At 59.9% G+C, this 57671-nt stretch carries 39 protein-coding genes, 1 pseudogene and 4 riboswitches (2 of these 44 cut by a window edge); of the genes and pseudogenes, 24 read left to right on the top strand and 16 right to left on the bottom strand.

Annotation, left to right across the window (positions count from 1 at the left end; translation table 11 throughout):
* The 13 genes from G6N68_RS16935 to G6N68_RS16875 form a co-directional block, all read left to right on the top strand.
* A protein-coding gene (locus G6N68_RS16935; protein ID WP_163714535.1) for a hypothetical protein crosses the window boundary here: on the top strand, positions 1 to 407 show its 3' end. 427 nt of this gene lie to the left of the window's left edge; 407 of the gene's 834 nt are visible here — the last part of the coding sequence; its start codon lies off the left edge, out of view; its stop codon occupies positions 405 to 407.
* A 583-nt stretch (positions 408 to 990) separates the two neighbouring features.
* On the top strand, positions 991 to 3156 hold the full coding sequence (locus G6N68_RS16930) for a 3'-5' exonuclease (RefSeq protein WP_163714531.1): 2166 nt from the start codon (positions 991 to 993) through the stop codon (positions 3154 to 3156).
* Between the two features lie 158 nt (positions 3157 to 3314).
* A protein-coding gene (locus tag G6N68_RS16925) for an IS3 family transposase (RefSeq protein ID WP_163714529.1) occupies positions 3315 to 4477 on the top strand; the annotation gives its coding sequence in 2 pieces (ribosomal slippage) (positions 3315 to 3599 and positions 3602 to 4477; 1161 coding nt in all).
* Positions 4478 to 4720: 243 nt separating this feature from the next.
* Complete coding sequence (locus G6N68_RS16920) at positions 4721 to 6841, top strand: DUF262 domain-containing protein (RefSeq protein ID WP_308205903.1); 2121 nt, start codon at positions 4721 to 4723, stop codon at positions 6839 to 6841.
* Positions 6842 to 7163: 322 nt separating this feature from the next.
* Positions 7164 to 8336 (top strand): cysteine desulfurase family protein, encoded by a 1173-nt coding sequence (locus G6N68_RS16915; protein WP_163714520.1) that lies wholly within the window; start codon positions 7164 to 7166, stop codon positions 8334 to 8336.
* Complete coding sequence (locus G6N68_RS16910) at positions 8326 to 9399, top strand: DUF4007 family protein (RefSeq protein WP_163714517.1); 1074 nt, start codon at positions 8326 to 8328, stop codon at positions 9397 to 9399. The genes G6N68_RS16915 and G6N68_RS16910 overlap by 11 nt, the downstream gene beginning before the upstream one ends.
* On the top strand, positions 9396 to 12833 hold the full coding sequence (locus G6N68_RS16905; protein ID WP_240355508.1) for a hypothetical protein: 3438 nt from the start codon (positions 9396 to 9398) through the stop codon (positions 12831 to 12833). Before G6N68_RS16910 ends, G6N68_RS16905 begins: the two co-directional genes overlap by 4 nt.
* A complete protein-coding gene (locus tag G6N68_RS16900) occupies positions 12826 to 13674 on the top strand; it encodes a phosphoadenosine phosphosulfate reductase family protein (RefSeq protein ID WP_163714515.1) in 849 nt (282 codons plus the stop codon). The genes G6N68_RS16905 and G6N68_RS16900 overlap by 8 nt, the downstream gene beginning before the upstream one ends.
* Positions 13675 to 13771: 97 nt before the next feature.
* Complete coding sequence (locus G6N68_RS16895; protein ID WP_240355507.1) at positions 13772 to 15370, top strand: DEAD/DEAH box helicase; 1599 nt, start codon at positions 13772 to 13774, stop codon at positions 15368 to 15370.
* Positions 15367 to 17199 carry an ATP-binding protein gene (locus tag G6N68_RS16890; protein WP_240355506.1) on the top strand — a complete coding sequence of 611 codons (1833 nt, stop codon included), beginning with the start codon at positions 15367 to 15369 and terminating at the stop codon, positions 17197 to 17199. Before G6N68_RS16895 ends, G6N68_RS16890 begins: the two co-directional genes overlap by 4 nt.
* 574 nt (positions 17200 to 17773) lie before the next feature.
* Positions 17774 to 18709: a phospholipase D-like domain-containing protein gene (locus G6N68_RS16885; RefSeq protein ID WP_205351357.1), complete on the top strand. Its 936-nt coding sequence runs from the start codon at positions 17774 to 17776 to the stop codon at positions 18707 to 18709.
* Positions 18699 to 19118, top strand: a complete 420-nt coding sequence (locus G6N68_RS16880; protein WP_163714508.1) for a T3SS (YopN, CesT) and YbjN peptide-binding chaperone 1 — start codon at positions 18699 to 18701, stop codon at positions 19116 to 19118. Before G6N68_RS16885 ends, G6N68_RS16880 begins: the two co-directional genes overlap by 11 nt.
* A gap of 76 nt (positions 19119 to 19194) precedes the next feature.
* Positions 19195 to 20625, top strand: coding sequence for a DNA phosphorothioation-associated putative methyltransferase (locus G6N68_RS16875; protein WP_240355505.1), 1431 nt, complete (start codon positions 19195 to 19197; stop codon positions 20623 to 20625).
* Positions 20626 to 20692: 67 nt separating this feature from the next.
* On the opposite strand, the gene G6N68_RS16870 is transcribed toward G6N68_RS16875, so the two are convergent.
* Together G6N68_RS16870 and G6N68_RS16865 are read right to left on the bottom strand one after the other, a co-directional pair.
* Positions 20693 to 24001: a UvrD-helicase domain-containing protein gene (locus G6N68_RS16870; RefSeq protein WP_163714506.1), complete on the bottom strand. Its 3309-nt coding sequence runs from the start codon at positions 23999 to 24001 to the stop codon at positions 20693 to 20695.
* The gene (locus tag G6N68_RS16865) at positions 23988 to 27104 is read right to left on the bottom strand and encodes a PD-(D/E)XK nuclease family protein (RefSeq protein ID WP_205351356.1); all 3117 of its coding nucleotides are present in this window, start codon (positions 27102 to 27104) and stop codon (positions 23988 to 23990) included. Before G6N68_RS16865 ends, G6N68_RS16870 begins: the two co-directional genes overlap by 14 nt.
* 42 nt (positions 27105 to 27146) lie before the next feature.
* On the opposite strand from G6N68_RS16865, the gene istA reads away from it, so the two are divergent.
* Both istA and istB read left to right on the top strand, forming a co-directional pair.
* Complete coding sequence (gene istA, locus G6N68_RS16860) at positions 27147 to 28388, top strand: IS21 family transposase (RefSeq protein WP_163714500.1); 1242 nt, start codon at positions 27147 to 27149, stop codon at positions 28386 to 28388.
* Between the two features lie 2 nt (positions 28389 to 28390).
* Positions 28391 to 29170, top strand: a complete 780-nt coding sequence (istB, locus tag G6N68_RS16855; protein WP_205351355.1) for an IS21-like element helper ATPase IstB — start codon at positions 28391 to 28393, stop codon at positions 29168 to 29170.
* Positions 29171 to 29500: 330 nt separating this feature from the next.
* Here the strand turns inward: istB and G6N68_RS16850 are convergent, their stop codons facing one another.
* From G6N68_RS16850 to G6N68_RS16840, 3 genes are all read right to left on the bottom strand, one after another.
* Entirely contained in the window at positions 29501 to 30724 is a 1224-nt protein-coding gene (locus tag G6N68_RS16850) for a hypothetical protein (protein WP_163714497.1), read from the bottom strand.
* Positions 30725 to 30805: 81 nt separating this feature from the next.
* A complete protein-coding gene (locus tag G6N68_RS16845) occupies positions 30806 to 31447 on the bottom strand; it encodes a vWA domain-containing protein (RefSeq protein WP_163714494.1) in 642 nt (213 codons plus the stop codon).
* Positions 31448 to 31467: 20 nt separating this feature from the next.
* Entirely contained in the window at positions 31468 to 31848 is a 381-nt protein-coding gene (locus G6N68_RS16840; protein ID WP_163714491.1) for a hypothetical protein, read from the bottom strand.
* 228 nt (positions 31849 to 32076) lie between these two features.
* A riboswitch (SAM riboswitch) is annotated at positions 32077 to 32189 on the top strand.
* Between the two features lie 480 nt (positions 32190 to 32669).
* Between G6N68_RS16840 and G6N68_RS16835 the strand changes: the two genes are divergently transcribed.
* From G6N68_RS16835 to G6N68_RS16825, 3 genes are all read left to right on the top strand, one after another.
* Positions 32670 to 33161, top strand: a complete 492-nt coding sequence (locus tag G6N68_RS16835) for a DUF3293 domain-containing protein (protein ID WP_163714488.1) — start codon at positions 32670 to 32672, stop codon at positions 33159 to 33161.
* Positions 33162 to 33375: 214 nt separating this feature from the next.
* Entirely contained in the window at positions 33376 to 34002 is a 627-nt protein-coding gene (locus G6N68_RS16830; protein ID WP_163714484.1) for an IS110 family transposase, read from the top strand.
* 20 nt (positions 34003 to 34022) lie between these two features.
* Positions 34023 to 34607 (top strand): transposase, encoded by a 585-nt coding sequence (locus G6N68_RS16825; RefSeq protein WP_163714481.1) that lies wholly within the window; start codon positions 34023 to 34025, stop codon positions 34605 to 34607.
* A 262-nt stretch (positions 34608 to 34869) separates the two neighbouring features.
* On the opposite strand, the gene G6N68_RS16820 is transcribed toward G6N68_RS16825, so the two are convergent.
* On the bottom strand, positions 34870 to 35280 hold the full coding sequence (locus G6N68_RS16820; RefSeq protein WP_443093986.1) for a helix-turn-helix domain-containing protein: 411 nt from the start codon (positions 35278 to 35280) through the stop codon (positions 34870 to 34872).
* A gap of 533 nt (positions 35281 to 35813) precedes the next feature.
* On the opposite strand from G6N68_RS16820, the gene G6N68_RS16815 reads away from it, so the two are divergent.
* Positions 35814 to 36221 carry a hypothetical protein gene (locus G6N68_RS16815; protein ID WP_163714478.1) on the top strand — a complete coding sequence of 136 codons (408 nt, stop codon included), beginning with the start codon at positions 35814 to 35816 and terminating at the stop codon, positions 36219 to 36221.
* A 6-nt stretch (positions 36222 to 36227) separates the two neighbouring features.
* On the opposite strand, the gene G6N68_RS16810 is transcribed toward G6N68_RS16815, so the two are convergent.
* Together G6N68_RS16810 and G6N68_RS30865 are read right to left on the bottom strand one after the other, a co-directional pair.
* Positions 36228 to 36707 (bottom strand): hypothetical protein, encoded by a 480-nt coding sequence (locus G6N68_RS16810; RefSeq protein ID WP_163714475.1) that lies wholly within the window; start codon positions 36705 to 36707, stop codon positions 36228 to 36230.
* Positions 36708 to 36783: 76 nt separating this feature from the next.
* The gene (locus tag G6N68_RS30865; protein WP_240355504.1) at positions 36784 to 37047 is read right to left on the bottom strand and encodes a hypothetical protein; all 264 of its coding nucleotides are present in this window, start codon (positions 37045 to 37047) and stop codon (positions 36784 to 36786) included.
* A 351-nt stretch (positions 37048 to 37398) separates the two neighbouring features.
* Positions 37399 to 37510: riboswitch (SAM riboswitch) on the bottom strand.
* 348 nt (positions 37511 to 37858) lie between these two features.
* On the opposite strand from G6N68_RS30865, the gene G6N68_RS16800 reads away from it, so the two are divergent.
* Complete coding sequence (locus G6N68_RS16800) at positions 37859 to 38383, top strand: hypothetical protein (RefSeq protein ID WP_163714470.1); 525 nt, start codon at positions 37859 to 37861, stop codon at positions 38381 to 38383.
* Between the two features lie 58 nt (positions 38384 to 38441).
* On the top strand, positions 38442 to 39215 hold the full coding sequence (locus G6N68_RS16795) for an endonuclease/exonuclease/phosphatase family protein (protein WP_163714467.1): 774 nt from the start codon (positions 38442 to 38444) through the stop codon (positions 39213 to 39215).
* Positions 39216 to 39610: 395 nt separating this feature from the next.
* Here the strand turns inward: G6N68_RS16795 and G6N68_RS31795 are convergent, their stop codons facing one another.
* Positions 39611 to 39793, bottom strand: a complete 183-nt coding sequence (locus G6N68_RS31795) for a hypothetical protein (protein ID WP_308494632.1) — start codon at positions 39791 to 39793, stop codon at positions 39611 to 39613.
* Between the two features lie 168 nt (positions 39794 to 39961).
* Positions 39962 to 40204: an HD domain-containing protein gene (locus G6N68_RS31790; RefSeq protein ID WP_308205896.1), complete on the bottom strand. Its 243-nt coding sequence runs from the start codon at positions 40202 to 40204 to the stop codon at positions 39962 to 39964.
* A gap of 400 nt (positions 40205 to 40604) precedes the next feature.
* Here G6N68_RS31790 and G6N68_RS16785 point away from each other — a divergent pair.
* A pseudogene (locus G6N68_RS16785) lies at positions 40605 to 42240 on the top strand (NERD domain-containing protein).
* A 19-nt stretch (positions 42241 to 42259) separates the two neighbouring features.
* On the opposite strand, the gene G6N68_RS16780 reads toward G6N68_RS16785, so the two are convergent.
* The 3 genes from G6N68_RS16780 to G6N68_RS16770 form a co-directional block, all read right to left on the bottom strand.
* Positions 42260 to 42646, bottom strand: coding sequence for a helicase associated domain-containing protein (locus G6N68_RS16780; RefSeq protein ID WP_163714464.1), 387 nt, complete (start codon positions 42644 to 42646; stop codon positions 42260 to 42262).
* A gap of 82 nt (positions 42647 to 42728) precedes the next feature.
* A complete protein-coding gene (locus G6N68_RS16775) occupies positions 42729 to 44267 on the bottom strand; it encodes an SIR2 family NAD-dependent protein deacylase (protein ID WP_163714461.1) in 1539 nt (512 codons plus the stop codon).
* Between the two features lie 440 nt (positions 44268 to 44707).
* Positions 44708 to 45595, bottom strand: coding sequence for a Helicase associated domain protein (locus tag G6N68_RS16770; RefSeq protein ID WP_240355782.1), 888 nt, complete (start codon positions 45593 to 45595; stop codon positions 44708 to 44710).
* A 164-nt stretch (positions 45596 to 45759) separates the two neighbouring features.
* Positions 45760 to 45866, top strand: a riboswitch (SAM riboswitch).
* Positions 45867 to 45894: 28 nt separating this feature from the next.
* Between G6N68_RS16770 and G6N68_RS16765 the strand changes: the two genes are divergently transcribed.
* Positions 45895 to 46584 (top strand): ankyrin repeat domain-containing protein, encoded by a 690-nt coding sequence (locus G6N68_RS16765; RefSeq protein WP_163714455.1) that lies wholly within the window; start codon positions 45895 to 45897, stop codon positions 46582 to 46584.
* A 94-nt stretch (positions 46585 to 46678) separates the two neighbouring features.
* Positions 46679 to 48142 (top strand): ADP-ribosylglycohydrolase family protein, encoded by a 1464-nt coding sequence (locus G6N68_RS16760; RefSeq protein WP_163714450.1) that lies wholly within the window; start codon positions 46679 to 46681, stop codon positions 48140 to 48142.
* Positions 48143 to 48351: 209 nt separating this feature from the next.
* Here the strand turns inward: G6N68_RS16760 and G6N68_RS16755 are convergent, their stop codons facing one another.
* The 3 genes from G6N68_RS16755 to G6N68_RS16745 all read right to left on the bottom strand — a co-directional run.
* The gene (locus G6N68_RS16755) at positions 48352 to 49371 is read right to left on the bottom strand and encodes a metallophosphoesterase (protein ID WP_163714446.1); all 1020 of its coding nucleotides are present in this window, start codon (positions 49369 to 49371) and stop codon (positions 48352 to 48354) included.
* Positions 49372 to 49406: 35 nt separating this feature from the next.
* Positions 49407 to 49517, bottom strand: a riboswitch (SAM riboswitch).
* A 73-nt stretch (positions 49518 to 49590) separates the two neighbouring features.
* Positions 49591 to 56049 (bottom strand): DEAD/DEAH box helicase, encoded by a 6459-nt coding sequence (locus tag G6N68_RS16750; RefSeq protein ID WP_163714443.1) that lies wholly within the window; start codon positions 56047 to 56049, stop codon positions 49591 to 49593.
* Positions 56042 to 57671: the end of a RecQ family ATP-dependent DNA helicase gene (locus tag G6N68_RS16745; RefSeq protein ID WP_205351354.1), read on the bottom strand. It continues 3620 nt past the right edge of the window; only the last 1630 of its 5250 coding nucleotides appear in the window; its start codon lies beyond the right edge, outside the window — the gene reads right to left on this strand; the stop codon is at positions 56042 to 56044. Before G6N68_RS16745 ends, G6N68_RS16750 begins: the two co-directional genes overlap by 8 nt.

Here is a 57671-nt window from a genome sequence, read left to right as displayed (position 1 = left end):
GCTGCGAAGAGACGGCAAACGTGTCGGGTCGATCACATGGGACGATGTTCAAGCCTTCGCCTCCGACAAAAATGAAAGCCGGCGCCCCGGACCTTGTTCACCAGCAGGTCCAGAACACCGCGAGCGAAGTCGTGCAAGACGTGCGGTTGAAGACGCTGTGGCAGAACCCGATCGACATACTCATCGAGTACGTGTCCCACCCGCAGGCCGAGGTCTGGCCACAAGGCGCGTTCGCGACGGTCATCGGTCTGGTCAATCCACCCGGTAAACACGGCACGCAGCCGCCGGTCCAGACACAGGCAACGGACCTTACCAAGGCACTGCGCTCTTGTCTGGCCGGTACCCTGCCGGCGTCGGATCCGAAGGGCGCAGTCTCATCGTCGCCAGAACCGGACGAGACGGTCTAACGCTGTACATCTGCGCCGATCCGCAAAACTTCAAACCAACCACGGGTGTGCTCGCGGTCCTGGACGACAGCGACGCCGAAGTCGGCAGTCCCAAGCACTTTGCCCGATGGCGCGAGTGGCTTCGGTGGTCCAACCTCCTACAGTTTCTCACGGTGCCACGGCACGGCGAGACGATGCCTCTCCGGATGGCAGAGGTCTGGACTCGAAAGTCTGCCGACGTCTTCGCCGACGCTCATATTCCGCTCAGTGCCGTGGACTCTGGCAGAATCGACGTCGCTTTCGCACCCGGTGATGGGTGGCGCGAAGTTCTCCGATACACCGATGCGAGCCTTGCGCCCCTCGTGGTCGAATTGGCGCAACGTGGCCTAGTGGTTCCGGAGCCCGGTGCCGAAGTCGGCCCCGACGAGTCTGTGTGGCAGGTGGAATTGGCATGGCCGGCAGCAAAAGTCGCAGTCGTGATCGATGATAACCCCGACCGAGAAGCGTGGTTGACTGCCGCTAATTGGAAAGTGGTCCAAGCAGGCCTCGCGCATGAACACGGGGCGCTGGCGGATCAGTTGTTTGATCACGTTGGAGGTAACTGATGAAAACCACCGTCCTCATGCACGATCTGTTCGAGAATTCGTACAACGACCTGGATGGAAGCGTCAAGGGGCGCGTTCTGTCGTTCATGGTGAAGCTCCAGCAGGACCCCAACGGGACCGGCCTTGATTTCAAGCACCCGAAGGGAGCCGCCAGCAAGCACGTGCGAACGGCGCGGGTGAACGACCGCTACCGCGCCGTTCTGGTCAACGCCGGTGCCGACGACAACAACAGGGTGCTTTGGCTCGTCGCGGTGAAAAAGCACGACGCCGCATACAAGTTCGCCGAAACGTTGACGCTCCAGGTAAACCAGAAGACCGGTGCTGCTGAGCTTTTCGACCCGATCGCGCTCGGTGAAGCTTTAGACCACGCACGTGCCGAACCGCCGTCGAGCACTGGCGCCGAGCCTGTCATGCCGTCCACCGTCAGCCAGGCTGACCTTGAACGGTTCGGCGTGGCGCCTGAGGTAGCTGTCGAGCTCAAGCAGGTCACGACCGAGGATGCGCTACAGAAGATCATCGAAGCGCTTCCGGCATCGCAGGGCAACGCCGTGCTCGACCTCGCCTTCGGAAAGGCCCCCCAAGACGTTTGGAACGACCTCGTCATCGACGAACCCGGTCCGATCGATCCGCATGATATCGAGACCGCGCTGAAGAGACCGCTGTCGCGCTTGAGCTTCACTGCCGTCGACGGTGACAACGAGGAGGAGCTGCGGGCTGTTCTGGAAGGAGATTTCGCCAAGTGGCGGGTATGGCTTCACCCGTTGCAGCGTAAGCTCGCAACCCACAGCGGGTGGAATGGCCCGTTCCGGGTGACCGGCGGCGCCGGCACCGGCAAGACCGTCACGGCAATCCACCGGGCGCGCTTCCTCGCCAGGCAGCTGGATTCGAGCGGAGCCGATCCAAAGGTGAAGGTCCTGTTCACCACCTTCACCCGCAATTTGGCTCAAACGATCGAGGGCCAGCTGATCCAGCTGGCAGGCCCTTCGATCACTTACAGAGTTCACGTCATCAATCTGGACGCGCTGGCACGTTCGGTTGTTGCGGCGACCGACAGCGGGCGGAAGTTCGTGAACTCTTCGAAAGTCGCTGCTGAGTACCAATTGGAGCCGCTTTGGCGCACGGCCGCGCAGTCCTCGAAGGGAAGTTGGGACCCGGGATTCCTCAATGACGAATGGTCGGAAGTGGTTCTCGGCAACGGGATCTTGGACGAAGCCGAATATCTTCGTGTGGCACGTAGCGGCCGGTCTCAACGGCTGACTCGTCCGCAACGCAGTGACGTGTGGCGCGCAATCGAACAGTTTCAGTCGCTTCTGCGTGCGCAGGGGCAGACAACGTTCAGAGAGTTGGCTTCTCGGGCCGCGATGGCACTCGAAGCCGATCCGTCGCTGCGCGAGCAGTTCGGGTACCGCCACGCGGTGATCGACGAAGCGCAAGATCTGCATCCTGCACACTGGAAACTTCTGCGCGCGTTGGTGCCCGCTGGAACCGACGACCTCTTCATCGTCGGGGACGCGCATCAGCGCATCTACGGTCGGCCAGCGCCGTTGTCCCGATTCGGTATCGAGACGCGGGGACGGGCTCGTCGGCTGACAGTCAACTACCGCACGAGCCGCGAGATCCTCAGATGGTCTCTCTCGATTGCCGACGCAGATGCTGATGACCTCGACACGTCGTCCGATACCCTTGCCGGCGCGCGGTCCGTATTCCGCGGCCCCGAGCCGGAATCACTCAGCTTCAAGTCGAAGTCCGAAGAGGACCAGGGACTCGTAGCCAAGATCGACCGGTGGATAGCCGACGACTACTCGAAGTCGGACATCGCCGTATTCGTCTACGAGAAGAACGACGTTCGCGACATCGTCGCCACCCTGGAAGCGGCCGGAGTCGCTGCCGAGGTGGTCAACGAGAGCACCAAGGAAGAGAAGCTGGGTGACGTCGTTCGCGTCATGACGATGCACCGGGCCAAAGGCCTCGAATATCGCGCTGTGGCGATAGCGCGCCTCGGATCGAAATCGTTCCCGCCCTACTTTGTGCAGCAGAAGCAAGGTGACGAACGTGAGCAAGAGGAGAAGAAGCTACTCCGGGTGTTGTACGTCGCCGGCACGCGGGCGCGGGAGCGGCTCGCGCTGCTCTGGGCGGGGGAGTTATCGCCGCTTCTCAGTCGGTGATCGGCTGACCTTACTACCTACCTTGGCATTTCGTAAGCGTCCACCGTGCAAGGCAGAAGTCAGGTCGCAGCGTGATCGGTGATCGCACGGGTCTGCTGCACGAATAGGTGACATTTGAGTTGGCTTGCCCCGTTAGGGCGGGCTGGAAGGATGTCATTGTGCCCAGACCCTATCCCCGCGAGTTCCGCGACGACGTCGTGCGCGTTGCCCGCAGCCGTGATGACGGCGTCACTCTCGATCAGATCGCCGCTGATTTCGGGGTGCATCCGATGACTCTGTCGAAGTGGATGCGCGAGGCTGACGTCGATGAGGGAGCCAGGCCGGGAACCAGTACCACCGATTCTGCTGAGCTGCGGGATGCCCGTCGACGGATCAAGCTGCTGGAACAGGAGAACGAGGTCTTGCGCCGCGCCGCGGCGTACCTGTCGCAGTCGAACCTGCCGCGAAAAGGCTTTACCCGCTCGTGAGCGAGCTCGCCGCCGACGGGATCCCCGTCGCGGTGACGTGCCGGGTACTCAAACTTGCTCGCCAGCCCTACTACCGCTGGCTGTCCGCACCGGTCACCGACAGTGAGTTCACCGAGGCCTACCGGGCCAACGCGCTGTCCGACGCCCATCGTGATGACCCGGAGTTCGGTTATCGCTATCTGGACCAGGAGGCCTGCGCGGTCGGTGAGCCGATGGCGGAGCGCACCGCCTGGCGGATCTGCGCCGAGAACAAGTGGTGGAATGTATTCGGCAAGAAGCGCGGCAAGAACGGCAAAGTGGGACCGCCGGTGCACGACGATCTGGTCGAACGCGACTTCACCGCAGATACGCCAAATCAGTTGTGGCTGGCCGACATCACCGAACACCGCACCGGCGAGGGCAAGCTCTACCTCTGTGCGATCAAGGACGTGTTCTCTAACCGGATCGTCGGCTACTGCATCGACTCCCGGATGACATCGCACTTGGCGACCACAGCGCTGAGCAACGCGGTCGCTCGCCGTGGCGATGTGGCCGGCTGCATTTTGCACACCGACCGCGGATCTCAATTCAGGTCAAGGAAATTCGTGCATGCCTTAAGTCGCTACGACATGATCGGCTCCATGGGCCGCGTCGGGGCCGCCGGCGACAACGCCGCCATGGAGAGCTTCTTCAGCCTGCTGCAGAAGAACGTTCTGGATCGCCGCCACTGGACCACACGAGAGGAACTGCGAATCGCGATCGTCACCTGGATCGAACGCACCTACCACCGCCGTCGCCGCCAAGCCGCGCTCGGGCGGTTGACCCCCATCGAATTCGAAGCAATCATGACCACACCGGCCAATCAGACCGCGTGACCGAAACTGTCACCTATCGGTGCAGCAGACCCAAGTGGTGCGACGCCGCCTAGAAACCACCTTGCCGCGCTTTGGCCAGTATCTAGTTGCCACCGACAAATCGGTAGGGCGGCATGTCATCGGGCACGTTGATGAGGGGAGGAGGTGTTCAGCCGCCCTTGACGTACGTCGAGTGCGGTGGTAAATGCCAGCTAGATTGTGGGCGTCGTTCCGTGAGAGCCTGCAGCTCAATTCCGCTACAGGATGCAAGGGATGGATTTCGTTGGACACGCAATACAACTCAAACTCTTTGACAAAGCTCTCGGCCTAAACAAAAACGGGTGTCTTCGTCTTCCAAGTTTTCAGCGACAGTTCGTTTGGTCCCTGGAGCAACAGCGCGGGTTGGCCACGTCGGTCCTGCTCGATGTTCCCTCTGGATCCCTCCTCCTACTACGAGGTACGGGGAAGGACTTTCCTGCTCGCAGTCTCGGCAGCCGACAACTCGACCAATTAAGCCCCGACCAGGAATATACTTTTGTACTGGATGGGCAACAGCGTCTCTCGACGCTTTACCAAGTCTTTGCAGATCCTCTTGGGGGCGCAACCTGGCATACCCAAGTCGACAAGTGGTACTGGCGACTTCGCTATCGATGGGCACTACAGGTGCGGCCTGAACCCACAGCAGAAGATTACTTCGGATACCGGAATCTTGACTTCACGGGGTTACCAACGGAACCCGATACAGTTCGGGATCGGCTCCGAGAGTTGCGTATCAACAAGACTGGCAAGTATCCCTGGTATCACCCCAGCCAGCCGGTTACGCACGAAGGTCGGCTCGCGCAGTGTACTGCTGCGGTAAAGGAGGGTCTCGTACCATTATGGGAGGTGGCGGGGACTCCGTCGGGTGTGCAACAACCACTTCATCGAGTGGTTATCCAGCAACTCGCCGAGGAACGAAGAAAAGAGTTGGAGGCTATAGTCAGGGATCAGCACCACGACGCACCACTATTGGATGCGCTACGTCGTGTGCAGCCGTACCTACCTGATGAGCCGAGCATGGACGAATTGGTCGGCGCTCTCTACACCCTGGCCGCGAACTGGGTAGAAACCCTGACACAGTTCCTAAATATCAGGGCGAATTACGACATCGCTTCCGTCGAGATCGGCTCGGATCAGCTTGATCGGGCCGTCGTGATTTTTGAGGCCATGAATAAAGGCGGCACCCCACTCGCTACCTTCGACTTGATTACGGCGAAAGCCGCCAAGGGTGATCTTGCTGAAAGCCTTGCGGACAAACTGACAAAATTAGTAACTGACGAAAAAGTCGAGTTAAACGAGCTTTGGGGTACTAACAAAGGGCCAAACCCTACGCCGTGGTCCGTTGATCCAGCTGGTGGGATAGCGTTGGATAACGACGAGCTATCTGTGAGGTTCAAGAATGCATTTTTGAACGTGATGTCGCTGCAGTTTAGTCTGACCAAAGGAATCGATGCGCTTACTACTGACGCTATCAAGCAAAAGGCAATTTTGGCTCTTGCGCCCGATGCCGTACTGCAATATTGGGAAACGGCTGGTAAGGCAGTGCTGCGCGCATGGGCTTTCCTACAATTCAGATGTGGTGTCCGACGTGAAAGTGACCTCCGTAATCAGCTTCTTGTCTTGCCCCTCGCAATATGCCTGTCATCGGACGACGCGTTCAAAGATCGCGAGCGGCTCGACCGCCTCGAGTATTGGTACTGGTGTTCCGTACTTACGGGGACCTACACCGCAAGGCAGAATGAAAATGCCGTGAATGATGCTAAGAGTTTGCTTCGCTGGTTCGACGGCAAAGAAGGAGATCCTTTCGCATTGCGTGCAGCTAAAGTGCTTGGAGATCCCAAATATTCGGACGAAGCAACCCTCCTGCGCGCTGACGAGGAAGCGGGCGTATCCACGGATATCGATAGATACTTGTTGCAGTATTGCTTAAGCCGTTGTCCCAGGGATCTGCTTTCTAGCGAAGACAATACCGAGTCAGTGCCGTTTCTTACGGAATGGGGAACCGAAGACCTAGAAGACCATCATTTAATCCCATTGGCCGAGGCTAGGACTGTCAATGAATCAACTCGTGATCTAAGAAAAGCAACGGAGGGTTTGGGCCTTTTGTTGAACAGTCCGCTAAACCGTTCATATATCAGTCGGTCGGTTAATCGGCGAATTGGCCCGCTACCCATTAAGCAGTACATTAAAAATGTGTCAGAAATCGCGAAAGCTGACCATGCGATTTTTATTCCCGACAATGAAAGTGATGATTTTAAGGAGCACGTTGGTCAGGCTTTAAAGAATCGATTTGCCCAGATTAAAAATCTTGCGATTAATGAGCTTGGGACGCTACGGAACTATTAGGGCGGCTGCTGGCGGGCAGGTTGGTGGAGCGGTTGCCGCGCCTACGGCGATATCGCTGCTAGCGTTACGATTTTGCGACCCGCACTCTGGCCAGTGAATGCCGAACGACATCCGTTGGGCAGTCATCGTCGACTCGCGCCCTGATGTACAACGGCTTGATGTTGCCGGCACCACCCGATGGCACAGCAAGGGTCCTGACGTCGAACCGTGTGTGGGCGGGGTTCGACCGCAATGCGCCTCGGGTTGTCGTACCCCTATGCCAACGTATACATGCCCGCGTGGCATCAAGGGATCTACACCCGCACGAATAGGATTACCAGCGATGACGTGCTACCTCGACTACAACGCATCAACTCCTGTCGACTCGCGGATACTTCCCGCCGTAGCCGAGGCCCACGCAACCTTCGCCAACCCTGCTAGTACTCACCACAGTGCAGGACAAGCTGCGGCGGAGCTGATTGAAGAAGCACGTAGCCGGGTCGGCTCGTTCGTGTGCAGGCCACCACAAGACGTGATCTTTACCAGCGGTGCATCTGAAGCCGCCAGCATTGGACTGCTAGGTGTGATGTTGGGGGCGCCCGACCGCCGAAACGTAGTCGTCTCCGCCACAGAGCACAAAGCCATCATCGCTGCGGCAGAGCTGGGCGCTCGCCTTAGTGGTGGTGAGGTACGTCGTGTGGATGTAGATGGGGAGGGACTGGTTGACCTCGACATGCTTTTAGCGCTAGTCGATGAAACCGTGGCAGCCGTCGCGGTGATGGGCGCCAACAACGAGACCGGCGTTGTCAGTCCCGTCTTGGAGGTTTCGGATATCGTACAGCGTTCCGGCGCCTATCTATTCGTGGATGCAACCCAGCTTGCGGGCAAGGCTCCACTCGAAGATGTGGCCGAACTAGCGGATCTGATGGTCTTAAGCAGTCACAAAATCTACGGACCCAAGGGCGCGGGTGCACTTATTGCAAACCGCCAGGTCCAGCGAACAATAGTTCCAATCGCAGCTGGAGGTGGCCAGGAGCGCGGTCTCAGAGGAGGTACCCAGAACACGCCGTCAATTGTGGGTTTCGGGCTTGCCGCTGAGTATGCGATGAACGAGCAGCTGTCCGACTCAGTTCGGATCGGAGCGTTGGCGGAAGACCTGTTCTCGATGATCGTCAACGATGTTGACGGAGTCGTGTTAAATGGCAGTAAGTCGCATCGGCTTTCGAACACACTCAACCTGCAGTTCTGCGGCGCCGACGCTGATGCGGTGATGGCCTCAATGCCCGAGGTCATGGTGTCTTCGGGGAGCGCTTGCCAATCAGCAGTACCTTCCCCTTCGCATGTGCTACTGGCGATGGGCAGGACCAGCCTCGAAGCTTCTGAGTCACTGCGTATCTCACTTGGACGACCGACTACGAGGGACGAAATCCGTGTCGCTGCCAGCTCGATCGTAAAAGCAGTCAACCGAGTTCGCGATCTCACGGCAGACAGGGAACCAATCAACCATGACGCTTGAGCAAGCGGCGAGCCCTACGTTCGCCAACCACCAGACGTTCCATCCACGATTCGGGTGGATCAAGAAGGGCCACGACGCTGCGCAACGTAACCCCAACATATTCAACGAGAAATTCGCACCGGTCGAGCTCGGAGTCGGCAAGAACATGGCCGAGGCGATTCGCTTCTGGGCCATGGCAACGAAAGTTATCGCGCGGCGGCCTCATCCAGATCGACCGCGGACGTCGGTGTATACACCTACCCGCCTAGGACGCGCACTGCTGGACGAGCGATTCGGCATCGATCCTTACCTCGAAGACCCGGTCACGCTATGGATATTGCACTGGCACGCAATCTCCCAAAAGTCCGCCTTGCCCGTCTGGCGCTTAGTTTTCAACGATTTGGGAGCTATCGAGTTCTCGGAGAGCGAGTTGCTTCAATATTGTCTCGACGAGATCGCAGCGACGACTTGGTCGCCGCCCATGAAGAGCAGCGTGCAGAAGGATGTCGACTGTCTACTACGTATGTATTCGCGGCGCGGGACGCAGGGACGGCAGACTCTCGACGATCTGCTGGACTCACCATTTCGCGAACTTGGTCTCATTCAACCGTCGCCAGGTGCCAGGAAGAACACATACCGGATAGTTCGGGGGGCTAAACCTACGCTGCCTTCGGCGGCAGTGACATACGCCTGCCTCGATTTCTTGAGCCGAGCGGTCGATGGGAGCAAGACCATCACGCTAACCAGGCTAGCGGCCGATCCTGGGTCCCCAGGCAGGATCATGAAGCTGACTGAGCAGGACATAGCTGACGCAGTCGAGGACTCGTCGTCCGTGGTAGGTCATTTACGACTGGTGAGGCCGGCAGGCTCCCGACAACTCGCAGTCAGCGCGCCACTTGGTGATGTCGCATTCGAGTTGCTTGCGTCAAGGCACACCGAACGCAGAGCCACCCTTCCAGCATCGCCCGATTTCTCGCTCGTTGGGAACGCCGCGACGGCTCCCTACTTGAGCGATACGGAAGTCGAGCGGTTGATTCGAAAAGCGCAACGGTTGCGTGCGCGAAAAGGCGGTGATGCCGCATGACAACCGTGCTGGCCGATTACGTTACGACGAGCAGTCGGTTCACTAGGTCTGCGAATGTCGAGAGGGACCGGGGCGGTGCCGCGATCGAAGGATATGTGCCTACCGGTCGAGCGCTCGACGTTATTTCGCGCATCGCCAACGGCCTCGTGGATCCTGCTGCGGGACGGGCGTTCTCGATCACCGGACCGCACGGCGGGGGCAAGTCCTCATTTGCCGTATTCCTCGATGGGCTGGTCGCTGCACCTGCGAGCTCGGAGTTCAAAGCCGCTCACGCAATCCTTGCATCGGTCGACGACGCACTTGACGCAAGGTTCCGGGACGGGCTGCGTGCTCTCAAGACAGGACGTACCGGATTTACGAGGGCATCAGCGACCGCGAGGAACGAACCCGTCGCCACGACAATCGCTCGTGCCCTACATGCAGGAGCTATTCGGCAATTTGGTCAGGGCCAAGATTTTGCACCCGCGAGCTTCGCATCCAGGAAGCACATACCGAGTGCCCTTGATATCCGGACATGCGTTCAGAGACTGACCGATGCGCAACCGCTACTGCTGGTCATCGATGAGTTCGGCAAGAACCTGGAACATTTCGCGGTAGCTGGTAACGAAGGTGATCCGTTCCTCTTGCAAGAGCTGGCTGAGATGACGCAGGGCACCGGCGCAGCGCCGCTCATCATCGTGACGATGCAGCACCTCTCATTCGACGAATACGTTCAGGACAGTTCGACAGCTCGACGGAAGGAGTGGTCAAAGGTACAGGGGCGTTTCCAGGACATTCCATATATCGAAACGCCGGCTCAATCCCGACGTCTCATTGCGTCAGCCATACAACAGCATGAGGTGCTGCGTGAAGCGGCAAGCCAGTGGACCTTGTTGCACCGGGATGTGCTCGATGCGCAGGGATTGAGGGACATTGCGGAGGACGCCGCAGCGGCGATTCCTCTCCATCCTTTGGCGCTCGCAGTCCTGCCGGACTTATGCAGCCGATACGGCCAGAACGAGCGAACGCTGTTTTCGTTTCTGACTAGCTCCGAGCCATCTGCGCTACCGGCGTATCTCGCCGCGACTAGATGGGCGCCTGGGGCACCGCTCCCGCTTGTGGGCATCGATCTGCTCTACGACTACTTCCTGGAGTCATCCGCCAGCATGATCGGCGTCGCCGACGGTGCTAGCCGTTGGCTCGAGATTGAGACGCGGATCCGTGATACGGCGGGCCTCTCGCCAGAACAGCTACGAGCGCTGAAGACAATTGGGTTGCTGAACCTTGTTTCGACCGGTGGCCGTATCCGGGCGTCGCGACCATTAGTCGAGCTTGCTCTGCAGATGGACGGGGACCACCGCGCCGAGGTGGGCGAAGTGCTCACATCATTAATCGATGCGGGGCTGATCACCTACAGGGCGTTCTCCGACGAGTACCGGATCTGGCATGGATCCGACTACGACGTCCGCCGAGTAATTGACAACGCGCGACACGAATACGAGGACGCAGAACTCGCTGATCTACTCGGTCAAGCACTGACTCTTGAGCCGCTGGTTGCGGGTAGACACAGCCAGCGCACCGGTGTCCTGCGAGTCTTCGGGAGGCACTTCATTGGAGAAGGGCAGGCTGCGCCGATCGACCCGTCCTGGGACGGGATTGTCTACTATACAACAGATCTGAGCATAAATCCGCAAACCGCTCCTGCCCCTACCGACGGCCGTCCTGCAGTCTACGTCGTGCCTGATGAAATTTGCGCTGTGCGAAGCGCCGCCGTGGAGGCCGCGGCGCTAACCTCTGCGCTGAAAAGCGCCGAGGCGGAGGGCGCTGACTGGGTGGCCCAACGTGAACTTGTTGAACGGGCTTCGGGGGCCCAGCAGCGCCTCCACTTAGCTATCGGTGAGACATGGAACATCAATGCGAAGTGGTTGCTGGCCGGCTCTAAAGGGCAGCTGAATCCCCGCGCGGGCATATCGGCGTTGCTGTCCGACGTGGCGGACACCGCGTACCCAGACACCCCTCGAGTTGCAAACGAGATGATTGCGCGGCGGGAATTGACGAGTCAAGGAGCCAAGGCGCGGCGGTTCCTAACCGATGCACTCATAGCGCATCCCGACGAGGAAGCCTTCGAGATCGAGGGCTATGGGCCTGAGCGAGCGATCTACGAAGCAATTTTCCGCAGCACGGGAATGCATCGCTTGTCCGGTGCAGGTAACTGGGCCTTGCATCCGCCTTCCGACCGAACGTGGAAACCGGCATGGACACTGATGAATTCAGCGTTCAACGGTGCGGTCGATTCCCGACTGAGCCTGGGCGAGATAGGTACGCAGCTCACGCTTCCCCCGGTGGGACTCAAAAATGGGATTGTACCGCTGCTGCTCATTGCCGGACTGTTATTTCGTGGCGACGAAATTGCGCTGTACGAGCATGGAAGTCTCGTACTGTCGATTGACGATGCCGTGGCTGAACGACTTGCAAAGAATCTCTCTCACTTCTCGATCAAGAATACTGAAACCCGTAGCGGCAAGAGAGCAGCTGTCATCGCGAAGCTTGTTGACAGGCTTGGGATCACGACGCGAAGTGGCGGAGGCACACCAACATTCCTTAATGTCGCAACGGCGCTTTACCGAGAGTTGCGTGTCCTCCCTCCGTTCGTACAAAAAACCAGACGGCACTTGTCGCGAGAGGCCGCCGATGTGCGAGACGCGTTTCATCACGCCGCCGAGCCCGACGTTCTGCTCTTTGAAACACTCCCAGAGATCTTTGGACTTGGATCGTTTTCTGGGAGTAGCCGTGCGGGATCTCAGGCCGCCGCTGAATTCGCAGATCACCTGGCCAAAGCGATCCGCGAATTGCGCGAGTGCTACCCGGCGCTCCTAACGTCGGTCCATCGTCAACTTGCGGAAGCGACCTCGACGAGTGGAGACTTGCCCGACGTTCGGCGTGCGCTGGTCGCAGACGCGACTCGTTTGCAGGGACATGTGCTGGAACCCCGACTGAAGGCGCTCGTCGCTGCACTCCTGCGTCCGCTCGACGACGAGGCCTGGCTTGAAAATGTAGCGATGGTAGTTAGCGAAGGCCAGGCGCCGCGTGTGTGGACAGACGACATTGCCGGCCGATTCGCCCTACGTATCACCGAGCTTGGCGGTGCCCTAAGGCGAACCTCGGCGTTGCTGCACGAGCGTCTTGCCTCGACGGTACGGCAGAGCTATAGCTCGAGGCGGATGACGCTGACTCGTCCAGACGGCACGGAATCGATCGAGCTGCTTTCGCTGACTGACAGCGAAAGAGCAATGGTTGACCAGTATTTCCTCCCATTGATCGATGAGGTGGCCGCAGGCGGGATTTCGCGAGCGACTGCTTGTCGGATGCTCATGGCAAGGTTGGCCGAAGAGTACGAGTCAACTGGCTCGGCGCAGACCCACGCGTTAGACAGGGAGGTACAGCAGCATGGCTGACACCGTTCGGCATATCTGCGGCATTAGCGGCGGTAAGGACTCTAGCGCGCTTGCGGTGTACATGCGTGACCGTGTGCCAGCGATGGAGTACTTCTTCTGCGACACCGGTGCGGAGCTCCCGGAGACCTACGAATACCTCGACCGGTTGGAAACCGCGCTTGGGAAGCCCATTGCCCGGCTTAACCCAAGGAAAGGTTTTGACCATTGGTTTGACGTGTACCGCGGAACCTTGCCATCCCCTCAGATGCGTTGGTGCACGAAGAAAATGAAGATCGAACCGCTGGAGGAGTGGATCGGCGACGATCACGCTGTCTCCTATGTGGCAATTCGCGCCGACGAGTCAAATCGCAAGGGGTACGTGAGCACGAAACCAAACATCCAGACCGTCCTTCCCTTCGTTGAAGATGGCGTCGATCACGATGGAGTGCTGAGGATTCTCGACGAGGCTGGGATCGGCCTACCCAAGTACTACGAGTGGCGTACGAGATCAGGCTGCTATTTCTGCTTTTACCAACGAAAAGCTGAGTGGGTCGGCTTAGCCGATAAGCACCCGGAACTTCTGAAACGGGCCATTGCAATCGAGGCGAAGGTCCGTCAGGATGCCGGCGCTGACGGAGACGCCTCGTTTGGCCAGTATGCGATGAAGGGCCGTCAATACACCTGGTCAGGTGGGGAGTCGCTGCCCGAGCTCATAGCTCGTCGTGAAGAGATTCTTGCCCGGCATGACGAAGCCCAGGAAAAGGCTAAGAAGCGGAAGAAGAATCGCCCTGTTTGGGAAGTTCTTGGTGATGCGCTCGACGACGACGACGACGCGATGCAGTGCTCGGTATGCGCGTTATGACCGGCTCGCGTACCAACAACGCGCTTTAGCAAATTCCTGTTGCTATAAACGATTGAGCGGAGCTAGTGTCTAGCCACATGTTTCGCGGAGTGACGCCGTGATTACTTTCGATGAGTTGATCAGTCGGGCGTCGGATCAGCTCTTGCAAGAGTTGGTAGGACGGAAGACCGTGCGGCTGCTCGCGGGGCTAGATGCGTCGCTGACCCGACCTGAGAGGCTCAGCGAGATCGCGATCGGACTGCGCGCGCCTGCGGACATGCTTCTAGACAAGAAGTTGCGTAGCGAGCTACTAATGCTGCTCCGGAAGACCGAGGCAGAGATGCTTGCGCAACGACTTGGATTGTCCGGCGATCCTTACGAAGCGCTGGCCTCGATGAAGGTTCGGCGATCGTCATCACGCGCATCCGAACTATTTGAGTTTTTCACGGTGAGTGATGACTCGGAATGGCGGCCCGTTCCGCCATCACACGAATCGGTGGCCCCCTTTCACGGCCTGTTCCCACATCAACGGTTGGCGGCACGAAAGGTTCTTGCGCAGCTCGAACAAGATCCACATCGCGTTGTGTTGCACATGCCTACAGGCTCGGGGAAGACACGCACGGCGATGTCGGTGATTTGTCATTTACTGAACCAGCGCGAGCCGAGTCTTGTTGTCTGGCTTGCGCACTCTGAAGAACTATGCGAACAGGCAGTCGAAGAGTTTGGACGGGCGTGGGCGGCACGTGGGATTCGGCCCGTCGACGTTCAACGTTGGTGGGGCCCGCATTCCCTCAGGCTTCCCGTCACCAAGGATGGGCTCATTGTCGCCGGCTTGGCAAAGGTATACGCCTCGGCCTGCAAATCGCACGAGGAGATCGGATTACTCGCTGGCCGGGTGAACCTTGTCGTAATGGATGAAGCACACCAAGCGATCGCCCCAACGTACAAGCTCATCCTCGATGTGCTGACCCAAGCGGGAACGCCAACACCTTTGCTTGGTCTGACCGCCACACCCGGCAGATCTTGGAATGACGTTGATGAGGACGAACGTCTTGCCGAGTTCTTCAGTCGGCAGAAAGTTTCTCTGGAGGTGGAGGGCTACGGCAATCCGGTCCGCTACTTAATCGATGAGGGATACCTGGCTGAAACTCAGTTCATCCAACTCGACTACACGGCAGGATCGGAACTCTCGGTTGAGGAGCTGGAGGAGCTCCGCGAGTCCCTCGACATCCCACAAAGCATCATCGAATCACTCGCGGCCGACGAGCAGCGGAACCTGCTGATCCTGAGCCAGACAGAGTCGATGTGTCGCCGCCACAATCGCATCATCGTCTTCGCTGCTACCAAGGATCATGCCGTCGTCCTAGCCACTGTGCTACGAGCACGCGGCTATTGGTCGTATGCCGTGACCGGCGAAACACCAACCAACGATCGCGCGCGCATCATCGAGACCTTTAGAACCGCTAGCGACGAACCACGCGTGATCGTCAATTACGGCGTGCTTACGACGGGATTTGACGCCCCTCAAACAAGTGCGGCCGTTATTGCGCGACCAACGAAAAGCCTTGTGTTGTTCAGTCAGATGGTTGGCCGGGCGACCAGAGGCGAGAAGGCGGGCGGCAACAGGGTGGCCGAGATCGCGACGGTAGTTGATACGCGGCTTCCAGGATTTTGCAATATGAGTCAAGCATTTCGAAATTGGGAGGATGTCTGGTGAACGCAGCGCTGAGGGATTTTGATATCGTTCCCACCGCCCTCGCCGTGAAAGCGATGCGCGACAATGGGTATAAGAACGCCGCTTACGCGATCGCAGAACTGATGGACAACTCCATCCAGGCCGGCGCGAAGACCGTTCAGCTCTTATGCGCAGATCGTGAGTCTCAGGTCGAACAGCGGGCTCGTAAGCGCTTGCACCAGGTGGCCGTACTTGACGACGGCTGCGGCATGGACGCTGACACCCTGCAGATTGCTTTGCAGTTCGGCAACGGGACCCGGCTCGAACGCGAAAAGCAAGACGGGATGGGTCGATTTGGTATGGGACTACCTAGCGCATCAATCTCACAATGTCAGCGAGTGGACGTGTGGAGTTGGACTGATGGTGTCGACAACGCGCTCCACAGCTATATCGATTTGCCTGAGATTAATGCGGGCCGTATGCGTGTACTTCCTCCTCCGGAGCGGAAAGGTATACCGGAGGTTTGGCGGGATGCGGCAGGGCGAAAAGCGTTCGGCAAGTCTGGGACGCTGGTTGTCTGGAGCAACATTGATCGCGTGTTGTGGCGAACGTCTAAGGCCTTGATCGACAACTCTGAAGAATTGATCGGTCGAATGTACCGGTATTGGATTCATGACGGGCGCGTTTCGATCGTACTCAAGAGTTTCCTGTACGAGGATGCAACGAATCTCCTGCTTGAAAGACTGGCTAAGCCAAACGATCCGCTGTATCTCATGGCCAACACAAGCTGTCCTGCGCCTTTCGATACAAAGCCAATGTTCAGGCCTTTCCCTTCGGAAGAGGGCTATGAAATCAAGCAGACGGTTCGCTTCCAGGGCGAAGACCACACCGTGACGATAAAGTTCGCGATTGCGTGCGAAGAAGCGCGTGATAGTGGGGGAGGACAGTCAACCGGTAGCCGACCATTCGGACAACATGCAGCCCGCAATGTGGGCGTATCGGTGGTGCGAGCTGGTCGGGAACTTGAGCTGGATCCGGCGTGGACCACCACTTACGATCCTCGCGAGCGGTGGTGGGGCGTCGAGGTGTCCTTTGAGCCCGGATTGGATGAACTTTTCGGGGTATCGAACAACAAACAATCCGCGCGAAATTTTGCGGAAGCAGCGAAAATTGATGTCAGCGCGATCATCAAAGAGCATCGCACAATAGCAGCCGCACGTGCAGCGCTCCGAGATGAGCAAGACCCTCTCGAACCGCTACTGGAGATCGTCCATAGGGTGCAGACCAACATCAGACAAATGCGCAGCATGATCCAGACGCAGGCTGAGGGTAGTAAAAGGCGCAAACGCCATTCCGAAGAAAGCGTCGAAGCGCAGGCCACTGACGCCGTTAGAAAGCGCCAGCAGGAAGGGCACCGCGGCCGAAGCGATGAAGATGAGAGCAAACCAGCTGAGGAGCGCAAGGCTGATGTGGCCGATCAGCTAGAGCACCTCGGGCATTCACGCGAGTCGGCAGAGGTTCTAGCAGCTGAGACGATCGACAAAGGCCTCAAGTACCGAATCGATGTCTCGTCGCTCGAAGGTGGCGCGTTCTTCTCTGTCCAGCCAAGGGGTGGAGTGCTGCTCGTAACGCTAAATACGGACCACCCAGCCTACGACCTCTTGCTTGGTGCGCGTGATCCAAAGGAACTTCCTGAAGACCCGGACAAACTAAAGGAAAAGCTCCTTTCGGCGCAGGCCGGCCTCGAAATGATGTTATTCGCCTGGGCTCGGTATGAGGACGAGCAACCGCTAGAAACCCGTCGCCTAACGCAAAACATAAGACACGACTGGGGACGGATGGCCGAAGCATTTCTTGGTAGCCGTTCGTAGAGGAAAAGCATGGTTACCAGTGACGACATTGTCAGAGTGCTGAAGGAAGCTCGGGCTCCTCTATCGGTGACCGAAATTGCGAATGCTTTGAGCGGTGAAGTCCGGGAATGTGATGCGATTTTATGGCAGGACCCGCACCGGTTTGTGTGGCAACCTGGTCATAAGTGGACGCTCGGTGGTACCAAGTCGCGGGTGGAGCGAACCCAGCTCGCAGATATACCCGACGCGCGATCAAGTCCGATGTCCGCCACGGCTCCACGAGAGCTCCGAGCGCTAACTCTCTCTAGCGGGACAGTGCTCGCAGTGAACCGCCGTCCACTCGACTCGGATGCTTTCTTTACAGTACGTTCTGCAGGCAACACGATCACGGTGACTCTAAATTCTGCCCATGAACTTTTCGTCGAGCTGCCAATGCCGTTCGAAGACAAGCAGGATCGATCACCCTACAAGGATTTGTGCGAGATACTCCTTGGGGCCTGGGCTCTCTACGAGGACAGTCTTCCTGGTGGATCAATCAGGAGGGCAACGGAGGACGCACGTCTCTTATGGGGACGTCGTGTAGTCGAGATGCTTCGTGAAGCAAACGATGACTCAACCGGGTGACGCGTTGATGACTCTCGCAGCTTCCTCGCGCCGCGAATTTGTTATGTGCGCTCCATTCGCGAAGCTGGCTGTTGTTAGCCGGGTTATGTCTGCGGTGCCCTCGGGCGTAGACGTCGCTCTGTACACAAGGTGGCGGCCTGAAGAGGTAGCAGCCGGCATCTCCGATACAGGGGTGTTGCAAGTGCTGCATGACCGCGGCGGTGCTGTGTACCTACATGACCGCCTCCATGCGAAATTTTTTCGAACTGAATCGGCGGTGCTACTCGGCTCTGCCAATCTCACGGCGACTGCACTGGGCTGGTCATTTAGCCCGAATATCGAGCTGTTGGTCGAATCGACTCGCGACAGGATTGTTGATGTTGAGAATTGCTTATCGACACAGAGCACCGAAGCAACCGCTGAGATGGCTCGAGAGGTCGATGAGATCGCGAAGCTGCTACCCGGGGTGCCAACTGCGCCGGAACTCCTAGGCCCGGCGCCTGAATCTGCTGCCATATGGGTGCCTCACCTGCGGATGCCGTCTGATCTGTATACCGCCTACAGCAGGGGCCCAAATTCGCTGACTTCCCGGTCCGCGCCAGCCGCTGCTGTAGATTTGGCAGCGCTGGACTTGCCTATGGGCTTAGACAGGGTCGAATTTCAGGTGCTGGTAGGTCACCGGATGCGTCAGCAGGTACTCCTTCAAAAGCTTGATCGATTCCTGGAAACGCCACGACGATTTGGGGAAGTACGCGACGAATTAGCCCGGCTGACAGGATGCGACCGGGAGCAAGCCGAAGACGCTTGGCAGACAACGATGCGTTGGATGCTTGAATTCCTCCCTCACCGATACTTGCGGGAAGTGAAGAGACACTCTGAGATCTTTAGTCGTCGGACAGGTGCGATGGACCAAACCAATGAAGTATAAACATGTGCATCGGCAGATCCTCGCGATCTTGGAAACGAATGGGCTCAGCTGGGCTGAAACGTCAATTGGTGAGCTCCATCTCAGGTTCTCAAGCGTCGCCATTACGATCCAGCTAGTTGACTGGGGTGCACAGACACTGATTCATATCAGTTCTCATGTGTTAACTGGTGTTACAGCTGGGACCAAACGGATCTTGATAGAACTTAATGACCTGAACGCAAGGTCGCATTTCGGCCGTTGGGTTTACTACAAAGACTCAAGAGCGATCGCAATCGAGTACGACCTGCTTGGCGACCACTTGCAGGAGAACGAGTTAATGACCGCGCTGGCCGCAGTCGCTCGCCTTGCGGACTATCACGATGACGCGCTGCAGCAGGAGTTCGGCGGCGCAAGGGCCTTTGAAGGATAGGGGTGATAACTTGTGTGTAGTTCGCTGACGGCGTTGACCCCCTCGGAACGTTTTTCACCACAGCTCACGCATCACAATGAACAACTGGGCTAGCGCCAGGGAGCGCACGGCAATCGGCCGAGGCGATCTTTCGAAGCCCGTCAGGCAAGCGTTGCGAGATGAGATCCTGCGCCCAAACCTATCAGTGCTTGATTACGGATGTGGTCGAGGACAAGACACGTCGCGTCTTCGAAGGATGGGTATCGATGCGCACGGGTGGGATCCGCACTTTGCGCCGGATACACCACTGATTGAACGAGATGTCGTGCTTTTGACTTATGTCCTGAACGTGATCGAGGACGCGTCCGAACGTGTAGAGGTACTAAGGAATGCATGGCGATTAGCTGCGCGGGCGTTGGCCGTTTCCTGTCGACTCACATGGGAACTGAGCTCTATTGATGGGTCAGGGTCTGGTGATGGAATTGTAAGCAGCCGTAACACTTTTCAACATTTCTTCACCCCGGGCGAGCTTCGGGATCTAGTCGAGGAAGTCACCGGAACAAGGTGTGTCTCGCCGATACCAGGCGTTGTCTACGCCTTCCGGCGGGACGAGGACCGGTTTGCTTATCTCGCCCGTGGAGCGATCACCGAGTTTGAGTGGGCGGCTAGTGCTGACTACGCATCCGCTATAGCTGAGGTTATTTCTTTTGCCGAGAAGCGTGGTCGTCCACCGCTTTTCGAAGAAATACCCGATGAACTGCTACCGCAGTTGGGGCAGTTTTCCCGCCGGTCGCTGCTGGAGGTTATCAACAAGGGTGCTTCACCCGAGCGGACCGCTGAAGGCTTGCGACGCTCTACCCTCGACACACTGCTGTATCTGGGAACATCAATATTCAATGGGCGTGCCGCGTTGAGCGACCTCCCACTTGGTATTCAGGCAGACATCAAGCATTGCTTCAAGAGCTACCGTGAAGCATGCGCCCGAGCAGATCGTTTGCTGGCGAAGATTCGGGACGATACTTACGTCCGCGGAGCAATGCAGAATTCTCCGGGGAAAATGACTGCGACAGCGCTCTACACCCACCGCAGAGCCGTGGCGAAAATGCCTGTAGTGCTTCGTCTTTACGAATATTGCGGGTTCGTCGCAGCGGGTCGCCCCGAAGGTTGGAACATCCTAAAATTGGATCATCGCGGACGACGTGTTTCGTGGTCGTCCTATCCGGACTTCGATACACTTCCGCATCCGACATTGGACTGGACCTACAGCGTTGAAATGACCAAACTCGCCGGGAGTTTCCAGACTTTCGGGGATCGTGCCAACCGGCCGTTGTTACATCGGAAGGAAGAATTCCTTGACCCCAGCGACCCGGATGTACCGAAATATCGGCGTCTAACCGCCGCGGAGGTGCGTGCTGGACTCTACCAAAACCCAACACTGATCGGCCTCGAGAATGGATGGGCAGCTGAACTCGAACGCTGCGGTGTAGAGCTGCGCGGCCATCGAGTTATCAAGCGGAAGAATCGATGAGTTGAATAACGTCGCGACAGCGATGACGTTGACCAATCGTCTCCGGGCTTCACAAATTGGAGGCCGTTCAACCTAATCGTTGGCTCAGATCGATGTCACGCGCTGTGTACCCATTCGGCCTGAGGAACACCAGTACCGCTCGCACAACCTCCCGGCCAACGGCATGGCCGATCGCATCCGCATAAGCACGCAGTTGCACACCGTATCGCTCGACCTTGGCATCAAGCTCGGCTTCGCTGCGGACTGCGTCCGTCTTGTAATCGACCACGACAAGTCCGTCATCGGCCTCGTACAAGAGGTCGATGTAACCCTCGAACACACCTTCGCCATACGGGATTCCGACATAGACCTCACGCCAATGGCGGCTGCCTGCAGCTGCCCGCACAACGTCAGAATCAAGTGCAGCCTGCGCGAACGCTTCGATTACCTCCTCCCTGCCGAGAAGCCCCTCCGCTGCGGCCTGTGCTGCGCAGGCGGCGGACAGTCCGACACCGGTCGCAAGGTCGACCGTCTGCAGCACCCCATGGACCGCACGTCCAAATGCACTGCCGTAGCGTCCCTTTTGCCACGGGGGGAGGTCGATGTCGCGAATTCCCTTCGCCAGTCCCGGGTCGGTCTCAACTTCGATTTCAAGTTCTTCATCACCGCCGCGGCCTGCGGCCGCTTCTGCGGCGAGTCGCGTCGCAGACGTTGCGACCGGTTGGGACGCCCTAGCCAGCGCAACATCGTGCGCGGCCTGCCATTCCGAAAGGGTGGGCAGAGGGCCGTATACGGAACCGGCGGGTCCTTGACTGTCAGACGAGAGTGGTGGTTCGTCTGAGATATCCAGCGCTTTAACAACGCCCGGAGCGCGGCCTTCGTCGAATAGCAATTCGGCGGCCGTCCGAGCGGTTCGGTTTCCGCGGGGCTTGCGGTGTACCGAAATTACAAGATGGTCGCGCGCCCTGGTGGCGGCGACATACAACAGCCGCCGCCGTTCATGTTCGTCCATCTGCTCCTCGTTGGCCTTCATCTCCTCGAAGTCACTGGTGGACATCCGCTTTGACAACTTGACGGCCCAGCCTTCGGATGGCGGGAAGCGCACCTCGACCCCGCGGCGCCGTGTGCCTGCCTCAGTGGTCAAGCCGGACAAGATGGCGATGGGGAACTCGAGCCCCTTCGCGCCGTGCACCGTCAAGATTCGGACCGCATCATCGTCCGTCTCGGGTAACACCGTTTCAACGACGCGGGTGCCTTCGGTGGACTGGCCCTCGACCCATCGAAGATAATCGCGAAGAGTTACACCTCCCGCTTCTTCCCAAGCCCGGCATTGGTCGAGCACGAACCTCAGACGCCGCCACAGGTCACGTGGTCGACGCTCTTCAACGGCCAACTCAAAGAACCGTCGTTCGCGGAGAATGCGTTCCAGCATCTGACTGGGCGAGAGGCACCGACGTTGTCGATGTTGCTCGGCGAGCCACGCGAGGCCACATGCGACGGGATGGTCAGCAGGCGCGTTATCGGGGAGTCGATCCTGGTGATCCCAACGTCCACGGTACCTTTCGTGCCACAGGAACAGATCATCGTCGCCGCATCCGAAGGCCGGGGTGCGTAGGGCACTGACCACAGCGAGTGAGTCCGTGGGGTCGTCAACGGCACGGGCAACCATCATCAGGTCACGAACCTCGCTTGTTCCGTAGACAAGGGAGGAGGTTTCGACGCGGTACGGGATCCCGGATGTTTCGAGGGCGCGTTCAAGAGTCAGTAGTGACGTCCGCGCGGGCAGTAGCACTGCGATATCGCTCCAATTCGCTGCGCGCCATTCGTCTTGGGCGTCAGGCGCTCGCCGGAACCCGACGGACCAGCCCTCGCGCATTACCCTTCGAACTGTCGCTGCGACATCTTCCGCTTCGCGCTGGCGCAACCCGTCCGCTTTTATGTTGTCGTGCTGCATGCCGATGAACGCAACGGGCGGTCCGATCTCTGGTCCATCGCGTACGGGGATTAACAGCTGGTATGCGGGCTGCGAATTGCCTTCCGCAACAATGATCTTCGAAAAAGTGCTGTTTATCCAGTTCACAATTGGACGGCCGGTCCGAAAGTTCTTGACAAGCGATTCTGAGGACCTCACGAGTTCGTCGCGAGCTTTCATGAACATCCCGATGTCGGCCCGCCGGAAGCGGTAGATTGACTGCTTGGGATCGCCGACGAAGAAAAGTCTGCCGGGCTCGGTAGAAACCTGCGCCCAGTCGCCCTCGCTAGCGTGTTCATCGCTAGAGGCAATCAATACCGCAATCTCGATCTGGATCGGATCGGTGTCCTGGAATTCGTCTAGAAGGAGCCGTCTGTAACGCTGAGCGAGCGACTTTCGAACTTCGAACCCCGTGTCCTTGTCGCGGAGAACGTTGCGAGCCAACACGAGTAGGTCGTGGAATTCCAGCGCACCGGCTTGCCGACGTGCCTCGGCATTACGTGCGGTGAAGTCGGCCAGCGCAGAGGCAATGAACTGTAGAACCCCTTCGACGACGCCGTTGCACAGCGCATCGCAAGTTTCTTTCAGATTCTGCAGCCGCTGCTTCGCGTTGCTGATGTCGACGCCCGGCCAGTTCTCTCGCCGCCCGCGCCTGCAACCAAAATTGGCATCATTCAAGATCCGCAGACGGTCGTCGTCGCTAGCTGCTCCGCGGAGCAAGTTGTGGCTGTCCGCCACCGGTCCGGTGAGGTGTCGAAGCAGCAGGTCGTCCTGGTCGGTGCAATGATCTGAAAAAGCAATAAGCGCCGAGAGTTCAGCGAGAATCTCGGTTACGTCGACCGCCGGGATATCAGGCAACGGCCCTCCGATGCGCTCGAGCACCAAGTCCCAGTTGGCATTGAATGCCACAGCGATGTCGCGCAGGTGCTTGGGCTTACCTCCGCTGGCGAACAGAAGTCGCAACGGCATTTCCATTTCGTCGTCGTCGAGCATGTCGTCGGCGAATTGCTCCCAGCGTGTGTCGAAGGCGACTTGCGAAGCGATCTCGTCGTTGACTGTGAACCTTGGGGGCAGGCCGGCTTCCACCGGGTGCTCTGACAAGATGCGTTGGGCGAACGCATGGAGAGTGCCGATCGCCGCGTTATCGAGTACGTGCAGGGCTTCGCGGCATACCGGACTAGTTTCTGCGCGTTTGGTGAGTTCCAACCGAATCCGGTCGACGAGCTCGGCGGCGGCCTTCTCCGTGAATGTTATCGCCGCGATATGGTCGGCCGCTACGCCCGACTCAACCAGTGCGACGAACCGGTCGACTAGACACGAGGTCTTGCCCGAGCCGGCGCCTGCCTCGAGAAACAATGTCTCGTCTAGCTTCTCGCATACCGCGCGGCGTGCGGCGTCGTCGGCTGCCACGTCAATCGAGATCATCGGCTTCCCCCGGTTCTGTGAGCGAGAGGTAGCCAGCAAGCGCAGGATCGTCGTGTTTGCGCTCCCACGCGAGGCGAACGAACTGGTCACTAAGCCCATCTGGGGTGCAGAACCAACAGTCGACCCATCGCCAGGCAGCTTGGTCGGACGGATGCGCCGGAAAGACCCCTTCCCGTATACCGGTGGTGATCTGGTCTAGGGCATCCAGTACAAGATGCGCGACCTGATCAGTGATCGCATAGCCGTAACACTTGGCGTCTTTAGTGAAGTAGTAGTAAGAGCTTAGCTTCGACGCATGTGAATACTCGTTCATTGCAGCGCGCGCATAAACGTACAACTGCAAGCGGCGTCCGCCATCGTGGGGATCGTCCTCGCATAACTTCTTGTAAGTGCTCGCGCCGCCGGTCTTGTAGTCCATTACCACCAATTCGCCATCAACGCCACGATCGATGCGATCGATGGAGCCGCGCATGCGCACGACGTGACCCGATGGCAGTGAGATAGCCACATTGTCGAATGCAAATTCAGCGGCTATTGGTTGGAATCCGTCTGCGAGGCGCTGTGAATCTTTGGTGAGCAGCTGGTCGAGTTCCTTAGCGATGGAGGTGCGTTCGGCGCGCCACAGCATAGCGTGACCTATCTTCCCCTCGCGTTCGGCTTCGTCGAAGCGATTTGCCGCAATCCGCTGTAGGCGGCGGTGGTCGTGTGGTGTCCAACCATCGAACGAATGCTTTTCGTCAATTGCAGTGCGGACGAACTCCTCGAGAATTGCGTGCACCACCGATCCGCGGGTGGCCGGGTCGATTTCAAACCGGCGCTCGGGTTCCTCGACGCGTTCCACCCCGAGTACACGCCCGAACAGGTACGCCCGCGGGCACTTGACCCAGCTTTCCAATGCGGTCGCCGAGATTTGAGAAGTGGGGACAAGCAGTTCCGCCCCGACACCAGCCAAATTCCCGTCGAACCGGGTGAATTCGTTGCTTCGTCGCGCGCGTACCACGTCCAGTGCGGCGCAGACACGTCCATCTTCGAGCAGCAGTGGGTGAGAAAGCGCTTGGCGAGCGACTGCAGCCATGCGTAAATCCTGATCCGTTGGGTAATCGATCGAATTCGCAAGCCCCGCAGCGAAAGACGGAATGTACGCAAGCCACGGTTCGGTCTTGCGACGTCGAAGATCGGATGACTTGAGTCGTTCGACACCGGCGAGCCGGGCGGCATCGGCAAGCAGCCAGCGAGACGCAGGTTGCTCGGTTGACCGGCGAAGGTCGCCACGCGGATGCGACAAGACCGCTTGATCCGCTCCCGCGACGGCCGCCAGCAGATTCCGCCGGTCTTCGAGCTGCCGGTGTGCGCGCAACTGCAGATGGCCCTCAGCGGCCGCTCGTGCAGCGTCGGGCAACAACGCGTCCTCAAGTCGACGCGGTGGGAACCTACCCTCTGACATCCCAAGCACCAGAACGCGTTCGAACACCATGCCGGCTGCCATGGATACGTGGCCAACAAGCACTCCCTCTCCCGACCGGCCAGTGCGCCCGAGGACCACTTCTAGCTCACTCGCCAACGTCTGCCGGAAGACGGAGATGGATGGAGGGGGCCCAGGAAGCGCGTCCAAGCCGCGCAGACGGTCCAGCAGGTCTTCCACGCGGCGGGCGGCTTGCCATTCGTCTTCGGGCCAAGTTGATCTGCGGCGCTCATCGCCAATGTATTTGGCGGCGACTGCCTTTAGCCAGGCGACGGATTCGGTCCACGACTGACCGCCGGAGCCCCGGTCGAGGTCTTTGCGCAGGCGGCCTACGAATGTGGCAAGGGTCTCGGCGCGATCGGCTTCCCGCCTACAGTGGTCGGCGCGAGCATTGTGACCGTCCTCCGCGAATCTTGTTGCTTCGCGTCGTTGCGCATCGGCCCATTGTGGGAGTCGCTGCTGCCAATCGTCGCCGCTGACGATTCTGGCTGCTCGGGAGATTCGTTCCCACGATCTGCTGGGTACGGTTTTGGAACCGTCAAAGTTGACGGCGTCGGCGACCAGTCCGAGAACGTCTTGGCGGCGAAAACAATTGTCCGGCAATGACAACAGCCTTCGAATAGCGCGGCCGTATAACATGCTGCCGATGTTGTGGACCGGGGTACCGTTGAACGGTATACCGGCGGCCGCAAGCTTCTCGTGCAGTAGGCGTGCGTAGGGGTCGGCGGTGGGGTAGAGGATCGCGGTTCGGCCGAGTCGGATTCCGTCGCGCATCCAGCCTTCGATGGTTCTCATGGCGGCACGTACTTCGTCGTCGGGATCGCTCGTGCTGACGATGCCCCCGGCTAAGGACGGTTCGACATCCGTGTCAGCCGGCACGATGATGTCAGCGCGCCCGTATTCAGCGACGGTCGCATTGTCGACCTCGGCATCTCCGGTGAATCCGACGTTGACGAATAGTTGGGCATGGTTGGCCAAAGCGCGCACCAACGCGACTTCACCCGCTGTGAGCGTTGGCAGCAGATGGAGCACCGTTGACACCAAGGCGGCGCCACCCGACCTCGCGATGTGGGCAGCAGCCGTCAGGAGATCTTCCTCGTCGTACCATTCTGACGAAAGACGTTCGCGGACAAGGTGGAAAATCCGCACAACGTCACTCGTGGTGGTAGAGATGCCGGCCACAGCGTCAAGACACGTATCGGGCGCGGTGCGCAGTTCGCGGTAGGTTACGGCCAGTGCCTGTTCGGTGGCCGGATGCTCAGCAACCGGGGCGAAAATCCCAGGAGCATCGGTGAGCACAGCGCGTATCGCAGACGTGACCAGCGGTGCTGAAAGCGGGCGCCTACCCGATTGCGCCAACGTGGCGGAGCCGATCTGCTCGGCCAAGCGTCGCAGCGTGACGAAGTTGACGTTCGCGATGCCTTCGGGACGGGCTGCTAATGCGCGACGGGTTGATACCGATACGGAATTGGACCTCACGATTACAGTGACGGGCTTGAGTGGGTCCCCGTCCTTCAATGCGATTAGTTGAGATGCGAGCAGGTCGATGGCCGGTCGGCCGTAGGCCGTGGTTGTGATCTCGATGGCCACTTCCTGATTGTCGTTGACTTGTTTGTTGGCGACGGCTGAAAGTCCGGCCACTCGCGACGGTTGAAAAGTAGGCCACCCAATCAGATTGGATGGGTGATCTCCTTGGAAGACTGGGCGTTGATCCGGCATCTTCACCGCAGCGAAGGTTTGTCGCAGCGGGCCATTGCACGTCAGCTCGGCATCGCGCGTGACACGGTGGCTGGGGCGCTGGCCAGTGATAAACCGCCGAAGTATGAGCGGGCCGCGGCGTCTTCGGCGATCAGTGAGATGGAACCGCGGATGCGGGCGCTGTTGACGGCCTACCCGCAGATGCCGGCGACGGTGCTCGCCGAGCGGGTCGGGTGGAGCGGTTCTATTTCTTGGTTTCGGGAGCGGGTCCGAGCGATCCGGCCGGAATACCTGCCCGCCGATCCGGTTGACCGGCTCGAGCACCCGCCCGGGCGGGTGGTCCAGTGCGATCTGTGGTTCCCGGCACCGAAGATCGCGGTCGGGTTCGGTCAGGAGGCGAAGCTGCCGGTGCTGGTGATGGTGGCGGCGTTCTCCCGGTTCATCGCCGCGGTGATGTTGCCGTCGCGCCAGACCATGGACTTGGTGGCTGGGATGTGGCAGCTGCTCGCGGGCAGTTTCGCCGCAGCACCCCATGAGTTGTGGTGGGACAACGAGGCAGGGATCGGGCGCCGCGGCCGGTTGACCGATCCGGTCACCGCTTTGATGGGCTCACTTGGGTCGCGGCTGGTCCAACTCAAACCCTATGACCCCGAATCCAAAGGGATGGTGGAGCGAGCCAACCGATATCTGGAGACCTCGTTCCTGCCGGGGCGCAGCTTCACCTCACCGCAGGACTTCAACGATCAACTGGGCCAGTGGCTTGCGACCGCAAACGCCCGTCGGGTGCGGGTCCTCGATGGTCGTCCGGTCGACTTTCTGGATGCCGATCGAGCCCAGATGCTGGCTCTGCCACCTGTGGCGCCCACCGTCCAGGCGGTGATGTCGGTGCGGCTCGGCCGCGACTACTACGTGCGGGTGGCCGGCAACGACTACTCCGTGGACCCAAGCGCGATCGGCCAACTCGTCGAGGTGAACACCACGCTGAGTCGGGTGACGGTGAGCCGGGCTGGGCATCTGTTAGCTGCTCACGACCGGTGCTGGGCGGCCCGACAAACCCTCACTGACCCGGCCCATGTCGCGACTGCCGCGGCATTGCGGCGACGGTTCCAAACCGATCCGCCACCGGCGCAAGAAGATCACCTGGTGCGCGATCTGGCCGACTATGACCGCGCGTTCGGTGTCGAATTCACCAGCAGCACCGTCAGTTCCGACGGAGAGGTGGCCTGATCATGATCGAGGACCCGATCAAGGCTGTCCTGCACTACGCCCAAGCACTCAAGGCGCCGCGCATCCGGGACTCAGCCGCCCGCCTGGCCGAGCAAGCCCGCGATGCCAACTGGACCCATGAGGAGTATCTGGCAGCGGTGCTCTCGCGGGAGGTCGCCGCCCGGGAAGCCTCCGGTGCAGCGACCCGCATCCGCTCCGCTGGATTCCCCACCCGTAAATCTTTGGAGGACTTCAACTTCGATCACCAACCGGGCACCCGGGACATGATCGCCCACCTGGGCACAGGCGCGTTTCTGGCCAAGTCCCGCAACGTCGTGCTGCTCGGCCCACCTGGCACCGGCAAGACCCACCTGGCCATCGGACTGGCCATCAAAGCCGCCCAGACCGGGCACCGCATCGCGTTCGCCACCGCGGTGGACTGGGTCGCCCGCCTCAAGGCCGCCCACAACGCCGCCCGGCTACCCGCTGAGTTGGCCAAACTGCGCCGCATCGGCTTGCTCGTCGTCGACGAAGTCGGTTATATCCCGTTCGAGCAGGACGCCGCCAACCTGTTCTTCCAGCTGGTCTCCAGCCGCTACGAACACGCCTCACTGATCCTGACGTCGAACCTGCCCTTCGCCCGCTGGGGCGACGTCTTCGGAGACCAGGTAGTAGCCGCCGCGATGATCGATCGCATCGTGCACCACGCCGACGTCCTGACCCTCAAAGGATCCAGCTACCGACTCAAAGACACCGGAATCGACACCCTGCCCTCCGCCAGGGCAGACAACACGGCACAATAACCAACGACCACGTGGCCTACTTTTCACCGTCGCTTCTGGCCTACATTTCGACCGTCGTCAACATTGTTCGTCGGGTCAAGTAGGTAATGGCGCACCGTGCGTTCATCCTGGGCGAGTAACTCGCAACTTCCAGTGGCTCGGCGCCTATCCGCCGCATATGATGCCTACGCGCCGCAGTCCAAGGCACCTAGCTTCACGATGTCCGCTCCTCACCCATCCGAGCGAATCAATTAGCCACGGCGTGGAATGGTCAAGGCTTCTTGTCCTGAGGGGCTCATTGATGCCCGTTAGGCGATGAGAGACTCAGCCGCGTTTTCGGATCGAATGTCGTCAACGGGAGAGCTCGACGACCTCACCCTTGATCGCCCAGCGTTTGTCCACCGGCTCAGCGGGTAGCAATTCGGCGGCGACGCACAGGTGATCCGAGGGGTCCCAGATTACGCCCTTGCCGTAGGGGCGGACGAGCCTCGGCACGACGCCAAGAACGGCCCGACTTCGATCAAGGAGCAAACTCTCGATCTCTGCGGGATCTGCCGGAACCGCTCGTGTGAGCCGTGCTGCTACCTCAGGCAAGATCGCGGTGTCGGAGTGCGCCTGAAACGCGCAAATCACGCCGTCAAGTATGCCCTTCACCAATCCGCCCCACACCGGCCGACGACCGTATGGCGGCCGTAGTTGGACCTTAACTGCGAAAGGTGTCTCGACCGCACACGTCGGCTCCAATCCCTCGCCGGGGCCGACGCGGCCCCTGGAAAGCGCTAGCCACACCTGAGCCAGTTTCTTCTCACCGGCGAATGTGCCCAGGTCAGTCCAGTCGAACGAGGCAAGGGTGCGCCGCTGTTGCCAGGCGTCGAACACGCCCGACTGGGGGGACAGTGCGTAGCGGTAGCAGAAGGGGTACTTGCCACCATCAGGAGCCGATGGCACAGCATCGTCGTATTCGAATCGGATTCCATTGCGGCCCGCCACCTTAAATGTGTCGATGTAGTAGAGCACGAGGTTCTCGACGTCAGCGTTAGGAAGCTTTGGGCCGAAGAATGTTGCGTGCAGCAGCTGCCCTGCGCCTGGCTCTAATAGTCGGCAGCGGGCCCGTATCTCTGACCGCAGGTGCTCCTGCCAGTCAGGTCTGCGCTCGAAGCGGATGTAGTCATCGGCCCAGGCCTCTATGAGCGTGCCGCTCTCATGCTCGTCCGGTCCGTAGACCGTGCAACGGCCCTCGGGTAGCACGCCTCTGACCGGTCGTTTGGTCCGTTTAGTGAAAATGGCGTGTGTAGTGTGCAGGGCCGGGCTGCAGATCTTGCAGCGAGGGATTGACATACCCAGCCGGTCGCTCGCCCATTCATCGATTTCAGTGACTTGGTCCGCGCAGATTTTGACATATGGTCCGGTCCACCGGCCGCCCCGTCGACCGCTGATTGTCCAGCAACCAGCGAGGTGCACACGTGCGTCGGCTGCTCTGTGACTGCGCGCGATGTTCATCACGTATCTGTCAGGATTTGTGTCGAGCCACGTCAGATAGCCCGCGTCATCGTCAGAGAATTCGCGCACACCCATCACTGTTCCTTGTTCGCCGTCGGCGCTCGCCAACGTTAACCGATTGCACGTCCAAGTCATTCGAGCGATCGCAGAGGCGACTCACTCGTCGGCCAGCTGCGCTCGTTGGTCGGCGGTGAATTCGGGCATCGCCGCGTCGGGGTCGCGAAGTTTCACACTGCGGTAATTCCGGACGTTGTGCGACGCTGCCATCATCGCCTCCCGGGACTTGCCCTTGGCGTAGGTGACGGCCTGTCCGTCTTTGACACCCAGGCCTTTGCCTACCTCAACGGCATCCTGATCAGCGCCCATATAGAGAAACTCCCACCCGTCATTGGTCTGTTGCTCCACGAGGGCTTTGATATCGGGGCGTCGCCATTCGCGGCTTGCGTTTTCCAAGCCGTCAGTCATGATCGCCACGATGACCGTGCCGGGTCTATCTGCCTCGGCCAGCGCGTTGATCTCCGCCGCTGTGTCTGTGATGAGCTTGCCCATTGAATCCAATAGCGCCGTGCGACCGCGCGGCGACAGCGCCAGCGGAGGTACCTGCGTGAGGTCGACGTTGTGGTACACGACCTCGTACTCGTTGTCGAACTGCGCCAACGTGACGCGGCACTGCCCCTCGCCAGCGCGCTGCTCTTCCAAGAATGCCTCAAATCCGCCGATGACATCGGATTTGATCGATTGCATCGAGCCGGAGCGGTCGAGAAGGAACACGAGCTGGGTGAGATTCGGGTTTGACATGGGTGGTCCTTTCGAAACCGCTAGGAGGGCTTGGTCTTTCGGCGGGGTTTGAACCGCATCGGCTCAGGAGGGGCCGCCGGCGGCAGCGGGGTTTGGGCGTACTTGTGTCGGCGGGCGCGTTTGACGTCTTCGGCGGTGACGCGTCCTCCCGTAGTGGCATACGGGGCTAGCCTGGCCGTGTTGGCCAACCGTGGCCCCACCGCGTTTTCGGTGAGACCGGCGTATTTCCCGGCCGCCGCGAGCGACAGTTCGTCGTCGACGACGGCACGGGCGAGCTGCTCGTCGAGAAGCTGACCCACCTCGGTCAGTACAGACCGAAGGTGCTGCAGCACTTGGGCCGCACTGTCGGCCGCCTCGGCCTTGGCGAGGTGTGTACGGATCTGGTCGTAGGGGTTGGACACAACCAAGAATACCGCAAAAAGTGCGGGGTCCGCAATAACTGCGGACAAAGAATTTTGCGATGGTGCGCACCGCCGGGTGTCGGTGACACACGGACGACTCGTCTGGCCTTGCGGCCATTCGAAGGCAATTGCCTTGGGCGAGCTATGTTTCGTCGCGCGAGTGTCACCAAATTGAGAAGTTGAGCCTAGACGGGAATATTTTGCCGACCTTCTTCGTTAAACTGATTGGCTCACGAGTGTGACGGCAATCTGGGTACCTGGCCCGCCGTCCCGGCAACCGCGCTTCCACCGCACGGTGCCCCAGGGAAAGAGCTGGCATGCGAAGCATGCAAGCGGTGGACGCCAAAGGGTGGCGTCGCCAGGAAGGCGAATATTGATGTGCGAGAGAGTGCTAGCGGATTTGTGGGTACTTCTGGACGAAGAGTTTTCACCTACGGTGTCGCTACGGCTAGCATGTCACCTCACTGAGTGCGAGCCATGTATGGCGGAATTTCTGGCGATCGCACGACTGAAGCGGAAGCGTCGCGCGGGAGGTGTAACTGGCCGCGGTGCAATGCGAATTATTCGTCTGTGGCGTTTTGCGCCCTCATGAACTTTGGTTGGCGGGCCCGCCTGCATCGGGCGCGCGAGTCCGACGTCTTGTTCCGGCACGCTGCGACGGCAGGATGTATTGACGCTTGCCCGCCCCAGCTACCGACACGAGCATTCCCGCTGCTAGGTGCTGGGCAGAAAATGGCGCTCGCCGGTTGAACTTTCCGCTCGGCATCGCGTTGAATCAGTGGATCATGACTGCGCCCGCTTCATCATTCACCGACTGACTCATGCACACTTACGACGACTTCGACTGGGTCGAGCCCGGCGAGTTAAAGACGATGGCGATGGACGACATCCTGTGGAACTTGTATCTCGCCACGAAGGTGAACTTCTACATACCGAAGCTCGGCGGAATTGTCTGGCCCGTCGATTCACACGGCGAGGACGATCCACCACTTGGCCCGCTGCACGTGGTGACTGCGGTCCAGCCTAAGCCCAATCCCGATAGCGACGACAATCTCGCGAGGATAGAGGTGCTGGAATACGAGCTCAGGGTCAGTGGACGAGTTTCAATTCGCGCAGTAGGGACCAGCTTTGACGGAACGCATAGCGAGGAGAGCCGTGCGGTGTTCGGGCTCGACGATGACGAGGCGCGAAGCCTGGGACGGCGATTCGGTCAGGTCGCGATCTTTTCTTGGGCGGGCTCACGCTGGTCATTGCTGGCATCAGCACATGACAGGGAGACCCATGGTTCGTGGCGGTGGGAAGCGGACGTGTGAAGGTGTCAGTCAAGCGCCCGCCACGTTAGTGCACCCGATCGATTGGGCCCTCACCTGATTCGAGAAGCATTGTGGCCGTTGATAATTACTTCGGTGTCGAAGGGCATAAGGCGAACGAACAGGCACCCGCGGGGCGGGTCCGGCTGTAGCTGATAGGCCGTGAGTAGGCACTGGGCGGATTCTCGTAGGAGGTCCGTTTCGGAGGAGGCTGCTCATGTCGGTGTTGGAGGTTGCGCTTGATCCGTCCACGGTGATCGTTGCCGTGGATCCTGGCAAGGCGTTCAATCGGGTGTGGATCAGTGACGGGTCCGGTCTGCTCGCTGGTCCGATGTCGTTATCGGTCTCGCGAGAAGGCATCGCACAGCTTGAGCTGGCGCTGAACAAACATGGCCGAGATGCGCCCGTGATCGCGATCGAGGCGACCGGCAGTCTGCACCGGCCGTGGGTCGCCGAACTGGAACGGCGCCATCCTGGTTGCGTGCGGCTGTTCGCGCCGTCGGAGACGAAATCTGCTCGCACACAGCTGGGTTCGGGCAGGTTCAAGACCGATGATCGCGACTGCGCAGCGTTGACGTACATGGCCCGCCAGGGCGGCGGTCGCCGCTACGGCCAGGAATCGCCGGTCGAAGCGTTACGTGCCGCGGTGCGACATCGTCGCGGATTGGTAGCCGACCGCAAGGTCGCCAGCAGCGACTGCACGACCAGCTCAATGCGTTGTGCCCTGGATTGTCGGCGCCGGCGGGTCACGGGCGATCTTTGGCGTTGGAGACTCCGACGGGTCTGGCGGTGCTGGCGTGTGCTGCCGTGTTTGCAGGACGACCACCGCAACTGCGGTCGCTGATGCGCCGGGCTCCGGGCCGATTGACGACCAGCACCGCCCAGTACTGGCTGCAGCGGTGGCGCGGATGTCTGCCTCCGCCGGCCGATGCTGATCAACGTGCGCACCGACTGGGGCGTGATCTGGCCGGGTACCGCCGGCTCCGGACAGACATCGATGCCCTCGACGTCGAAGTCGTGGCCTTATTGGCCGAGACCGACGGCCAGATCCTGACCACTCTGCCCGGCGTCGCCTCCGTTCGTGCGGCAGCCTTCGCCGCGCACAGCCTTCCCATCCAACGCTTCCCTGATGCTGAACATCTCTACTCGGCAACAGGTTTAACGCCAGCACTCTACCAATCGGCCACGCTGAACCGGCGTGGCCGCATTTCACGTCAGGGCCTGGCCGAGCATCGCGACGCACTGATGGGCATCGCGTGGGGACTGTCGCAGTGCTCACCGTCTTTCATCGAGCGCAACGCTGAACTTCACGCGCGAGGGATGGCCCCGATACAGGCCCGTGTCGCGCTCGCGCGTCATGCCTGCCGGCTGTCATACCGACTGCTTCGAACCCAACAACCCTTCGATGAACAGCGCTATCGTCAAGGAAGGCTCAGCGGCGAACGGTGACGGCCACGGTAGCTATGCCGCACGACGGCGAAACCTAGCTTGCCGCCCGCTCGCCCTGGGCCGCCATCACGGCGCACACGAAAGCCTGCCGCTCACGGCGCCTAATCAGCCTGCCGGAACACGACGGCCCACCAACCAACAACGACACACCGTTCATCGCGCCACAAGCCGAGCATCAGCCCGGCTGATCAACCACGCCCAACGTCAACCTTGACTACCAGCGCGAAAGCTAGAGCGCCGCCGAACCGTTGGGGTGGCGGCCTCAGTCCCTAAGCCCCGACTCGTACACCACTTTCGTGGACGCGACCCGCAGTGGGCCGCGATGTGGCGACCTGACCTGGGGTGGCCGGATCAGCCGCGAATGCGGTTGGTAGACAGCCTGATAGATGCTTTCGTGGCACAACCACATCCGTCGATCCTGTGGGTATTCGCGTCGTAGGTGCCGAGCGATTTGTTGCGGGCTCCACCGTTGTGCGGGAAGTTCTGCGATCAGTTCGCATAAGGCGGGGCTCTTGTCGATTCGCCGTTGGTGACGGCGGGCTCTACGTTGGACCGCCCAGCGGTGGGCCTCAAACGGCCGATACTGGCCTCCGCGGCGGCTGTTGCGGCGCAATTCTCTGGATATGGTCGACGGGGCCCTGCCCACAATGGCGGCGATCCCCCGAATACTCATGCCGGTGCGGCGCAGATCGGCGATGGCGATCCGCTCATCCTCCGACAGGTAGCGATCACTAATTTGGCGCACTGCCAAACGATCCAATGCTGGCACGAAGCCGACCGCTTCGCCACGCCGGTAGGTTTTATATCCCCGCGCCCAATTATTTGCTGAGGTCCGCGAGACCTCAACTTCACGGCCGGCTGCCGAGACGGACCAGCCCCGAGCCCGCAACTCCACAAACCGCTGACGTTTGGCCGACTGTGGACGCCGGCCAGGACCCTTCTTTCACACGACGAGACGTTGACAACGCAACCTCCAGAAACCTAGGGAAGTGTTGCGACGCCCCTAGAAACCACCCCGGAACTACCTGCTCACTTTTCGACCGGAACCGACAGCTGGGTATCAGATCAGAAAGTCTCCGAACCCACCGGGCCGGTTCACCAAACGCCCAATCAACGCTGGCGGGCTGAGTGGCTGTGGTGGTTTCGCTATCGCTCGCCTTAAGCAGCCAACCGGACTGTCGGCGAGGCGACCTAAGATCGAGAAGAGTGGGTGAGGACAACATGCGACGGGTGGCAGACTTGAATAGGTATCAAGCGGCAATTCGACGCTTTCATGAACGAGCGGTATTGACGGAGGCGCTCTGCCGGGAGCTCCAGCAAAGTTTATCTAAGCCGGATTTTCCGCTTGGCCGACCAGAAGCGGCTTACTGGTTGTTGTGGAAATGGATTAAGGTCCACTACGGAGACAACGGCGGAGTCGAGAAATTCGAACTCGGACTTGATGATCCGGAACTAGAGGAGTTCGCCTTTGACCTGCTGGTTGAACTCAAGCGGGGTACCAAGGTGTGCAATGCGATGTGGATGCTCTTGTGGTGCGACACACAACTCGAGTACGAGCGGGACATGCAGCAGTTGCGGAGGGCCGTTGAAGATTATTGGTCTGGTATGAGCTAGAACGGCTCAGATCTCACTCCTAGAAAACCGCCTCTGGCGAATCGCCTGCAGCACTCGGGGGATTGTAAAGAAGTTGTTTCGTGACGGCGACGTGTTGCGGATGGTGGTGCCAGTTCTGGGATCACCGGGCTGCGACCGCATTTCATGATCATGCTGGATGGGCTGGGTGTTGCGTTTTGCTGCGGCGCGGGAGTCAGGGGCGCCAGCATCGACTAACGACGTCGGTCCGTACCCTCCGTTGCCGAACATTTCGGCGGTGGGGAAACAGTCGACCCTGGGTGGCTTCGTTGGCAGCATCGTCGCTGATCCCACGAGACGTTGGAACCAGTTGTCGTTGGCGACGAGACGTGACGCTACAGCGTATTCGACATGCTCATGCCCTCCGCCGCGCGGTACACCGCCGAAGTACGTCATGTCGTTCGGCGGTGTCGGGAACGGGATGGTTAGCTTCGCCGGTGCCCGCCGCAACTCCTTCAGGCGGCGCAAGCCGGAACTCTAGCGGATCATCGATTCTTCAAAATGCCGCGTGGGTTGTTACCGCGGACCGCAGTAGCACACACGCTCACTTAGGCGGCCGCAACGGCAGCTCGCGTCCCAGAAATCGGGAAATCGCGTCTGCGGACGCGCGGCGCCCCGGTGGCCACTTCTGCTGCCACACCCGCAGTGGAATATCTGCGAGAGGGTCGAACTCGGCGGCCAGCCTCGGGTACTCCCGGTGATACCAATCCCGTAGCCCGCCTCGGCTTCTGGCGAATGCTGCAAGCTGGGCAGTGTGCTGCTCGACGACTTCGGGCGGTGCGCCGCCGCGGACGCCGATACCATTCATCAGGCTATGTCGGCCCAGTGCCAACGGTCGAAAGCCCCACATCTGCTCGAGTGCTGCGTTAATCGCTCGGCAGTCCTCGCAGCCCAACCACGCCCAACGTGAGACTCCACCCGCCGTCCCCCTGAAGCACACGATGCAAAGGTCGCATGCGCGTGAAACGTCGCAACCTTCCCATCTCTCGGGAGAGTCCTCGTCGGGGCAGGATTGCCACCGGCCTTTCACCCGACCTCGCAACTTGCCGCAGGGAATATGCACGGACAACTCGGTAATACGTTCGCGCACCGCCGCGTCCGTTGCGCTCAACTGCCGTTCGGTCATTTCTGGCCATTTCTGGCAACGCCACCCTCGGACGTCCACCGCTTGCACGCTTTGCGTGCCAGCTCTTCCCCTGGGGCACCGTGCGATGGAGGCGCGGTTGCCGGGATGGCGGGCCAGGTACCCGAACAGCCATCCACTCGTGAGCTTTGCTCAGTATAGCGACCGGCACCGACGAAATCGGCAGAGTAGACGGTCTAGATGTGTTGATCCGTTGCACCAGTGGCGCTTCGAAGCCTGCTCACGTCGATCGGAAGGTGCACTGTTGCCACCGATAGGGAAGTGGCGCCCAGTTTCTATCGCACCGCTCCTTACAGGCCGAATCAGCATGCCGGCCGTTGCTTCTTCCGGAGCACATCGAAGTCGGCCGGGGTAGGCCATGAAGCCGTTGAACGAACTCTTCGGACGCAATACGGCGCGCCGCCGACATCAATCGAAACCCGATGAAAAGGCTATTCTTTAACCGCCAGTATCAGTCTTTCGCCAGGGAATGAATTTGAACGACAACGAAAAATCTATCGATGCCACAGGCCATCGTGATGAGGTCGCCTCAACCGTCCCCGCCGTCAGTGGCGAGGCCAAGTACGCCCCCGAAGGCTACGTGAGGTCTGAGAACTACGGCATGCATTACGACCCAGGCAACTACTTGGTGGTCGAACGCGCACGTCGCCTGCCAGACAAGAAATGGAACAAGCTACCGGTCGAAACCCTGCCTTGTGGCACGTCCTTTCAAGCGTCCCTAGAAATACTTGAGGCGAAGACCATCGATAAGGTGACGAGTGGTAAAGAAGAGCTCCGGGAGAACTATGAGATCAGTCTCTGGCGTGATGAGAACGGCCAGCTATATGTCGTTAATGGCCACTACCGAGTCGCCATGCACTACGCGCTCGGCAAGGAAATGCATGTTCGGATCATGGACGAAACGGATTACGATCGCCTTATGAGACAAGGCTGGTGGACATGCCGCTGGAACATCTTCGCTTGGTGCCGTGAAGCATTCGGTTGCGCCAAAGGGGATTGATCGCTTTAATGCGCGACGTGTCCATTGCCCCTACAAAGTAAATGGTTAGGATCACTGGGTGAACTTGAAGACGATTACGTGGAATATCGGTGGGGGAAGACTGCTCGAAGAGGGGCGGGATCCAGCAAGGTCTGGATCGTATACGCGCGACGGATTAGAACACATTGTTAAATGGCTGAAGCAATCAGATCCGGACATAATTGCATTACAAGAAGTTGAAGGCACGGATCAAAGCAATCAGATCGCGTACATGGCGAGTCGGCTTGGATATGTTGACGCTTGTTATGATGCCACATCCAGGTCGCATATGGACCAAAGCAAACAGCTTGGCAACGGGATCATATCCCGGTTTCCACTGTCAGCACATCGGACTGGAAAGTTCCATAACCCCCACAAAATATTTAACCTAGAAGGTCGAAGTGTGCAAAGCCACGACAAGGGGTACAGCACATGTTCGGTTAGTGTAAATGGAAACATAATCAGCACTACCACGCTTCATTTGCTCCCTTTTCGCATGATGGAAATAGAATTGGATTCCGAAACTGCGAGCACGATTTTCTCTAGCGTTACGGATGCGCTTCAAGGGTCTGGCGAGCTTGTGCTCATACACGGCGACTTCAATATTGACGCCGAAACAGTTGGTAAATATTTTCCGACGCTTTTTGGTGACAACAGGCTTAAAGAAATAGTGGTTGAAACAGCGACAACCCCAAAGGGACGGAAGTACGATCACGTGCTATACAAAGGTCTCACGTTGACCAAAGTCGAGATTGACTCGTCGGTCGGCACGGACCATTATCCTGTGATATGTCATTTTGAGATTGCGGATTAGTTGTACTATCGCTACACACGCTCAGTAGTTTAAATGCCGTGCCTCGCATTTGAACGTGACGCAGGTGGCGGCGCGGTCTTGAGATTGCGTCGCCTCATCGAGTCGGTGGTCGAAATCGTGTCGGCGGCAATGGATCCGCGGGTGCCTGGGGCAAGAACCCATTGTCGGGAAAGGATTACGCAGGATCGGGCTGGCTTTGAACCGCTCCGTGCCACGACCGCGACTGCAGTTGGGTGGCAAGGTGCCCACCGTGGGCTCGGCCCAGCCGAGTTCGACCTACAGCCGACCACGACCCACCAACCGTAAAGCCGCATAGCGATTGGACCATTGAACGGGTCCCCCTCACCCGCACGAACAGTTGACCGGTCAACCGCGCGGGCATACTGCGGCCGGCGTTAAGCGTTGACCAACTCCGCCAGCTCGTCGATGTTGCGTCGCAGTACGTCGACGAGCCAGCTGTCAGTTCTCTGCTTGTAAGCGGCCAGCAGTGATCGGTAGTACCAGAGGTGATCCTCTGGATCCTTCACGCTGAAGCGCTGCCACAACTCTGACCCCGTTTGTCGGAAGTCGCGCAGCATCGCTCGCGCGTTATCCACCTTGTCGGCAAGCGAAACCAGGATCGTGTCAGGTGAGACATCGTTCAGGTGGTCGATATAGCTCTTTTTTCGTTGGTGCCAAGGAGGTTTGGGGTCTTCGAACGTGTCGCCGCATTCCTTGACGATTTGTTGAACGTCCGCACCGAACAGCTATTGGATCTCGTCCAGGGTCTCCTTACCGCCTTGGTCTTCGGCCGCGTCGTGCAGCAGGGCGGCGATGGCTTGTGTCTCCGTGCCGTCAGCTTCGATCACCAGTCCCGCGACGGACAGCAAGTGCCCGATGTAGGGAATGTCGCCGCCCTTGCGTGTTTGGCGGTGATGCTTCGCTGCGGCGTATGTCAGCGCTTCACGGAACTTTTCAGTAAGGCGCGGCGTGGTGGTTTCCGCCGGCATGTTGTCCTCTAGGCTCGACGGGATGTTTGCAGCCTCACTATCGCAGAGGCATGTGACATCGCGGTACCACGGTCGGCGGCAACACTTATCGATCTGTTAGCTCTTCGAAGTTAAGTTGATCCGTTCGATTCGACGTCGACGACGGCTACTCAGTCGGCGTTAGGAGAGCGTATCTCTGACGCATCCGGTAACAACCAGTCCGCCTTTGGGCGCGCTGGTGCCGTGGCCGACGCCGTAGCGGTTCTGACCACCGACAAGAAATCTCGACGAACGGTGCAATCCCGTATTTGTCACCGCGGCGTAGTTCAATCGTGGAATGAAAGTAGCGGAGAACCTGACCGGACAAGCGGCGCAGAAATCCCCCGTGCCCCCGCCGAGTGGTAGTTGGGGCGGCGGCAACATGATCCCTTCGCGAGAAACCCCTCGCCTTGCCAACGAGGCCGAACGCAAGGTGTACCAAACCCTTCAGGAGCAGCTCCAACCGGACGATCTGATCATCCCAGGCCAGCGGGTCACGGACCACCTGAAAGACCACGAGGTGGACTTCGTCGTCGCAATGGAGGGCGCCGGCATTGTGTGTCTGGAAGTCAAGGGCGGTGAGGTCTGGCACGACGGCAAGACCTGGCGGCAGGGGAGTCGGGGTCACGACCACGAGATTGATCCTGTCCGACAGGCACGCGAATCCTGCTATGCGCTTCGTGAATTCGTTGAGAGCGATGACCGCTGGACGCAGGGCCGGTTGCGTTGGGACCACATGATTGTGCTGCCGAATGTCGACATCGCCGACGACTTCGCGTTGCCCGACTGTCCACGCTGGAAGGTCATCGACCGCACCGACCTAAGGCAACTCGTCGACAAGCTGAAATCCGTCCTCATCCGCCAAGAACTCGACCGGCCCTTGCTGACGGCCTTGGGCATCGAGCAACTCACAGAAGCCCTGAGTGGCAGAGGTTTACCGCAGCGCAGCGTTGTCGCCCGCGCCCTCGCCCATCAGGACACCGCGGACGCGCTGACCGAGCACCAGGCCGTCATCCTCGACGCGATCCAACTGCTGAACCGCGTCGAGATCCGCGGGGGAGCGGGCAGCGGCAAAACGTTTCTTGCGATGGAGCAGGCACGCCGCCTCTCCGCAAAGGGACAACGTGTTGCCTTGCTCTGCTACTCCCACGGATTGGCGTCCTACTTGGAGCGTGTCACCGCAACCTGCCTATGTCGGCGAATTCCACGCACTCGGCATTCAGTGGGGCGCCCCCGAAGGGCCGGACGAATCGATACGCACGGAGGAGACGGTGCGGTTCTGGGAGCATGACCTGCCGCGTCAAATGACCGATCTGGCAACACACCTCGAGCCCGGCTACGGGTTCGACTCGATAGTGGTCGACGAAGCCCAGGATTTCGCCGATGCATGGTGGAATCCGCTGCTGGCCGCCCTCGCGGACGGGGAGATCGGCGGTCTCTACATCTTCTCCGACGAAGGCCAGCGTGTCTTCAACCGGTTCGGTTCGCCACCGGTGCCGCTTGTGCCGCTGCTCCTCGACCACAACCTGCGCAATACCCGACAGATCGCCACGGCGTTTCAGCCCTTGGTCGATCATCCGATGCGCTTTCTCGGTGGAGACGGGCCGGCCGTCAAGTTCGTCGCGTGTTCCCAACAAGACGCGATGAATGTCGGCGATGACGAGGTCGAGTTGCTACTCGAGCAGGGTTGGCGTCCCGAAGACGTCGCCCTACTTACCACCGGCAGTCGCCATCCCGAACAGAAGGAACGTCAGGCTGCCGGCAACGCCGCGTACTGGGACAGCTTCTGGGACGCAGAGCAGGTCTTTTACGGACACGTCCTCGGGTTCAAAGGACTTGAACGTCGCGCCGTCGTGCTCGTAGTGAACGAAGTGTCCGCGTTCGAACGCTCCCGCGAAAGGCTCTATGTCGGCCTCTCCCGTGCCCGCGATCAACTCGTGGTGTGCGGTGATCCGGAGTTCATCCGCAAGGTCGGGGGACCGGATCTCGCTCGCCGGTTGGACATTGCCTGGGCCTAGCTCCACCACCCGGGCACCCTCACGCAGGGCCTGATGTCCTCGTTCTCGTGTTGGCCCGAGTGTTTCGAGTCCAGCGCCAACCCGGCAACTTTTCCAGCTTCGCCGCCTTTTTCGGATCGAGCAGGTCGCGTGCGAAGAGTTGTCGTTGTTCGGCCACCCATGCGCCGAGTCCTTCGCCATCCGGGGTTACGTATGCGCGCGGAACCCGAGCGTCACCATGCTGGTTGACGTAGGTGCGTAGCTGATTGAACTGTCGTTGCCACTCATCAGGGTGGACGGCCGGCTGTACCGGGAGCCATCCGCCTGTGGTCGGACCTGTCACGCTGATGTCGTCCTTGAACCACCGCTCGTGCGCGGGTGGCATGTCGTCGGCCTTGACCAGGATGTCTTCGCTGACCGCGCGCAACAGTTGGCGCTTCGAATTTTTCGTCGGACCGCTTCCGGGCGACGGCGTGGGTTTCAGAACGATATGGCGTACGTTGGTGCTTTTATTGGGAAGTGCTCGGCCGCCAGCCAAGGTCGCGCAGAACAGCTTCAATGCGTTTCCACCCCGTGCTATTCGACTTCACGTTCGAAGAAGTTTCGTCAACGAGTCGGAGAAGTCCATCGCGAAGTTGTTGGTCCTCGGCGCTCAGACTGCTCAGATATCTGTCGTCGAGGAGATATTCAGCGGCACGATCATTCTCTGAGATGGCTTTCCAGCAAAGTCTGTCCAAGAAAATCTCGAGTAGGCGTGCTGCTTCACGGACATCGGTAGCGGAATCGCTCATTTGGAGAATCTCGAGATCGTCATAACTTATCTTCCTCAAGTCGTCGGGTGTCAAGGCAATCGCGGTGTTGGAATAGCTATTTGGGGAAGCACTTCTCGCCGCGCGTAGCACTCGTGTGACGAACTCGGCGAGCCGTAAGACGCTCTCGTCGGTGAACGAAAAACCCACGAACAGCAGATGACTCGTAAGCAGCAGACCCTGGACAAGACCGTGCAGGGCTCGGTTTTCCTCCTCGTGTAGTTGGAAATCCTCGGTAGTGAGGACGACCGAGGCGGGATCGCCGATGTCGCCGTTCAATTTGAGCAGCCACGGTTTCGAACTGTCTGCCACCTGCCGAATAAGCACTCGGAATTCGTCGGGACCCAGCGCTCCTTCTAGTGCGAGTTCCATACAGGGGTCGAAATTGGTAGTGACCATTTGGGTCACGGGGAGGCTGGCCAGTAATGCGTGGCCGATGCCGTGCCGATGACAATCTAAGGCATTTTTCAACTCTTGATGATAGGTCGCTGCGGGCAGTGTGGACTTGATAATGCTGGCAGCGGTTTCTGGCGTGACATTGGAGGGCAGATCGATGTTGGTGGCCTTTGCCAGATATTCCAAGAGTCCATTCCAATCTGGCAACCCCACAGGACGCGAAACGCCTGACCCGAGGAATAGCGATAATTGGCCGGTGCGGGCTAGTCGGCCAAGATGGTCCGCCTTATCCCGCAACTCTTCTCTGAGCACGTTCCACGGCCAGTCCTCCGGGCGGCGCCGTGCCTGTACAGCTACGAAATCCCGTCTTTCATAGAGAATCAGCGCGACATCGCATTTCAGTGACGAGCCCTGGACACGGTGCTTCTCTAGAAGCTTATCGATCACCTCGCCGCGGCGGTGCGCAAGACCGCCGTGACCTGTCCCCGCGAGCGGTATTCCGACAAGTGGGACCGCACGCCCGTCTAGGGCCGGAAGATCCCCGGAGACCGAACTGACTGCACGCAAGAGTCGTTCGGCGACATCAGCCGGATCGGTCGCGACCCATTCCATGGACGCGAACGCCTGGACACTTCGCTTGTCGAGTGGAGGCAGTCGCACAATGCCATCGGCATCGGGTTTGTTGGGCAACAAGAGCCATCCAGTTCTGTTATCGCGTGGCAGTTCTGGCGGCAGCAGACTGCGCCACGAGGGAGTGACCCACCCTTTGTCATCGCAGGGTATGAGCACCGCATCACAGGCAAGCTTGGTCAGATCGCCATGAGCAACGAACAGATGTCCCACGCGACGACTATCTCATCTTCGTTCTGGCCGGGTGAAGATTCTGCCGCTCGATGCGTCCTGTCCGAAGGACCGCAGTTTGGCTTTTTCGGTAGCTATTTGATCACGCCTGACAGGGAGTGTCCCAACCCGAATGTAGGTTAGTCGTAGAGCTTTCGGATGTGAACCGTCCGGGTTCGGTGCGCACCTGGTCGCTGGTGCACGGCCGGACGTTCGGCTGTGTTTGTAGCGTGCAGTTGGTTTCGTATTCGGTACAGGGCTGCGACTAGGGCGATGCATGACCGTTCAGCGTTGTACCGATGAATCCACTGGGGCAGCCAGTGTTCGACGTCGCTGAGCCGTTGGCTCGCCGTGCCCAAAGGGCGAATTCTCGCGGATGGCTGTGGTTTCTACAGACCGATGATGGTTTCGGCCAGGTCGTTCATCCGCCAGTTCGGGCGCCCTCACCCAGATCCTGATGTCCTGGTTCTCGTGTTGGCCCGGGTGTTTCGAGTCCAGCGCCAACCCGGCAACTTTTCCAACTTGGCCGCCTTTTTCGGATCGAGCAGGTCGCGTGCGAAGAGTTGTCGTTGTTCGGCAACCCATGCGCCGAGTCCGTTACCATCCGGGGTTACGTATGTGCGCGGAACTCGAGCGTCGCCATGCTGGTTGACGTAGGTGCGTAGCTGATTGAACTGTCGTTGCCATTCATCAGGGTGGACGGTCGGCTGTACCGGGAGCCATCCGCCTGTGGTCGAACCGGCCGCGCTGATGTCGTCCTTGAACCATCGCTCGTGCGCGGGAGGTATGTCGTCGGCCTTGACCAGGATGTCTTCGCTGACCGCGCGCAACAGTTGGCGCTTGAGCTTTTCGTCGGACCGATTCCGGGTGACGGCTTGGTTCTCGAACGATATGTCGTCGAGAAACCGGTCGATCATGTCACGGAATCGGTCCTCGAGGCGTTGGTCGCCTAGGCAGTCAGGATTACGGCGCACGAAGTCGGCCACGGGGTCGACCGAGCGAATCATCCTGACCAGGGCCGCGCGGGCCTCGTTCATCAACCTGTTGACGTCGCCAATATAGAAGTCAAGGTTTGCCCGCGGCGCGAGGTTGTTCAGGCTGAATCCAAGCACCTGCGCGATCGCGAGAGCTTCGCCGAGTCTCGGCTCTCGCTGGCCGGCCTCGATTCGGGTGATCGCCGATGTGTCGAGCTTGACCCGCGTCTCGCTGAGCCGGTCCGACAGCTGCTGCTGGGTTAGATCGGCCCTTAGCCGGGCGGCTCTCGCCCGCTCGGCGAATGTGCCGCCCAACTGGTGGTCATCCTCATGAGAGCGCCCGCCCATGTGCTGCATGGACACAGCATACAGGGTGCTGTTGCAGAAACCATCGCCAGCCAGGTACTGTGTGACAACAGGGAACACTGCACTAGTGCAGCATCGTTATTGAAAGTGGTTGCAGGAGAAGCCGCCTTTTCATTGACACTGGCTTGTCAGTGCTCCGCTCTAGAATGGCCCTGCTGCGTAAGACGCCGTCGGAAAGTCCCGACTAGACGGTTCGCCAACCCTCGTGGGCGGCTCGGATAACGAAGCGGCCGACGTTCGACGACGTCGGCAAGAGGGCTCCGCGGTGAGGCATGAGAAAGGAGGGCCCCATGGACGCTTATTCCGAGATTATCCAGGGCGCACGGGTGTGGCAGGGCGTATTGGACACCAACGTCATGGTCGACGACTTGGTCAAGGCGGGCCATCGACTGGCCGACGCTGCGAAGGTCGGCAACTGGCCCGAGGTGATGAAGGTGCTCGACAGTGAGTGGAGCTGGTTGGTCATCAACCAGTGGCGCCCGGGAGGTCAGGCTTGGTTCACAGTCCTGCACCAAGCGGCATGGCACGGCGCACCCACCGATGTGGTCGAGGAACTCCTTGAGCGGGGTGCCTTGCGGTACCTTCGAGACGCGAAGGGGCGAACGCCTTTCGATGTGGCAGTCGCGCGCAACCGGACGACGAATTTGAGAGGCCTGCTGCAACCGCCGCGGTCGTCGCTGACCGATAAGCAGGTCCGGGCGCTCGACGCACAGCTTGCCAAGCTTATCGACGGGCGCATTCAGGGGCGCGTGTACGAGGGTGATTTGCGCAAGGTGCTGCGGTACCCGCCTGTCGAGATCCTCCAAGAGCTTCCCGGTCAGCGAGTCTGGTTCCCTATGCCCGCCAAGTACGGGTTCCACATCGAGCTGCAACGGGGCGGTCTCGAGGTCAAGAGCTGGTGCGGCTTCGTCGAGGGGTCGGGCCAAGCCCACCTTGTGACGCCGGAAGGGACCGTTCTGGTCGATCAGGGGTTCGTCTGAGCGCCGGGTAGCCGCGTTCCCGACTTACCGGACGGCACGTCCGGGCTTGACCAAGTTCAACGCCGCGATGACTCGCGGCTCTAAGGAGGTAATCATGACTTTGACTGCTGCACAACGTGACCGTGCCTGTGGCACTCTGCTGGGCATGGCCGCCGGGGATGCCCTTGGGGCCGGATACGAGTTCGGGCCCACGCTGGCCCAAGACGTGCCGGTGGAGATGATCGGCGGCGGGCTGGGCGCCTTTGAGCGGGGCGAGTGGACCGACGACACGTCCATGGCGATCCCGATCGCAGAAATCGCCGCCACTGGCGCGGACCTGCGCGATGAGCAAGCCCAAGACTACATCGTGCGGCGCTGGCACGAGTGGGCGCAAGCTCCGAAAGACATTGGTAATCAGACCGTTTCGGTGCTCTCTGCGCTCGGAAGGCAGGGGATCTCTGCGAAATTCGCGCGTGAAGAATCCGCGGCCTTGCACAAGCGCACCGGGCGCACGGCCGGCAACGGTTCGCTGATGCGCACAGCGCCGGTGGCCCTCGCCTACCTTGCGGACGAAGAAGCCCTGGCCGAAGCGGCTCGCGCGGTCAGCGACCTCACGCACCACGACCCGGATGCCGGTGACGCCTGCGTGCTGTGGTGTTGCGCGATGCGACACGCCGTCATTTCCGGTGACATCGATGCACGAATCGGTCTGGACCGGCTGGACGCTGCGCGCCGCGACCTGTGGGAGTCACGCCTGGACGAGGCCGAGGCGTCGCCGCCGTCGCACTTCGCGGCCAAGAACGGCTGGGTGGTCGCGGCGCTGCAGGGTGCGTGGTCGGCGATCGTGAATACACCGATGCCGGTTGACGATTGCACTTCCGAAGCGTTCCGAGCCGATCGCCTGCGGCTGGCCTTGGAGGCAGCAGTGCGCGGTGGTCATGACACCGACACCGTCGCCGCCGTTGCGGGTGGGTTGCTTGGCGCCGCGTACGGTGCATCCGCGGTTCCCTCGCGTTGGCGGCTACTGCTGCACGGCTGGCCAGGATTGAGGACGCGCGGTCTAGTCAAGTTGGCAAACAACATCGTAGACAAAGGACAGCCCGACACATTCGATTACACCTACCCAGGGTTTCCAGAAGCCCGTCGGCCTGTGCGCCATCCGTACGACGAGAAGGTGTGGATTGGGGGCGTCGCCGCATTGCGAAGCCTGCCCGAAGAAGTCGACGCGATCGTGTCGCTGTGCCGGGTCGCAGATGAGTACCTGCCCGCAGGCGTGGAACAGCTCGACGTCCGCCTCATCGACGCAGTAGGCGAAAACGACCATCTCGATTTCGTGCTGCTCGATACCGTGCGGGCAATCGAGCAGTTGCGGGCCAAGGGTCGGACGGTGTTCGTGCACTGCGTGCAGGCGTACAGTCGCACGCCCACCATCGCTACGTTGTACGGAGCCCGCAAACGGTGCATCTGTATCGACGAGGCGTTGGCTGACGTGGTGGCGGTGCTACCCGGTGCTAACCCGAATCCTGAGTTGCGCGAAGCCCTCCGGCGGTTGCACCCGAGGCCCTGCGGTAGTTCCTGAGCACCGACTCTCACTAGTGAGTGGCCGGCAACACCCGGCAGGGAGGAGCCCAACGCCAGCACCGTGAATGGCCCGGACACTGGGGTCCGGCCACATCGGTGTCGGCAAGGGCCCTTCCCGCCAGCGGTGTCATTCGGGGAAACTGTGGTGATGACGAGCCCGACTTTGGCGTGCGATTGCCGCCTCGGCCGGGTCCGCGATGGATCTCTTTAAGCGTCGGTCGGCTGGCTCTGACGTGGGACCGACACGAAGTGATCCCGATCGATACGCGCCTCACCGGACCATCGATAGGCGGTCAACGCGCCACCCTTGACAGCGCTGAAGTCGACACACGCGGTGAAGTCCGTCCAGTCTCGTCGGTGCGTAGGCGGCCCCTGACGCCAGTAGTGGCCGTAGAACACCGGGATTTGTTCGGTGTAGAGGTGCGGTTGGTGCGCCGAGGAAAGTGGAGTGTCTGGCAACGGCGGATACGGCGCGCCGTTGGCGGTGCGGAATTTCCCGCCCATCTCGGCAATCTCGCGCAATGTCACGGGTCCGTCGTGCCACCACCGCACCCGGGCACTGTCGCGCTCTACGTCGTCCTTGTCGACGTAGGGTTCCTGACCGTGGTCGGTCAGGCTCACTTCGGGCCCCTTCAGCAGCGTTTCCACCGCTGTGTAAAGCGGGTCGCCCTTGGTGGATGCGCGCACCAGCTCTTCCTCGGTAGCGAATCGGTCGCCGCCAAGTTCCTCGGTGACAATGGCAATCGAACTGCTATGCCAGCACGCATGTACCACCCGAAGTTCACCAAGATCCAGCCACAGCGGCAGTGACCAGAACCATGCCAGGTAGTACTTGCGGTCCTCCCCGGTGACTTGATTGAGGAATTCTGCGTGTTGACGCTCGTTCTTGGCTGACTTGGGGTCGCTCGGATCATCGTGGGGGCGAAGGTATTTCCCTGATCCCGGGGGCCACTCGGTGTCGTAGGCCAGTGCGTTGAACTCGTGGTTGCCCAAAACCATCTGGGCGCTGCCGGCATCGACCATGGCCTTCACCGTTTCAAGGACTCGAAGTTGCTCGGGTCCGCGGTCGATCAGATCACCGACAAAGATCGCTGTCCGGTATAGATGCCGGAAAGGGCCACCGGCGTGGTCCCGCTTGTAGCCCAACGTATTCAGCAGAGCTTCCAGTTCTGCTGCACACCCGTGCACGTCGCCGATGATGTCGTAGCCTTGTTGCGAACGGTTCATTCTGCACTCCCTCTGCGCCCGCTCCGGGCGCGTACTCGCCCCTCTTATCCGCACCGGTTGGGGCGGATCGCTTCGTCATCCGAGCCACCCGTGAGCTTTGGGGTTGGCGCACCGCCAGTCGGAGCTTGAGGCGGTATCTCTTGAAGCACCTTCAGATTACGACAAGCCACCGACAATAATTCGCCGCTAGCAACAGACGGCGGTAGCGGGCAAAGGCTTCTAATCCGCCGTTGCCTCTAAGCGCTCATTCAGGAACTCGATGAGTGACGAGTTCAAAAGCGGCGCCTTCAGGCCACCCTCAGCCTGGCGGGCCCACTGTTTCTGCGCCCGTTCGACGACAACCTCGTGCAACTGATCTACTCCGATGAGCATCCCCCGCGTCAAGAAAATTCGTCCGTGCTGACGGGCCTCGCGGCGAGTTGGCGGGCGCATGGCATAACACGCAGGGCACAACCACAGGGCCTGACGTTCCTGGCGAACACATTGTTTGCAAATTGCGGCGGAGCAACAGTCGCACCCAACCAGGCGGTCGACGCAAGCGTCACAGACCCGTGCATGACAGTAGGGGCACTGCCCCCCCTCAGGGCCGAAGTGCCCCTCCCGGTCGATGATGCCGCTGTCGAGTGGCACTTGGGTGGTATAGCTGACCTGCCGCCCGTCCGTATTGCCGGGCATCAAGCGTGCCTCGTGTCGCCATGGACGACCACCTTCAACGCTTACCAGTTGTTCGACCCGGACGCCGATCGTTAGCGACGTTCGAGGCCCAGACCTCTTCACTCGTTGCTGCAGCAACGCCCTAAGCTTCGGAGGTAGTGTCCAGAGCTCCGGCACTCGCACTTGTGCTGTCGGCATCCATGCTCTTAACGCCTTGGCCGTCGCGCCTTGCAAGCTCTGACGGGGGGCGTATTTGGTAGAGCCTTCTGGGTGTAAGTCGACGGAGACGCTAGTCGCATTAAGGACCGTTGAGATCCTGACAGCGTTGGGATCGACAAAATCATCGACCTCATCAGCATCTTCAAGACCGAGCCAGCGGGCCAAGGTGGTAGCTAGCGGAGCCTGCGGCGAATCCGAAACTACGTACCACTTCAGGCTTTCGTTCGTACGAACGCCTAGTGCGAACAATGTTGCAATACTCACGATTGCGGCTTCGGCGAAGTTGGTCGCGGCATAGACGCGCAGGCGCGGCGATGGATTCCACGCTTCGGCTACCCAGGACAAGTCCTGGTCGGACTTCTCCCATCTCACTACTCTTTCGCTGGTGCTGGCCTCGGTCAGCGTGCGGTCGATGATTCCATACTCGGCGATCGCGATGTCATGTCCGAGGCGATTCCATTGCAGCACCAAGTCGAAGACTTGGGGATTCTGCGCGCGGTGAATTAGGTTTCTCACTTCCCTCGGCACTGCGTCGATGGCCTCAGGCGGATTGGCTATCGGCGCGAAATCCTCTGCAATCAACCGTGTGATGTCATCGTCGGCAATGGGGAACCAGCGTGCGTGCCGTCCACGTACGCCGACTTCGTCGACCGACCAGGAAGCGTAGAAGTACCGTTGCGACTGCACCAGAAAGTGCGGCACATCGATAGGTACCTCAGCGTCGAGGGCTTTGACGACTGGTTTGACTTGCACTCCGAGATGCCGGGAGGCGGCCAGCTGCAGCTTGTACGCATCGTCGATCGTGTTTCTACCGAGTACGACCCACCGCTGGATAGCGCCATTGTGAAGGACTGCTTGTTCGATCGCGTTGCCTCGGTTGACGAGAACTGTCGTTGCATTTGCATCGAAACCTACGAGGACCGTGGCTCCCTGCACCGCGAGTTCCGTTGGGAGATCGTATAACTGCTCATCAGTGGCAGGAGCCAACTCATCGCATGCCGGGCACAATAGACCGACGCGGCAGTCGCCGCACATGTCGCGGGCGCAGATGCGGCAAGGCTGCACCTGGGGGTCGCGGCCGCAGCCGGGACATGCTGCATCGTTGCAAAGCGTGCATGGAACTTCCGGCACTGCGTGCTCAATGGATACACACCGCCGGCACACCGATGCGGAACATTGCGAACAAGACACCGATGCGCGATTACCGATTTCGTCGCACGCGGGACACGCCCAGGTATTGCAGGATTCACACAATGCCGACGCGCCTGCTGCGTAGAAGTGCCCGTCACGGCAGACCCCGAAATCCCCTTGGCGGCTGGCGATGTCGTCGAGCATCGGAGCGACTGGATAGCCGTCAAAAGTGCGATAGGTATGCGTCGCAGTTCCGTGACCATGCCACGTCTCATGGACTTCGAAGCCATTCTGGACGACTGCCGTGAATATCAGCTGGATTCGTGCCATTAGGGCTCGGCCCAACTCTGTTGGCATCGCGTTGACCACGAATCCACGCGCTAGGTGCTGACGTACGCCTACCGCGGCCAATGATGCTGGTTGCGCAGGGACCAGGTCCAACCGGTCATTCGCGGGGGTAATCTCAGCAACTGGCTTGATCGTCCTGTCGACGAGTTGACACTCGGACGGTGTTGGAAACGGCTCAGCCATTGCCTGCGGTTCGTGCTGACGTTGGCCCACTCTTCCGCCCGGTGTACCGCTTGAGCGCAGGATGTCGAACCAGGCAAACTGGTCCTTTGCTGATGCCCCGTCGGGAAGAGCAATCCACTGCTCAGAAAAGTTCCCCTCCGCTTCGTCCTGAGCTCGCACCACAACCGCATCGTTTCTGCGTTCTACCGAGATTTGCAAGCCCGCGAAACGTGCCACCGCCAGTACTTCGTCCTCCGGTGACGGGTCTCGCCAATTTAACTGCGCAACAGACTCGTCCAGTATCTGCAACATGTCGTCGTCACCTACGACACTCACACGTCCGATCAGACGGTCCGCCTCAAGGCAGATATCGGTGAACTTGGAGCGACGGGTTACCACCACGGCCGGCGGCGATGGGGGAGCGACTTCGGCGCGAAGTTTCTCAAGAAGCCCGGTCAATTTCAGAGCACCTTCACCGCTCACTGTGGGCGCATCGTAATCAGGTATGTCGTCAATGGCGTCACAGTCGAGAGCGGACCCGGCGCCGTGTTCGACCCCGAGTTCGACCGCGACAGTGCTAAGGCTCCGCAACAACAGCGTGTCTTGATTTGGGGAAACCGTCCGTTCAGTGTGGTCGTGAAAGACCAATCCACTGTCAGGGGATAGATCATTGCGTAATGCATACGAGCGCAATCGCGCTCGATGCTGGTCGGCGACATCCTCATCGCGCACGATCAGTTGGCGACTAGAACCGTCGGGGCGTACTAGCTCAGCGAAGCGCTCGCCTACTAGCAGTGTCGTGTCGTCGTGCAAGCGCCAGGCAATCGCAAACCTGGTGTCACGTTCTGGTGCCCGGTCCGGCCAATTGCACCGCAGACATAGCCCGCCAGCCTCTGCCCTACACGAGCCGCAGACCGATGAGCCGCACAGCGGACAGTCCGCGAAGATGGCGTCCGCCCCGCACGCGGCGCAGCGGTCATATTCACACGAGTCGCAATGGGTGGCTTCGGTTTCGTCGATCCAGTGGGCATCGGAACAAAGAGCGAGCACGTTGATGGGCTCACCGGAGGCATCACTTTCGACGAGTGGTGGCTCGGTCAGGCCCCATTCGTAGGTCAGAGTTCCTTCGGCTCCGCCAGGTCCCGTCCAAACCTCTTCGACCAGCCAATCATCCTCATCAAGGATGACAGCGAGCATCTTGGCCCGGGCTCGAACATCGGGTGCTCGACCGAGTCGCTGCTCTTCCGAGGCTAGCGCTCGCTGCAGTCGGGTCTGATCTTCGTATGAAGCCTCGGCGATTTGTGCGTTGTAGCCCTTACGAATTCGATCAAGTTCAATGTTCCGCTCACGCAAGATCTGTTCGGTGCGTTCATGCCGTCGCTGTTCAAGTTGTTCGGTCGCCGCGCGCTGGAAGGCGGCGACAATCTCAGAGGGATCACCGAAAGCCGATGGTAGGCACTCGCCGTCCTGGAGCGGGCGCCGGGGCAACCGAACTTCGTTATGGGCTCCAAGCTCCGCCGTAATGATGTGTTCCGAAGTCTCGGCCTCGCCGATGGTGGCCCGGAATGTCGCATTTCCGCTCCACGTGCCACTGGGAATGAGCCTTCGCTGAGCAAGGGTGGTGCTCGGTGAGTGCCGAAACGGAGTGGGTCCAGGGTCGTCCGGAATGACTGGGATGGTCGCGTGCATGTCGCCCCGGACCCGGAGGAGTCCGAGCAGTTCATCGAATACGGGAGATCCGACAGCGCATAGCTCCGCATCGGGATGATGTTCCATGCCAATGCGATCAAAAGCTATGTGCAGCAATGTGCGCCCGCCAAGTTCTTCGGCAAGCTCCTCGTCGAACTGGACGGTTAGGAAGGCGCCTTCGCCATCTCCGGTGTCATGGATTACCTGTGCATCAAGTGCTTTCAGAACTCGTCGAACCCAGGCCTGCACTTTTCGCTGTCGTATGCGTGCACGTTCGGCAACCTCAGGTGCGAGTTCGGTGGAACCTGCCTTGGTCAGTCCCTTGCGATGCTCTGCGGCCGAAGCCATCCAGCTGCTAAGACCGGAGTCGGCGGCAATGAGGGTCGAGGCACGCTTGCGCGCGTCGATAAGTTCGGTGCCGAGCTGAGACAGCAAGCTCTGCATCCGGGTGTCGTCTGGGGCGAACAAGGCTTCCAGGACCCGCGATTCGAATGTGGCTGAATTTGAGTCGTCGAGTTCACCCAGGATGGTGGTCACTTGTCCGAACAGGAGCTCGAACATCCGAAGCTTCTCCGCCAGAAGCCGATATACGCTTTCGTCGACTGTGCTCCGCGCGTACAAGTTGGCGACAAAGACTTCGTCTCTGGGTTGCGTCAAACGGTCCACCCGGCCGATGCGTTGCTCGATCCGCATCGGGTTCCACGGAAGGTCGTAATTGAGTACACAATTGCAGAACTGGAGGTTTTGCCCTTCGGCTCCGGCGTCAGTCGAGATCATAATGGGTGCCTCGCCCGACTTGAACGCAGCGATAGTCGCGGCCCGTTCGCCGGCGGACATCGATCCATGGAATGCGGTCGCTCGAAGGCCCTCGGCACTGATGCGACGCAACAGACCGGTAACTGTATCGGTGTGCTGAGTGAAAATGAGGACTCGTCCGTGCTCGCGAATCCAGTCACGCGTGATTTGCAGAGCAGCGTTTTCACGCGCGGAACCCTGGATGTCCATCGCAAGGTGGCCAATCTCATTCAATGCCTTGCGGACCCGCTCGTTGGTGTGTCGCTCGGCCATGCGCAATGCTGTGGTCCCCATCGAAAACGGGCTGGCCGTCAGCCGCAACGCAAGACTGCGCCGGCGCATGGTGTCACCCGAATCGCGCATCACGTTTCGAAGCAGATCGGTGCACAACGCGTAGAGTTCACGCTCGCGTGAGCCGAGGTCGATCGGCACGTCTACCGGACGACGTACCACCCGGTCCACGCCGGCTTGAGCCCTGGTCGTGCGTATCATCGCGCTACTGATCAAGCGACGAAGCGCTGCAGGATCATTCGGCCGTCGAGGGTCACCGCTGCTCATGTACTGGCGTTTGAATGTACTTACCGAAGTGAATGTCCCTGGCCTCAGCAACTCGATGAGGCGATAGAGCTCCAGCAGGTCGTTCTGGACCGGTGTGGCGGTCAGGAAGAACGCATACCGGCAGGCGGTAGTCAACGCGGTGATGAGTTCACGCCTCTTCCGGGCGCCCGATCCTGCGGCGCGGTGTGCCTCATCGAGGATTACGATGTCCCACGGTCGAGCGGTGAGCTTGTCGATGTTGCTAGTGGCCAATTGCAGGCTGAGGATTAGTTTGTCCTGTTTCTGGATCTCATGCCCGCGGTAGGCCACTTGAAAAGGGAGATCGAACTTGTGGTCCATCTCCTCTCGCCACTGATCACGCAGCGGCGCTGGACATAACACGAGGACTCGCTTGGCGAGTCCGCGCAGAGTTAGTTCCTTGACGGCAAGGCCTGCCTCGATGGTTTTTCCGAGGCCGACCTCATCCGCCAATACGGCACGGCCGCGCAGTCTTGAAAGCGCATGTCTCGCAACGGCTTCTTGGTGTGGCATGCGATCGACGTTGGCGACGTCCACAGCGAGGAGTTCCTCGAAGTTGTCGAGGGTCGCAAGCTCTTCGCCCTGCAGACGCAGTTCTACGAGTTCTAGTTCGTCGAATCCGGCTGCCTTGAGTTGCTCGCCGAGTAGCTTGCTGGCCTCGGTGAGGAAGCCGACGGTTCTTCTGTTATCCGGTGAAAGGCTCCAGTCATATTCCGTGTCTGCGTGGAATTGTCGGTCCACAGTTGCCCGCCGGCGAGCTGCCTTCTTTCCAGCGTCAGTCTTTGGCAGCACTTCGCGAGGAAATACCCCCGTCGGGGGCTGAATGGTCGTCCCAGGCGGGAGCAGCGTCAGGCGGTAATGCTGATCAACTCGGCGCAGGCGGAGCAGACCACCAACTTGGCCGTAATCCTGTAGGCGTTCGGCGAATTGGTCGCCGTAGAGCTTTCGGCTGCGTCCGCTCCATTGAACGCCGCAGGTTTCGTCCTCAACCTCAATCGTGATTGTCGTGCTGTGCTCGGGCAAGCTGAGGGCCGTGCGCTCGGCGGTTGTCAGCACGAGCTCACCCGACTCCAGGAGCTGATGAGTTAGCTTTTTTTCAATCATGTTGTTTTGTTGAAACTCCGAGTGTTTGGGCACCGAGGGGGGTTAGGACCAGGGTCTGGTATGGGCTTTGGGAATTCTCGCGAAGGACGGTTCGTCGCTCGACTAGTTGCTTGTCTATGAGCTGGCTTACTGCTTCGTCAAAGCGTCTTTCGCCGCCGCGCACGTGTCGTAATGCTCCGAACTGGGGACAGCTGAGGACACCCTGTCCGAGTGGTCGACCCTCACCAAGGGACTCCCTACCGAGTACCGCCGCGCGCAAGCTGGCTAGACCGTACGAGCCACGTCGGAATCCAGAAGACCACGCGACGGCTTGCAATACGATCAGTTCTGCGTTTACGAGCAATTCCGGATCGGGAACCAGGTGGTCAGCGACGGAAGACCACGGCGCCGGTTCCGGGTTGCACACGTCGCAGGGCATGATGCCCCGGCACGTACAGTCGGGAACCTGATCGCCGAAATGATTACCGACTGATACGCGTCGGCATTCCCAGTTGTGGGTCGCGTAGTCGATCATTGCCTGGAGCCGACGTCGTTGCCACTCCTTCCAGAGCGACGCCTGTCGGGCCAACTCGTCCCGCGGCGCGACTCTCGCAAAGAGTTCGACGCGGCGCAGTCTGCGCGAACTCGAAAAGGTGATCAAGCGATCGAGACTCCACTCGATCAATTGCTGTTCTAGCTCATCTGGGTCATAGCCACGCTCGTCTTTGAGTTGCTGAAAGTCAATCTGTAGCCGGACGTTTGGTCTTGCCCGATTGGCTTGGTAGAACAGCTCGCGGAATAGGCGTCGTTCTGCTTCCTGCTCCGGTTCCCGAAAGCCCACGTCGACCATGCCGCGAGCCGAACAGTCGAGGCCTTGTTTGAGGACCCCGACTCGCTCTAGCCGAGCTAGATGGACGTTGAGTTCGTCGTCGTCGACGTCGAGCTTGTCTGACATCTCGTCGACGTCGAACACCCGACTTCCTCCCCGCTCCGGACATCCCCACAGCGCGGTGAGAAGCCGCTGCGAAAGGTCGGCGTCAGCTTTGGATTGGTGGACGTCGATCAAGCCTCGTCTACGTGCGATATCGCCGCGCGTGTAGAGGAGCACACATTCTCCGGTTATGTCCTTTTGCCGTGCGGCTCTGCCGGCCTCTTGCGCGTATCCGTCCAGCGAGTCAGGTAGGTCGTAATGAACGACCCAGCCGATATTCGGTTTGTTGATTCCCATCCCGAACGCTTTTGTCGCGACGATGATGCGCGTGGTGTCGGAGTCGAAGTCCTCTTGGACTGCATCGCGTTGCTCGGGGACCATGCCGGCGTGGTAAGGCCGTGCAGCGTGACCAGCACGGCGCAGCAGCGCTGCTGTTTCTTCGGCGAGCGCGCGACGAGACACATAGACGATGCCGGGTTTGTCTGCAGCCCACGTTACGAACCGCAGCAACTCGCGGACACGTCCTCTCTCGCTGGAACACTCGACGACGCGAAAGCGCAGGTTGGGCCGGTCACTCGGCTCCCGGACGACGACGGGGTCCTGCATTTGCAATGCATCGTTGATGTCTGTCTCGACTTCGCGTGTGGCGGTTGCCGTGAGGCCGGCTCGCGGCGGCCGGGTATCGAAGGTCGCAACCGAAGCAGGGACCTGG

The sequence above is a fragment of the Mycobacterium bourgelatii genome, assembly GCF_010723575.1.
Taxonomy (GTDB): domain Bacteria; phylum Actinomycetota; class Actinomycetes; order Mycobacteriales; family Mycobacteriaceae; genus Mycobacterium; species Mycobacterium bourgelatii.
Note: the sequence above shows the minus strand (reverse complement) of the source record. Positions and strands in the feature narration are given on the sequence as shown.

Bases quoted from the DNA above. Each gene is read 5' to 3' on its own strand.
- G6N68_RS30865 (WP_240355504.1), bottom strand. From the start codon at position 37,047: ATGAATGGTATCGGCGTCCGCGGCGGCGCACCGCCCGAAGTCGTCGAG.
- G6N68_RS16880 (WP_163714508.1), top strand. From the start codon at position 18,699: ATGAAGTATAAACATGTGCATCGGCAGATCCTCGCGATCTTGGAAACG.
- G6N68_RS31790 (WP_308205896.1), bottom strand. From the start codon at position 40,204: ATGCCGGCGGAAACCACCACGCCGCGCCTTACTGAAAAGTTCCGTGAA.
- G6N68_RS16760 (WP_163714450.1), top strand. From the start codon at position 46,679: ATGACTTTGACTGCTGCACAACGTGACCGTGCCTGTGGCACTCTGCTG.
- G6N68_RS16765 (WP_163714455.1), top strand. From the start codon at position 45,895: ATGGACGCTTATTCCGAGATTATCCAGGGCGCACGGGTGTGGCAGGGC.
- G6N68_RS16850 (WP_163714497.1), bottom strand. From the start codon at position 30,724: ATGGGTGTGCGCGAATTCTCTGACGATGACGCGGGCTATCTGACGTGG.
- G6N68_RS16820 (WP_443093986.1), bottom strand. From the start codon at position 35,280: ATGAGTATTCGGGGGATCGCCGCCATTGTGGGCAGGGCCCCGTCGACC.
- G6N68_RS16835 (WP_163714488.1), top strand. From the start codon at position 32,670: ATGCACACTTACGACGACTTCGACTGGGTCGAGCCCGGCGAGTTAAAG.
- G6N68_RS16900 (WP_163714515.1), top strand. From the start codon at position 12,826: ATGGCTGACACCGTTCGGCATATCTGCGGCATTAGCGGCGGTAAGGAC.
- G6N68_RS16905 (WP_240355508.1), top strand. From the start codon at position 9,396: ATGACAACCGTGCTGGCCGATTACGTTACGACGAGCAGTCGGTTCACT.
- G6N68_RS16755 (WP_163714446.1), bottom strand. From the start codon at position 49,371: ATGAACCGTTCGCAACAAGGCTACGACATCATCGGCGACGTGCACGGG.
- G6N68_RS16930 (WP_163714531.1), top strand. From the start codon at position 991: ATGAAAACCACCGTCCTCATGCACGATCTGTTCGAGAATTCGTACAAC.
- G6N68_RS16870 (WP_163714506.1), bottom strand. From the start codon at position 24,001: ATGATCTCGATTGACGTGGCAGCCGACGACGCCGCACGCCGCGCGGTA.
- G6N68_RS16845 (WP_163714494.1), bottom strand. From the start codon at position 31,447: ATGTCAAACCCGAATCTCACCCAGCTCGTGTTCCTTCTCGACCGCTCC.
- G6N68_RS16915 (WP_163714520.1), top strand. From the start codon at position 7,164: ATGACGTGCTACCTCGACTACAACGCATCAACTCCTGTCGACTCGCGG.
- istB (WP_205351355.1), top strand. From the start codon at position 28,391: ATGATCGAGGACCCGATCAAGGCTGTCCTGCACTACGCCCAAGCACTC.
- G6N68_RS16770 (WP_240355782.1), bottom strand. From the start codon at position 45,595: ATGCAGCACATGGGCGGGCGCTCTCATGAGGATGACCACCAGTTGGGC.
- G6N68_RS16750 (WP_163714443.1), bottom strand. From the start codon at position 56,049: ATGATTGAAAAAAAGCTAACTCATCAGCTCCTGGAGTCGGGTGAGCTC.
- G6N68_RS31795 (WP_308494632.1), bottom strand. From the start codon at position 39,793: ATGCTGCGCGACTTCCGACAAACGGGGTCAGAGTTGTGGCAGCGCTTC.
- G6N68_RS16910 (WP_163714517.1), top strand. From the start codon at position 8,326: ATGACGCTTGAGCAAGCGGCGAGCCCTACGTTCGCCAACCACCAGACG.
- G6N68_RS16830 (WP_163714484.1), top strand. From the start codon at position 33,376: ATGTCGGTGTTGGAGGTTGCGCTTGATCCGTCCACGGTGATCGTTGCC.
- G6N68_RS16920 (WP_308205903.1), top strand. From the start codon at position 4,721: ATGCAAGGGATGGATTTCGTTGGACACGCAATACAACTCAAACTCTTT.
- G6N68_RS16875 (WP_240355505.1), top strand. From the start codon at position 19,195: ATGAACAACTGGGCTAGCGCCAGGGAGCGCACGGCAATCGGCCGAGGC.